The 55,941-nt window shown below is 70.0% G+C and carries 56 protein-coding genes and 5 pseudogenes (2 of these 61 running past the window's edge); 42 read left to right on the plus strand and 19 right to left on the minus strand.

What is annotated here, in order from left to right; genetic code table 11:
• Positions 1-448, plus strand: partial view of a GNAT family N-acetyltransferase gene (locus RPX00_RS25540; RefSeq protein WP_406629134.1) — the 3' end only. Its footprint begins 2,375 nt before the window's first position; the window shows 448 of its 2,823 coding nt (coding positions 2,376-2,823); its start codon lies beyond the left edge, outside the window; the stop codon is at positions 446-448.
• On the opposite strand, the gene RPX00_RS25545 is transcribed toward RPX00_RS25540, so the two are convergent.
• Both RPX00_RS25545 and RPX00_RS25550 read right to left on the minus strand, forming a co-directional pair.
• The gene (locus tag RPX00_RS25545; RefSeq protein WP_406629135.1) at positions 432-1,460 is read right to left on the minus strand and encodes an acyl-CoA dehydrogenase family protein; all 1,029 of its coding nucleotides are present in this window, start codon (positions 1,458-1,460) and stop codon (positions 432-434) included. The genes RPX00_RS25540 and RPX00_RS25545 overlap by 17 nt on opposite strands.
• Before the next feature lie 11 nt (positions 1,461-1,471).
• Positions 1,472-2,634: pseudogene (locus RPX00_RS25550) on the minus strand (acyl-CoA dehydrogenase family protein).
• 103 nt (positions 2,635-2,737) lie between these two features.
• Between RPX00_RS25550 and RPX00_RS25555 the strand changes: the two are divergent.
• From RPX00_RS25555 to RPX00_RS25615, 13 genes are all read left to right on the plus strand, one after another.
• On the plus strand, positions 2,738-2,923 hold the full coding sequence (locus RPX00_RS25555) for a ferredoxin (RefSeq protein ID WP_406629136.1): 186 nt from the start codon (positions 2,738-2,740) through the stop codon (positions 2,921-2,923).
• A gap of 124 nt (positions 2,924-3,047) precedes the next feature.
• Complete coding sequence (locus RPX00_RS25560; protein ID WP_406629137.1) at positions 3,048-3,929, plus strand: 3-oxoacyl-ACP reductase; 882 nt, start codon at positions 3,048-3,050, stop codon at positions 3,927-3,929.
• 13 nt (positions 3,930-3,942) lie between these two features.
• Positions 3,943-4,707, plus strand: a complete 765-nt coding sequence (locus RPX00_RS25565) for a glucose 1-dehydrogenase (RefSeq protein WP_406629138.1) — start codon at positions 3,943-3,945, stop codon at positions 4,705-4,707.
• 117 nt (positions 4,708-4,824) lie between these two features.
• The gene (locus RPX00_RS25570; protein ID WP_037353718.1) at positions 4,825-5,616 is read left to right on the plus strand and encodes an ABC transporter permease; all 792 of its coding nucleotides are present in this window, start codon (positions 4,825-4,827) and stop codon (positions 5,614-5,616) included.
• Between the two features lies 1 nt (position 5,617).
• The gene (locus RPX00_RS25575; protein ID WP_009075203.1) at positions 5,618-6,478 is read left to right on the plus strand and encodes an ABC transporter permease; all 861 of its coding nucleotides are present in this window, start codon (positions 5,618-5,620) and stop codon (positions 6,476-6,478) included.
• Positions 6,475-7,830 carry an MCE family protein gene (locus tag RPX00_RS25580; RefSeq protein ID WP_406629139.1) on the plus strand — a complete coding sequence of 452 codons (1,356 nt, stop codon included), beginning with the start codon at positions 6,475-6,477 and terminating at the stop codon, positions 7,828-7,830. Before RPX00_RS25575 ends, RPX00_RS25580 begins: the two co-directional genes overlap by 4 nt.
• Positions 7,827-8,864, plus strand: a complete 1,038-nt coding sequence (locus RPX00_RS25585; protein WP_406629140.1) for an MCE family protein — start codon at positions 7,827-7,829, stop codon at positions 8,862-8,864. The genes RPX00_RS25580 and RPX00_RS25585 overlap by 4 nt, the downstream gene beginning before the upstream one ends.
• Positions 8,861-9,892 carry an MlaD family protein gene (locus RPX00_RS25590; protein ID WP_406629141.1) on the plus strand — a complete coding sequence of 344 codons (1,032 nt, stop codon included), beginning with the start codon at positions 8,861-8,863 and terminating at the stop codon, positions 9,890-9,892. Before RPX00_RS25585 ends, RPX00_RS25590 begins: the two co-directional genes overlap by 4 nt.
• Positions 9,889-11,085 (plus strand): MCE family protein, encoded by a 1,197-nt coding sequence (locus RPX00_RS25595; protein ID WP_406629142.1) that lies wholly within the window; start codon positions 9,889-9,891, stop codon positions 11,083-11,085. Before RPX00_RS25590 ends, RPX00_RS25595 begins: the two co-directional genes overlap by 4 nt.
• A complete protein-coding gene (locus tag RPX00_RS25600) occupies positions 11,082-12,269 on the plus strand; it encodes an MCE family protein (RefSeq protein WP_406629143.1) in 1,188 nt (395 codons plus the stop codon). The genes RPX00_RS25595 and RPX00_RS25600 overlap by 4 nt, the downstream gene beginning before the upstream one ends.
• Entirely contained in the window at positions 12,269-13,510 is a 1,242-nt protein-coding gene (locus RPX00_RS25605) for an MlaD family protein (protein WP_406629144.1), read from the plus strand. The genes RPX00_RS25600 and RPX00_RS25605 overlap by 1 nt, the downstream gene beginning before the upstream one ends.
• Positions 13,510-14,022 (plus strand): hypothetical protein, encoded by a 513-nt coding sequence (locus RPX00_RS25610; protein ID WP_406629145.1) that lies wholly within the window; start codon positions 13,510-13,512, stop codon positions 14,020-14,022. The genes RPX00_RS25605 and RPX00_RS25610 overlap by 1 nt, the downstream gene beginning before the upstream one ends.
• Positions 14,019-14,507 carry a hypothetical protein gene (locus RPX00_RS25615; protein WP_406629146.1) on the plus strand — a complete coding sequence of 163 codons (489 nt, stop codon included), beginning with the start codon at positions 14,019-14,021 and terminating at the stop codon, positions 14,505-14,507. Before RPX00_RS25610 ends, RPX00_RS25615 begins: the two co-directional genes overlap by 4 nt.
• On the opposite strand, the gene RPX00_RS25620 is transcribed toward RPX00_RS25615, so the two are convergent.
• From RPX00_RS25620 to RPX00_RS25630, 3 genes are all read right to left on the minus strand, one after another.
• On the minus strand, positions 14,485-14,745 hold the full coding sequence (locus RPX00_RS25620) for a hypothetical protein (RefSeq protein ID WP_406629147.1): 261 nt from the start codon (positions 14,743-14,745) through the stop codon (positions 14,485-14,487). The two genes, RPX00_RS25615 and RPX00_RS25620, sit on opposite strands and share 23 nt — an antisense overlap.
• Before the next feature lie 161 nt (positions 14,746-14,906).
• Positions 14,907-15,839 (minus strand): methylenetetrahydrofolate reductase, encoded by a 933-nt coding sequence (locus RPX00_RS25625; RefSeq protein WP_406629148.1) that lies wholly within the window; start codon positions 15,837-15,839, stop codon positions 14,907-14,909.
• Positions 15,840-15,856: 17 nt separating this feature from the next.
• Positions 15,857-16,207, minus strand: coding sequence for a MerR family transcriptional regulator (locus RPX00_RS25630; RefSeq protein WP_406629149.1), 351 nt, complete (start codon positions 16,205-16,207; stop codon positions 15,857-15,859).
• Positions 16,208-16,304: 97 nt separating this feature from the next.
• Here RPX00_RS25630 and RPX00_RS25635 point away from each other — a divergent pair, with 97 nt between their 5' ends.
• Positions 16,305-17,183 (plus strand): NmrA family NAD(P)-binding protein, encoded by an 879-nt coding sequence (locus RPX00_RS25635; protein ID WP_406629150.1) that lies wholly within the window; start codon positions 16,305-16,307, stop codon positions 17,181-17,183.
• A gap of 41 nt (positions 17,184-17,224) precedes the next feature.
• Here the strand turns inward: RPX00_RS25635 and RPX00_RS25640 are convergent, their stop codons facing one another.
• Together RPX00_RS25640 and RPX00_RS25645 are read right to left on the minus strand one after the other, a co-directional pair.
• Positions 17,225-18,370: a GDSL-type esterase/lipase family protein gene (locus RPX00_RS25640; protein ID WP_406629151.1), complete on the minus strand. Its 1,146-nt coding sequence runs from the start codon at positions 18,368-18,370 to the stop codon at positions 17,225-17,227.
• Positions 18,371-18,414: 44 nt separating this feature from the next.
• On the minus strand, positions 18,415-18,897 hold the full coding sequence (locus RPX00_RS25645; protein WP_406629152.1) for a hypothetical protein: 483 nt from the start codon (positions 18,895-18,897) through the stop codon (positions 18,415-18,417).
• Positions 18,898-18,968: 71 nt separating this feature from the next.
• On the opposite strand from RPX00_RS25645, the gene RPX00_RS25650 reads away from it, so the two are divergent.
• From RPX00_RS25650 to RPX00_RS25665, 4 genes are all read left to right on the plus strand, one after another.
• Positions 18,969-20,207 carry an aminotransferase class I/II-fold pyridoxal phosphate-dependent enzyme gene (locus tag RPX00_RS25650; RefSeq protein WP_406629153.1) on the plus strand — a complete coding sequence of 413 codons (1,239 nt, stop codon included), beginning with the start codon at positions 18,969-18,971 and terminating at the stop codon, positions 20,205-20,207.
• Between the two features lie 70 nt (positions 20,208-20,277).
• Complete coding sequence (locus tag RPX00_RS25655; RefSeq protein WP_406629154.1) at positions 20,278-21,372, plus strand: FAD-dependent monooxygenase; 1,095 nt, start codon at positions 20,278-20,280, stop codon at positions 21,370-21,372.
• Between the two features lie 27 nt (positions 21,373-21,399).
• Positions 21,400-21,870 carry a YbjQ family protein gene (locus RPX00_RS25660; protein ID WP_406629155.1) on the plus strand — a complete coding sequence of 157 codons (471 nt, stop codon included), beginning with the start codon at positions 21,400-21,402 and terminating at the stop codon, positions 21,868-21,870.
• Between the two features lie 104 nt (positions 21,871-21,974).
• Complete coding sequence (locus tag RPX00_RS25665; RefSeq protein WP_406629156.1) at positions 21,975-24,290, plus strand: DUF6531 domain-containing protein; 2,316 nt, start codon at positions 21,975-21,977, stop codon at positions 24,288-24,290.
• Positions 24,291-24,742: 452 nt separating this feature from the next.
• On the opposite strand, the gene RPX00_RS25670 is transcribed toward RPX00_RS25665, so the two are convergent.
• Both RPX00_RS25670 and RPX00_RS25675 read right to left on the minus strand, forming a co-directional pair.
• Positions 24,743-25,228, minus strand: a complete 486-nt coding sequence (locus RPX00_RS25670; RefSeq protein WP_406629157.1) for a hypothetical protein — start codon at positions 25,226-25,228, stop codon at positions 24,743-24,745.
• 249 nt (positions 25,229-25,477) lie between these two features.
• Positions 25,478-25,816 (minus strand): hypothetical protein, encoded by a 339-nt coding sequence (locus RPX00_RS25675; protein WP_406629158.1) that lies wholly within the window; start codon positions 25,814-25,816, stop codon positions 25,478-25,480.
• Between RPX00_RS25675 and RPX00_RS25680 the strand changes: the two are divergent.
• Positions 25,772-25,888, plus strand: a pseudogene (locus RPX00_RS25680) (RHS repeat-associated core domain-containing protein); the annotation flags it as partial. The gene RPX00_RS25675 and the pseudogene RPX00_RS25680 sit on opposite strands and share 45 nt — an antisense overlap.
• Before the next feature lie 491 nt (positions 25,889-26,379).
• Here the strand turns inward: RPX00_RS25680 and RPX00_RS25685 are convergent.
• Both RPX00_RS25685 and RPX00_RS25690 read right to left on the minus strand, forming a co-directional pair.
• Positions 26,380-26,583 (minus strand): hypothetical protein, encoded by a 204-nt coding sequence (locus tag RPX00_RS25685; RefSeq protein WP_406629159.1) that lies wholly within the window; start codon positions 26,581-26,583, stop codon positions 26,380-26,382.
• A gap of 235 nt (positions 26,584-26,818) precedes the next feature.
• Positions 26,819-28,615, minus strand: a complete 1,797-nt coding sequence (locus RPX00_RS25690; protein WP_406629160.1) for an AMP-dependent synthetase/ligase — start codon at positions 28,613-28,615, stop codon at positions 26,819-26,821.
• A 112-nt stretch (positions 28,616-28,727) separates the two neighbouring features.
• Here RPX00_RS25690 and RPX00_RS25695 point away from each other — a divergent pair, with 112 nt between their 5' ends.
• The 7 genes and pseudogenes from RPX00_RS25695 to RPX00_RS25725 all read left to right on the plus strand — a co-directional run bounded on the left by RPX00_RS25695 (position 28,728) and on the right by RPX00_RS25725 (position 34,386).
• Entirely contained in the window at positions 28,728-29,138 is a 411-nt protein-coding gene (locus RPX00_RS25695) for a polyketide cyclase / dehydrase and lipid transport (RefSeq protein ID WP_406629161.1), read from the plus strand.
• Positions 29,139-29,147: 9 nt separating this feature from the next.
• Positions 29,148-29,942 (plus strand): metallophosphoesterase, encoded by a 795-nt coding sequence (locus RPX00_RS25700; protein WP_406629162.1) that lies wholly within the window; start codon positions 29,148-29,150, stop codon positions 29,940-29,942.
• Positions 29,943-29,969: 27 nt separating this feature from the next.
• Positions 29,970-30,407, plus strand: coding sequence for an SRPBCC family protein (locus RPX00_RS25705; protein WP_116202091.1), 438 nt, complete (start codon positions 29,970-29,972; stop codon positions 30,405-30,407).
• Positions 30,408-31,564 (plus strand): annotated as a pseudogene (locus RPX00_RS25710) (ArsA family ATPase).
• A gap of 83 nt (positions 31,565-31,647) precedes the next feature.
• Positions 31,648-32,028: a hypothetical protein gene (locus tag RPX00_RS25715; RefSeq protein WP_406643080.1), complete on the plus strand. Its 381-nt coding sequence runs from the start codon at positions 31,648-31,650 to the stop codon at positions 32,026-32,028.
• Positions 32,029-32,043: 15 nt separating this feature from the next.
• The gene (locus tag RPX00_RS25720) at positions 32,044-32,970 is read left to right on the plus strand and encodes an ROK family protein (protein ID WP_406643082.1); all 927 of its coding nucleotides are present in this window, start codon (positions 32,044-32,046) and stop codon (positions 32,968-32,970) included.
• A 546-nt stretch (positions 32,971-33,516) separates the two neighbouring features.
• Positions 33,517-34,386: an NUDIX domain-containing protein gene (locus RPX00_RS25725; RefSeq protein ID WP_406629163.1), complete on the plus strand. Its 870-nt coding sequence runs from the start codon at positions 33,517-33,519 to the stop codon at positions 34,384-34,386.
• A 542-nt stretch (positions 34,387-34,928) separates the two neighbouring features.
• Here the strand turns inward: RPX00_RS25725 and RPX00_RS25730 are convergent.
• Entirely contained in the window at positions 34,929-35,714 is a 786-nt protein-coding gene (locus RPX00_RS25730) for an SDR family oxidoreductase (RefSeq protein WP_406629164.1), read from the minus strand.
• A gap of 106 nt (positions 35,715-35,820) precedes the next feature.
• Here RPX00_RS25730 and RPX00_RS25735 point away from each other — a divergent pair, with 106 nt between their 5' ends.
• Positions 35,821-36,387, plus strand: coding sequence for a TetR/AcrR family transcriptional regulator (locus tag RPX00_RS25735; RefSeq protein WP_406629165.1), 567 nt, complete (start codon positions 35,821-35,823; stop codon positions 36,385-36,387).
• 27 nt (positions 36,388-36,414) lie between these two features.
• Here RPX00_RS25735 and RPX00_RS25740 read toward each other — a convergent pair whose 3' ends face one another.
• The 4 genes from RPX00_RS25740 to RPX00_RS25755 are packed head-to-tail and all read right to left on the minus strand — an operon-like array spanning position 36,415 to position 39,354.
• Positions 36,415-36,870, minus strand: coding sequence for a YdeI/OmpD-associated family protein (locus RPX00_RS25740; protein WP_406629166.1), 456 nt, complete (start codon positions 36,868-36,870; stop codon positions 36,415-36,417).
• 18 nt (positions 36,871-36,888) lie between these two features.
• On the minus strand, positions 36,889-38,028 hold the full coding sequence (locus RPX00_RS25745) for a glutamate--cysteine ligase (protein WP_406629167.1): 1,140 nt from the start codon (positions 38,026-38,028) through the stop codon (positions 36,889-36,891).
• 10 nt (positions 38,029-38,038) lie between these two features.
• On the minus strand, positions 38,039-38,590 hold the full coding sequence (locus RPX00_RS25750) for a hypothetical protein (protein ID WP_406629168.1): 552 nt from the start codon (positions 38,588-38,590) through the stop codon (positions 38,039-38,041).
• The gene (locus RPX00_RS25755) at positions 38,587-39,354 is read right to left on the minus strand and encodes an alpha/beta hydrolase (RefSeq protein WP_406629169.1); all 768 of its coding nucleotides are present in this window, start codon (positions 39,352-39,354) and stop codon (positions 38,587-38,589) included. The genes RPX00_RS25750 and RPX00_RS25755 overlap by 4 nt, the downstream gene beginning before the upstream one ends.
• A gap of 217 nt (positions 39,355-39,571) precedes the next feature.
• On the opposite strand from RPX00_RS25755, the gene RPX00_RS25760 reads away from it, so the two are divergent.
• Entirely contained in the window at positions 39,572-40,333 is a 762-nt protein-coding gene (locus RPX00_RS25760) for a lysophospholipid acyltransferase family protein (protein WP_406629170.1), read from the plus strand.
• A 20-nt stretch (positions 40,334-40,353) separates the two neighbouring features.
• The gene (locus RPX00_RS25765) at positions 40,354-40,842 is read left to right on the plus strand and encodes a polyadenylate-specific 3'-exoribonuclease AS (protein WP_406629171.1); all 489 of its coding nucleotides are present in this window, start codon (positions 40,354-40,356) and stop codon (positions 40,840-40,842) included.
• Positions 40,843-41,208: 366 nt separating this feature from the next.
• Here the strand turns inward: RPX00_RS25765 and RPX00_RS25770 are convergent, their stop codons facing one another.
• Positions 41,209-42,297, minus strand: a complete 1,089-nt coding sequence (locus tag RPX00_RS25770) for a 3-deoxy-7-phosphoheptulonate synthase (protein ID WP_406629172.1) — start codon at positions 42,295-42,297, stop codon at positions 41,209-41,211.
• 290 nt (positions 42,298-42,587) lie between these two features.
• Between RPX00_RS25770 and RPX00_RS25775 the strand changes: the two genes are divergently transcribed.
• The 4 genes from RPX00_RS25775 to RPX00_RS25790 all read left to right on the plus strand — a co-directional run bounded on the left by RPX00_RS25775 (position 42,588) and on the right by RPX00_RS25790 (position 46,062).
• On the plus strand, positions 42,588-43,613 hold the full coding sequence (locus RPX00_RS25775) for a 6-phosphofructokinase (protein WP_406629173.1): 1,026 nt from the start codon (positions 42,588-42,590) through the stop codon (positions 43,611-43,613).
• 91 nt (positions 43,614-43,704) lie between these two features.
• A complete protein-coding gene (locus RPX00_RS25780; protein WP_406629174.1) occupies positions 43,705-44,979 on the plus strand; it encodes a S41 family peptidase in 1,275 nt (424 codons plus the stop codon).
• Between the two features lie 9 nt (positions 44,980-44,988).
• Positions 44,989-45,423, plus strand: coding sequence for a VOC family protein (locus tag RPX00_RS25785; protein ID WP_406629175.1), 435 nt, complete (start codon positions 44,989-44,991; stop codon positions 45,421-45,423).
• Between the two features lie 75 nt (positions 45,424-45,498).
• Positions 45,499-46,062 carry an exonuclease domain-containing protein gene (locus tag RPX00_RS25790; RefSeq protein WP_406629176.1) on the plus strand — a complete coding sequence of 188 codons (564 nt, stop codon included), beginning with the start codon at positions 45,499-45,501 and terminating at the stop codon, positions 46,060-46,062.
• On the opposite strand, the gene RPX00_RS25795 is transcribed toward RPX00_RS25790, so the two are convergent.
• Positions 46,059-47,495, minus strand: coding sequence for an aromatic amino acid ammonia-lyase (locus RPX00_RS25795; RefSeq protein ID WP_406629177.1), 1,437 nt, complete (start codon positions 47,493-47,495; stop codon positions 46,059-46,061). The two genes, RPX00_RS25790 and RPX00_RS25795, sit on opposite strands and share 4 nt — an antisense overlap.
• Before the next feature lie 10 nt (positions 47,496-47,505).
• Positions 47,506-47,808, minus strand: coding sequence for an ArsR/SmtB family transcription factor (locus RPX00_RS25800; RefSeq protein ID WP_378313211.1), 303 nt, complete (start codon positions 47,806-47,808; stop codon positions 47,506-47,508).
• Between the two features lie 168 nt (positions 47,809-47,976).
• Between RPX00_RS25800 and RPX00_RS25805 the strand changes: the two genes are divergently transcribed.
• The 8 genes and pseudogenes from RPX00_RS25805 to RPX00_RS25840 form a co-directional block, all read left to right on the plus strand.
• Complete coding sequence (locus RPX00_RS25805; RefSeq protein ID WP_406629178.1) at positions 47,977-49,206, plus strand: glycoside hydrolase family 18 protein; 1,230 nt, start codon at positions 47,977-47,979, stop codon at positions 49,204-49,206.
• 61 nt (positions 49,207-49,267) lie between these two features.
• Positions 49,268-49,933 (plus strand): DUF2461 domain-containing protein, encoded by a 666-nt coding sequence (locus tag RPX00_RS25810; protein WP_406629179.1) that lies wholly within the window; start codon positions 49,268-49,270, stop codon positions 49,931-49,933.
• A gap of 156 nt (positions 49,934-50,089) precedes the next feature.
• The gene (pyk, locus tag RPX00_RS25815) at positions 50,090-51,514 is read left to right on the plus strand and encodes a pyruvate kinase (RefSeq protein ID WP_182890752.1); all 1,425 of its coding nucleotides are present in this window, start codon (positions 50,090-50,092) and stop codon (positions 51,512-51,514) included.
• Between the two features lie 36 nt (positions 51,515-51,550).
• On the plus strand, positions 51,551-52,453 hold the full coding sequence (locus tag RPX00_RS25820) for an acyl-CoA thioesterase (protein ID WP_406629180.1): 903 nt from the start codon (positions 51,551-51,553) through the stop codon (positions 52,451-52,453).
• Positions 52,454-52,890: 437 nt separating this feature from the next.
• A pseudogene (locus tag RPX00_RS25825) lies at positions 52,891-53,767 on the plus strand (helix-turn-helix domain-containing protein).
• A 32-nt stretch (positions 53,768-53,799) separates the two neighbouring features.
• Complete coding sequence (locus tag RPX00_RS25830; protein ID WP_406643084.1) at positions 53,800-54,003, plus strand: DUF397 domain-containing protein; 204 nt, start codon at positions 53,800-53,802, stop codon at positions 54,001-54,003.
• 186 nt (positions 54,004-54,189) lie between these two features.
• The gene (locus RPX00_RS25835) at positions 54,190-54,396 is read left to right on the plus strand and encodes a hypothetical protein (RefSeq protein ID WP_406629181.1); all 207 of its coding nucleotides are present in this window, start codon (positions 54,190-54,192) and stop codon (positions 54,394-54,396) included.
• Positions 54,397-55,035: 639 nt separating this feature from the next.
• Positions 55,036-55,941: pseudogene (locus tag RPX00_RS25840) on the plus strand (AAA family ATPase) (it continues 2,110 nt past the right edge of the window).

Below are 55,941 nucleotides of genomic sequence, written 5' to 3' on the forward strand. Positions count from 1 at the left end.
GTCCGGCGATGAAGACGTGTACGTGCAACAGATGGCGCCAAAGGGGCTGTCGTGTGTGATTGGGCTGCAGGACGACCCGTCGTTCGGCACGCTCGTGTCGTTCGGGCTGTCGGGGTTGGTCAGCACGCTGCTCGGCGATCGCGCGTATCGGGCGGTGCCGTTGACGGACGTGGACGCGGCGACGCTGATCCGTGAGCCGCGTACGTCGCCGTTGCTGACTGGGTATCGCGGTGACGAGCCCGCGGACCTCGCGGCGTTGCAGGACATGGTGTTGCGGGTGGCGGCGCTTGCCGAGGACAACCCGGAAGTGCGGTCGCTGGCGTTGGATCCGATACTCGCTTCGCCGGACGGAGCGTTTGTCGCCAACGCACGGTTGGTCGTCGGTGCACCGCCGACGCGGCCGGATACTGGGCCGCGTCGGCTGCGGCACATCACGCCGTTGGACTGACCACCAGTTCGCCCAGACCCAGCAGCTGCTCGGTTGCGCCGCCGCTGGTGAACTCCAGGCGCTTCGCAGCGGCGAAGTAGCGGTGCACCGGGTGCTCCACATCGATGCCGACGCCGCCGTGCAGGTGCACCGCGGTGTGTGCGACGCGGTGTCCGGCTTCGGCGGCCCAGAACTTCGCGGTGGCCACGTCATCGGCGGCGGGCAGGCCTTCGGAGAGCTTCCAGGCTGCTTGCCACAGTGTCAGCCGTACGGCTTCGACGTCGATGTACGCGTCGGCGAGACGGTGTCGGACGGCTTGGAAACTGCCGAGCACCTTGTCGAACTGCTTGCGTTCGCGCGTGTACGCGGCCGTCAGTTCGAGCGCGCGTTCCAACACACCCAACTGTTGCGCACACGCACCGAGAGTGCCACGAAGGCGCAGTTGTTCGCCGACGTTGCCGAGAGCGACTCCGGGAGTGTCGGACAGGGTCACCAAACCCGCGTCGGCGTGGTCGGTGGTGGACTGCGCTTCGATCGAGACCCCGGCAGCGTCCTTCTCGACGATGTACACGCCGTCGTTGGCTTCGACGAGCAAGGCGTCCGCGAAGGCGGCGAAGGGGACCGCTGTCTGCGTACCCGTGAGGCGTCCGTCTGAAGCGACGAACGACCCGCCCAGCGCGACAGCGAGCACGGCCTTGCCGCGAGAGACCGGAAGCAGCCATCGCTCAGCCAGCAACGGGTCAGTGAGCACCGAGCCAGCCTGGACGACCGAGGACAGGTAGGGGACCGGGGCGACCGCGCGGCCGATCTCGATCAGGACTGAACACTGTTCCAGCAAACCGAAACCGCCGCCGCCGACCGTCGAAGGCAGGGCGGCGTCGAGGACGCCGGAACGGGCCAAAACCGTCCACAGTGGAGCATCGAAGCCGCCGGATCCGTGCACGCCCAGCGATTCCGCGGTGACCTGGTCGGTGAGGATGCGCCGGGTCAGGGCGGATAGGTCGTTTTGTGCTTCGGTGAGAGAGAAGTCCACCGGAGAACTCCTTAGCGTGTCACGGGCTGGCCGAGGGCGGTGGCGGCGACGATGTCGCGCTGCACCTCGTTGGTGCCGCCGCCGAAAGTGAGGATCAACGCCGAACGGTGCAGCCGTTCCAGCCGTCCCGCGAGCACCGCGCCGGGGGAGCCGTCGCGCACCACGGCGGCCGCGCCGACCACCTCCATCAGCAGCCGGTACGCCTCGATCGCCATCTCGGTGCCGTACACCTTGGTCGCCGACGCCTCGGCCGGGCCGAGTTCGCTGGCCGCCGCGGCCCAGGCGATTTTCCAGTTCCGCAGCTTCAGGTACTCGGCATACGCGTGCACGCGCGCGAGGTGCGTCCGGACCCACTCGCGGTCGGTCAGCGACTCCGCGCGGGCCCATTCCACGACGTCGGCCAGCGCTTTCCGCACCGGCGCGGCGGAGGTGAGCGCGACGCGTTCGTGGTTGAGCTGGTTGGTGATCAGCGGCCAGCCCGCGTTCTCCTCGGCGACCCGCGACGTGACCGGCACCCGGATGTCGTCGTAGTAGGTCGCGCTGGTGCCGGGGCCGGCGACGGTGTGCACCTTGGTCCAGGAGAAACCCGGCGCGGACGTCGGCACGATCAGGATCGAGAGGCCCTTGTGCTTGCGCGCCTCGGGATCCGTGCGCGCGGCGAGCCACACGTAGTCGGCGTACTCGATCAGGCTCGTCCACATTTTCTGCCCGTTGACCACGTACTCGTCGCCGTCGCGGGTAGCCCGCGTGCGCAGCGACGCGAGGTCCGTGCCCGCGCCCGGCTCGGAGTAGCCGATCGCGAAATGCAGCTCGCCCGCGGCGATCTTCGGCAGGTAGAACGCCTTCTGATCCGGCGTGCCGAACCGCATGATCGTCGGGCCGATCGTGTTCACCGTCAGGAACGGCACCGGCACCCCGGCGACCGCCGCCTCGTCGGTGAAGATTAGCTGGTCGAGCATGCTCCGGTCCTGGCCGCCGTACTCGCGCGGCCAGCCGAGCGCGAGCCACCCGTCCTTGCCGAGCTGCCGCACGATTTCCTTGTACGCCAAGCCGTCGCCGTACTCGCCGCCCGGCGCGGCGAGGCTTTCCGCCGCGCGGGCGTCATCAGCTCGGCGAAGTACTCCCGCAGCTCAGCGGCCAGTGCCCGCTGCTGCGGCGTGTAGTCGATCCGCACCCGTCACCTCCACCCCGCCGGTCTCGTTGTGGTGTCGTACCGGGCCCCGGCGGTAAGCTAGAACCTGTTCTAGTTGTACCAGGAGCGGCGAGCGGGAGGAAGCATGGAGGTCAGTGTCGACCGGGAGCTGTGCGAGGCGAACGCGGTCTGCGTCGGGTTCGCGCCGGACGTCTTCGATCTCGACGACGACGAGAACCTGGTGATCGGACCGGTTCCGGAGGAAGAAGTAGAACGTGTTTCGCAAGCGGTGACGAACTGCCCGAAGAACGCCCTGTTCACGACCGGTTGATCGGGGCTTGCTCAATACGAGAACAGATTCTAGTCTGTGCTGCGTCAGGCAGGCTTCGACGAGGAGGCTCGCGGGTGGAACCGTCCAAGCGGAAAACGTACGACGACCAGGCTGGGGCGGTCCGATGACGCTCGAGGGCAAGGTCGCTGTCGTCACCGGGGCCGGAGCCGGGTTGGGCCGGGCCGAAGCGCTCGCGCTGGCCCGCGAAGGCGCGTCCGTCGTGGTCAACGACATCGGCGAGGCGGCCGACGTGGTGGCCGAGATCGAACAGCACGGCGGCAAAGCGCTCGCGGTGGCCGGCGACGTCTCGGCGGCCGAAACCGCGAAGGAGCTGCTGTCGGCCGCGGTCGACCACTTCGGCAGCCTCGACATCGTCGTGAACAACGCGGGCGTGCTCCGCGACCGGATGCTGTTCTCGATGTCCGACGAGGACTGGGACAAGGTCATCGCGGTGCACCTGCGCGGGCATTTCCTGCTGTCCCGCAACGCCGCCGCGTACTGGCGCGATCGCTCCAAAATGGAGGGACAGCCGGTGTACGGCCGGTTGGTGAACACCGCTTCGGAGGCGTTCCTGGTCGGTTCGCCGGGGCAGCCCAACTACTCGGCGGCGAAAGCGGGCATCGCGGCGCTCACCATGTCGGCGGCGCGCGGGCTGGCCAAATACGGCGTGCGCGCCAACACGATCTGCCCGCGCGCCCGCACCGCGATGACCGCGGATGTCTTCGGCGAAGCACCCAAGGACGGGCTCGATCCGTTGTCGGTCGAGCACGTTGCTCCGTTTGTCGCATTCCTCGCGTCACCGGACGCGGACGCTATCAACGGTCAGGTTTTCGTCGTCCACGGCGGCATGGTCGCGCTGCTGAAGCCGCCGTCGGTGGAGGAGCGGTTCGACACCGCGAACGGCGGTTGGACCACCGGCGAACTCGCCGCGACCGTCGGCGCGCACTTCGCCGATCGCGACCCGGAGCGGATGTTCGCCGCGACCGATCTGCTCTCGCTGCCCTGAAACCGGAGGACGCATGACTGAGCACCGGCTGGCAGGCAAGGTCGCTCTCATCACCGGCGCGGCCCGGGGACAGGGCGCGGCGGCCGCGCGCGCGTTCGTCGCGCAGGGCGCGAAGGTGGTGATCGCGGACGTCCTCGACGACGAAGGCAAGGCACTCGCCGCCGAACTCGGCGAAGCGGCGGTGTTCTGCCATCTCGACGTGAGCGACGAGGACGGCTGGACGGCCGCGGTCGACCGCACGGTGACCGAGTTCGGGCCGCCGACGGTGCTGGTCAACAACGCCGGGGTGCTGTACTTTTCGGAACTCGCGAAGACGCCGCTGGCCGAATACGAACGCGTCGTGCGGATCAACCAGATCGGGGCGTTTCTCGGCATGCGCTCGGTCGTTGAACCCATGGCCGGGGCCGGCGGCGGCTCCATCGTCAACGTGTCCTCTGTGGAGGGTCTGGCCGGGATGCCGTTCCTCGTCGCCTACACCGCGACCAAGTTCGCGATCCGCGGGATGACCAAGGTCGCCGCGCTGGAGCTGGGCGCGCGCGGGATCCGGGTCAACTCGGTCCACCCGGGCATGATCGACACGAAGATGGTGTCCGACGCCGCGGGCGCGGACGTGGACGTGTCCTGGGTGGGCAAGAAGGTCGCGCTCGGCCGGGTGGGGCGGGCGGACGAGATCGCGCCGCTGCTGGTGTTCCTCGGCAGCGACGAGAGTTCGTACTGCACCGGCGGCGAGTTCGTCGCCGACGGCGGGGCGACCGCCACCCATGCGCTGAAGCTGTGAACGGTGCTGCCGTGCCTGAGGTGACGACTGGGGGCTGAAGGGACGGGAGTGAACACCGCTAACCGAAATCGGCGGGCGGGGATGGGCAAGACTCGGGGGTGACTACTGGGAGGTGCGGTGGGCGGAAGCGGCTCGGTCACTCTCCCGGGCACCGCGGCGCTGACCCAGGTCGGCAGGCTCGCCACGCTGTCCTGGGAGGTCCTGCGGGCGATTTTCAAGCGTCCGTTCCAGTTCCGCGAGTGGATCCAGCAGTGCTGGTTCTTCGCGAGCGTGACCATTCTGCCGACCGCGCTGGTCGCGATCCCGTTCGGCGCGGTCATCGCGCTGCAGCTCGGATCGCTGACCACGCAGATCGGCGCGCAGTCCTTCACCGGCGCGGCCAGCGCGCTCGCCATCGTGCAGCAGGCGAGCCCGCTGATCACCGCGCTGCTGGTGGCCGGGGCGGGCGGAAGCGCGGTCTGCGCGGACATCGGCGCGCGGAAGATCCGCGAAGAGATCGACGCGATGGAAGTGCTCGGCGTCAACCCGGTCCAGCGCATCGTGGTGCCCCGCGTGCTCGCCGCGATCGTGGTGTCGGTGCTGCTCAACGGCCTGGTCAGCGTGGTCGGCGTGCTCGGCGGCTACTTCTTCAACGTGGTCCTGCAGGGCGGCACGCCCGGCGCGTACCTGGCCAGCTTCAACGCGCTCGCGCAGGTGCCGGACCTCTGGATCAGCGAGATCAAGGCGTTCCTGTACGGCTTCGTCGCGGGCGTGGTGGCCGCGTTCCGCGGGCTGAACCCGGCGGGCGGGCCGAAGGGCGTCGGCGACGCGGTGAACCAGGCGGTGGTGATCACCTTCCTGCTGCTGTTCCTGATCAACGTCGTGCTGACCGCCGTGTACCTCAAAGTCGTGCCCCCGAAGGCGTTGTGACATGACGGCCGAACCGATCGAGCAGACCCGCGCGTCCGACCGGACGCTGGAGATCATCGCGCGCCCCGGCGCGAGTCTCGAAGGACTCGGGAAGCAGCTGTCGTTCTACGGCCGGGCGCTCGCCTGGTCGCCGCGCACGATCCGCCGCTACGGCCGCGAAACCACGCGGCTGCTCACCGAGGTCTGCTTCGGCACCGGCGGGCTCGCGGTGATCGGCGGAACGCTCGGCGTGATGATCGGCATGACGCTGTTCACTGGTCTCATCGTGGGCCTGCAGGGGTATTCGGCGCTGAACCAGCTCGGCACCGCCGCGCTCACCGGGTTCATTTCGGCCTACTTCAACACCCGCGAGGTCGCGCCGCTGTCGGCCGGGCTCGCGCTGTCGGCCACCGTCGGCTGCGGGTTCACCGCGCAGCTCGGCGCGATGCGGATCTCCGAGGAGATCGACGCGCTCGAAGTGATGGCCGTGCCGAGCATGCCGTACCTGGTCACCACGCGGGTGCTCGCGGGCGTGACGGCGGTGATCCCGCTGTACGCGGTGGGCCTGCTGTCCTCGTACCTCGCTTCGCGGCAGATCACCATCTGGCTCTACGGCCAGTCCGCGGGCACGTACGACCATTACTTCACGCTGTTCCTCCCGCCGGAGGACGTGCTGTGGTCGTTCGCCAAGGTGATCGTGTTCAGCGTGCTGGTGATCCTTTCCCATTGCTATTACGGCTATACCGCGTCCGGCGGGCCGGCCGGGGTGGGCATCGCGGTGGGCCGCGCGGTGCGCACGTCGATCGTGCTGATCTCGGTGCTGGACTTCTTCCTGAGCCTCGCGATCTGGGGCGCGAACACGACAGTGCGGATATCCGGATGAGTACCCGTCGAGAGTTGCGCAAACGGCTCCAGTACCAGCTGCTGGGCCTGATTTTCCTGGTCGTGGCGGCGTTGTTCTTCACCACGACGATCGCCGCGTACCGCAAGGTGTTCACGCCGGTCACGCTCGTGAAGCTGGAGACCGACCACGTCGGCAGCCAGCTGCGCGTCGGCGGGGACGTGAAGGTGCGCGGCATGCTCGTCGGCGAGATCCGCGACGTGCGGCCGGTCGGCGACCACGCGGAGCTGGAGCTGGCGCTGCAGCCGGACAAGACCGACGTGATCCCGTCGAACGTTTCGGCGCGGCTGCTGCCGAAAACGCTGTTCGGCGAACGGTATGTCGCGCTCCAGCTGCCCGAGCAGGCGCAGCGGCCGATCAAGGCGGGTGACGTCATCCCGCAGGACCGCAGCAGCACCGCGATCGAGCTGGAACAGGTGCTCAACCACGTCATGCCGCTGCTGCAGGCGGTGCAGCCGGAGAAGCTCTCCAGCACGCTCAACGCCGTGTCCACCGCGCTGGACGGACGCGGCAAGAAGCTCGGCCAGACGCTCACCCAGCTCTCGGACTACCTCGGCAAGCTCAACCCGTCGCTGCCCGATCTGAAGGCCGACATCACCGGGCTGGCCAACGTTTCCGGCATCTACGACAAAGCCGCGCCGGACGCGCTGCAGGCACTGTCGGACCTCACCACGACCACGCAGACCATCGTGGAGAAACAGCGCGGCCTGACCGATCTGTACTCCTCGGTCACCGGAACCGCCACCGACCTGACGCGCTTCCTGGAAGTCAACAAGGACAACGTCATCCGCCTCACCACCGCCGTGCAGCCCACGCTCGACGTGCTCGCGAAGTACGCGCCGGAATACCCGTGCCTGTTCAAGCAGCTGGCCGGGACGGTGCCGAACGCCGAACTGGCGTTCGGCAAGGGCACCGCGCATCCGGAGGTCAGCCGCGTGACGATCGAGTTCTCGGCGAGCCGGGGCAAGTACCTGCCCGGCGTCGACGAGCCGAAGTACGACGACAAGCGCGGCCCGCGCTGCTATCCGCAGGTGCCGAAACCCGGGCACTGGCCGCAGTATCCGCCGGACGGCGCGGTGAAGGACGGGGCGACCAAACCCGCCCCGCCGCACCACCCGGACGGCACGCTGCCGAGCGACTTCACGAACGGCCCGCTGCCCGGCGGGTCCGGCTCGACCGGCGGCGCGCCCAGCATCGTCGGGTCGGCCGACGAGCAGAAGCTGCTCGACCTGCTGGCCTCGCCGACGCTGAACACCACGCCGGAGAACGTGCCGGGCTGGTCGTCGCTGCTGGTCGGGCCGCTGTACCGCGGGGCGGAGGTGGAGCTGAAGTGAGGTCGTTCGTTCCCGCGCTGATCAAGATCGGCATCTTCGCCGTGGTCACCGTGCTGCTCACCGGGATCCTCGCCACCACGATCGCGAACACGAACTTCGGCGGCACCGCGTCCTACGTCGCGAAGTTCACCGACGCGTCGGGCCTGCAGGCGGGCGACGACGTGCGGATCTCCGGCGTCAAGGTCGGCCAGGTCGAGACGATCGGCGTCGACCAGGGCGAGCAGAACTACGCCGAGGTGCGGTTCCTCGTCGAGTCCGCGTACAAGCTTCCCTCGCTCGCCACCGCGACCATCAAGTACCGCAACCTCGTCGGCCAGCGCTACCTCTCGCTCGGCACCGACGTCAGCGGCGGGGACATGCTGTCCCCCGGCGACACGATCCCGCCGGAGCGGACCAAACCGGCGCTGAACCTGACCGTGCTGTTCAACGGGTTCAAGCCGCTGTTCAAGGCGCTGGACCCGAAGGAGGTCAACCAGCTCTCGGCCGAGATCGTGCAGGTGTTCCAGGGCGAGGGCGGCACGATCACCAGCCTGCTGTCGCACACCGCGTCGATCACGTCGTCGATCGCGGGCAAGGACAAGGTGATCGGGCAGGTCATCGACAATCTCAACCAGGTGCTCGGCACGGTCAACGCGCGCGGCCCGCAGCTGGGCGACCTGGTCGACCAGACGCAGCGGCTGGTGAGCGGGCTGGCGCAGCAGCGCAAGCCGATCGGCGACGCGGTGGGCGCGCTCGGCGACCTCACCAACGCGACGGCGGGCCTGCTCGCCGACGCGCGGCCCGCCGTGCAGCAGGACGTGACCCAGCTCGGGAAGCTGGCGAACAACCTCAACGATTCGCAGCCGCTCATCGAGCATCTCCTGCAGGTGCTGCCGGGGAACCTGGAGAAGTTCACCCGGACCCTGAGCTACGGCAGCTGGTTCAACTACTACCTGTGCGGGATCGAAGGCACCATCGGCATTTCCTCGCTGGACGTGACGCTGCCGATCGTGCCGATCCCCGGCACCGAGCGCGCGCCGAGGTGTGGCCCGTGAAACGACTCAAGGATCGCAACCAGGCCGGCGTCGGCGCGGTGACGCTCGTGCTCATCGTGCTGGTGACCGCCGTGACGTACTTTTCCGACAGCATCCCGATGTTCGGCAGCGGCACCACCTACACCGCGGCGTTCGCCGAGTCCGCCGGGCTCGCGCCGGACAACGAGGTGCAGGTGGCCGGCGTCAAGGTCGGGCAGGTGACCTCGGTGGAGCTGGGGCACAAGCAGGTGCTCGTCAAGTTCCGGGTGAAGGGCGTGCGGGTCGGCGACGCGTCCACGGCGTCGATCGAGATCAAGACGCTGCTGGGGGAGAAGTACCTCGCGCTGGACACGAAGGGCGGCGGCACGCAGACGCCCGGCGACACGATCCCGGTGCAGCGCACGCGGACGCCGTTCCAGCTGCAGGACGCGTTCAACCAGCTGTCCACGACCGTCGGCGACATCGACACCAAGCAGCTCGCGCAGAGCTTCACCGCGCTGTCGGATTCGCTCAAGGACAGTCCGCAGTACTTGAAGGACACGCTGTCCGGGCTGTCGGCGTTGTCGAAGACGGTGTCCTCGCGCGACGCGGATCTGCACGCGCTCCTGGCCAACACGAGCAAGATCTCGAAGACGCTGTCCGATCGGAATGCCCAGCTGCAGCAGGTGATCAGCGACGGCAATCTGCTGCTGACCGAACTGCAGCAGCGCCGTCAGCAGATTAGCACGCTGCTCAAGGGCACCCAGGAGATCTCGAAGCAGCTGTCCGGGCTGGTCGCGGACAACCGCACGCAGATCGGGCCGACGCTCGCCGCGCTCGGGAAGGTGACCGACGTGCTGCAGCGCAACCAGGGCAACCTCGACCGGAGCCTGCAGCTGATGGCCCCGTTCGCCCGCGTCGGCGCGAACGCGACCGGCAACGGGCGCTGGTTCGAGGGGTACCTGTGCGGGTTGTTGCCGCCGACGATCACGGCGGGCGGGATCTCGATCAACCCGGAGGGCTGCACGCCGCCGATCTCCGCACCTGATCAGGGGGTGGGTGGACGATGACTGTCGAAACGCGCGCTGGGCGAAGCCTCGTTACCTGGCTGGGGTTCGCTTGTGTCGCAGCGCTTTTGCTTACCGCGGGCATCTACTTCGCGCTGCGCGACACCGGCGGGACGAAGATCTCCGCGTACTTCGGTAAGACCGTCGGCCTGTACGCCGGTTCGTCCGTGCGCGTGCTGGGCGTGGCGGTCGGCGAGGTCACCGCGGTGACGCCGGAGGGCCAAGCGGTGCGGGTGGACATGAAGGTCAACGACGACGTGCCGATCCCGAAGGACGTCGGCGCGGTCGTCGTCTCGCCGAGCCTGGTGAGCGACCGGTACGTGCAGCTGACCCCGTCGTACGACAGCGGCCCGACGATCGCGAGCGGAACCGTGCTGGCGCGGGACAAGACCGCGACGCCGGTCGAACTGGACGACCTCTACGCGAGCCTCGACAAGCTGTCCACCGCGCTCGGGCCCAACGGGGCCAACAAAAACGGCGCGTTCTCCGATCTGCTGGACACCGCCGCGGCCAACCTCAAGGGCAACGGCAAGGACCTGAACTCGACCGTCACCAGGCTTTCCGAACTGGCGGGGACGCTCGACGATTCCAAGGACGACCTGTTCTCCACGGTGAAGAACCTGAACTCCTTCACCTCCGCACTGTCCCAAAGCGACAGTCAGCTGAACGAGTTCTACCAGCGGCTCGCGGACGTCAGCGGGTTCCTCGCCGACGATTCGCACGACGTCGGGGCCGCGCTCGAATCGCTGTCCACGTCGCTGCAGGACGTGAAGCAGTTCGTGGCGGACAACAAGAACGGACTTTCGTCCAATGTGGCCAAACTGGCGTCGCTGACCAAGGTGCTGGTGGACCAGCGGGCCTCGCTCGCCGAGGTGCTCGACATCGCGCCGGTGGGGGCGACGAACTTCATCAACACCTACGACGCGGCGTCCGGCACGATCGCGGTGCGCGACAACCTGAACGAGATCACCAACCCGCCGATCCTCACCGTGTGCAGGCTGATCAGCGCGGGCACGCCGAAGCCGCTGCCGGACACGCTCGGCACCATCTGCAAGAAGCTCGCGCCGGTGCTCGACGGCACGCTCAAGCTGCCGTCCATCCCGCAGGCGCTGAACTCCTTGCAGAACGGCCAATTGCCGCCGTTGCCGCTGCCGCTGTCGGACGTGCTGACCGAGAAACCCGGGGGTGGCAAGTGAAACGCCTCCGCAAACGGCTGGCGGGCGTGCTCGCCGGAGTGCTCGTGCTCGCCGGGTGCAGCGACGGCGGGTTCAACGGGCTGTACTCGACACCGTTGCCCGGCGGCCCGGACGTCGGCGACCATCCGTACCACGTCACCGCGCTGTTCACCGACGTGCTCGACCTGGTGCCGCAGGCGAACGTGAAGGTCAACGACGTCGCGGTCGGCCGGATCGACCGGATCGCGCTCACGCCGGACACCCGGTCCGCGCTCGTGTCGATGACGGTGAACGGCGACGTCCAGCTGCCCGCGAACGCGCGCGCCGAACTGCGCCAGTCCAGCCTGCTCGGCGAGAAGTTCGTGCAGCTGAGCGCGCCGACCGCGGAGAAACCGGCGGGCAAGCTCGCGGACGGGGCGCAGATCCCGCTCGGCCGCACGAACCGCAATCCGGAGATCGAAGAGGTGCTGGGCGCGTTGTCGTTGCTGCTCAACGGCGGCGGCGTGGACCAGCTGCAGAACATCAGCCACGAACTCAACGACGCGCTGTCCGGCAACGAACCGCAGATGCGCGCGCTGCTGTCCCGGGTGGACGAACTGGCCACCCAGCTGGACGGGCACAAGGGCGAGATCCTGCGCGCGATCGACGGGCTGGACAAGCTGTCCGCCACGCTCGTCGGGCAGAAGCAGAATCTCGCCACCGCGCTGGACAAGCTCGGGCCGGGGCTGAAGATCGTCGCCGACCAGCGCGACCAGCTGGTGGGGATGCTGAACGCGCTGAACAAGCTGTCCGGGGTCGCGGTGGACACCGTGAACCGCAGCAAGGATCAGCTCGTCTTGAACCTCAAGGCGCTGGAGCCGACGCTGCGCCAGCTCAGCGCGGCGGGCAAGGACCTGCCGAACGCGCTGCGGATCCTGCTCACCTACCCGTTCCCGGACTACGCGGGCAACGTGATCAAGGGCGACTACGCGAACGTCGACGCGCGGATCAACCTCGATCTCGACAAGCTGGTGCAGAACTTCACGAACTCGTCGCAGCCGCCGTTCCAGCTGCCGACGCCGTCGACGAACACTCCGCCCGCTGCCGGGCAGGGGACGCCGCAGCTGCCGTTGCCGCTGCCGAACACCCCGGCGACCGGCGGGGCGAAACCGGGGTACGGCGGCGTGCTGGGCGGCTTGCTCGGCGGTCTGGTGGGAGGCAGCTGATGACCACGCGCAAAACCCGGATCCAGCTGCTGGTGTTCTTCGCGATCGCCATCGTCTCGGTGGCGTACGCGGGCGGGCATTACGCCGGTCTCGACCGGATTTTCGGCAACCGCGGCTACCACGTGACGCTCAAGCTGCCCGACTCCGGCGGGGTCTTCGTGAACTCCGAAGTCGCCTACCGCGGCGTCACCGTGGGGCGGGTCGGGGCCATGACGCTGACCCCGCACGGCATCGACGTCCGGCTCGACATCGACTCCGGCGGCCCGGACATCCCGTCCGCGCTGCACGCGCAGGTGGCGAACCGGTCGGCGGTGGGGGAGCAGTTCGTGGACCTGCTGCCGGACCGCGAATCAGGGCCGTACCTGGAAGACGGCTCGGTGATCGCGCAGGACCGCACCTCGCTGCCCGCGACGCCGGATTCCGTGCTGACCCATCTCGACGGCCTGGTCGCGAGCGTGCACCCGGAGTCGTTGAAGACCGTGGTGGACGAGACGTACGACGCGTTCGCCGGCTCTGGGCCGCAGCTGCAGAAACTGCTGGACAGCACCAGTTCGCTCACCGCGACGGCCACGCAGTACGTGCCGGACACGAAAGGCTTGCTGGCGAATTCGCGCACGGTTTTCGCCACGCAGGAGCGGCAGGCGCAGAACATCACGGACTTCGCGTCCGGGCTCAAGACGATCGCCGGACAGCTGAAGTCGTCGGATCCCGCGGTGCGCAAGGTGATCGACGAGGCCCCGCAGCTGAGCCGGCAGATCAGCGACGTGCTCGCGACCTCCGGCACCGACCTCGGCGTGCTCTTCGCGAACTCGCTCACCACCGCGCAAGTCACCTCGATGCGCAAGGACGCCATCGAAGAACTGCTGGTGGCGTACCCGGTGATCTCGGCGTTCTCGCCGACGACGTCGCCGGACGGCACCGGGCACCTCGGCGTGGTGTTCAACTTCTTCGACCCGCATTCGTGCACGAAGGGCTACGAGGGCACGAAACAGCGTCCGGCGAACGACACGAGCGAAGCGCCGGTCAACATGAACGCTTACTGCGCCGAGCCGCCGGGCAGCCCGACTGAGGTGCGGGGCGCGCAGAACGCGCCGTACGCGGGGAAGCCGCCCGCGATTCCCGCCGCGCCCAAGGCTTCCGCGCCTTCGGACCAGGGCTCGCAGCAGCAGTTGCCGGGTCTGCTGGGCCAGCTGACCGCGCCGCTGAAGGGCGGGCTCGGCGCGTTGCTGGGCGGTTCGTGATGGACGCTCCGGCGCGGTCCTTCTTGACCACCCGCGTGCTCGGCGGGCTGGCTGTCGTCGCCGTGCTGGCCGCGGCGTGGTTCGGCTGGTCGTGGTGGAGCGCGGCACACGACGACGGCCTGGCGCGCGGCCGTGCGCGGGACGCCGTGCTGGCCGCCGCGAGCACGGGCCTGGTCACGCTCAACACGATCGACTACCGCACGAGCGCGGTCGACGTGGACCGCTGGATCTCCGTGACGACCGGGCAGTACGGCAAAGACCTCTCCGGCGACCGGCAGATGCAGATCGACCGGGCGAAGCGCACCAAAACCGTGTCGACGGCTTCGCTGGTGCAGGCCGCCGTCACCGAGCTGAACCCGTCGGCGGGCACGGCGAGGCTGATCGCGGTGCTGAACGTCCGCGTGAGCACCGGCGGCGGCACGCCTTCCGCGAAACAGGCGCGGCTGGCCGTGGACTTCGCGCGCGACGGAGACGACTGGAAGATCGGCGCGGTCCAGGCGGTGGGCTCGTGAACCGGCGGACGATCGCCGCCGCCGTGGCCGCGGTCGCGCTGGCGTGCGCGGTGTGGTTCGGGGTGCAGGCGTCGCTGCTGCAGCCGGAGGACGACGAGGCGATGGTCGACCCGGCCGCGACCTCGCAGGTGACCGACCAGGTGGGCGCCGCGGTCAAGGCGATCTTCTCCTACGACTACGCGAACCTCGACCGCACTTCCCGCGCCGCGGCCGATGTCCTGACCGGCTCGGCGATCGGCCAGTACCAAGGCCAGTTCGCCGCCGCCCGCCAGCGCGCGACGAACGAAAAGCTCGTCCGCACGACGACTGTGCGCGCGATCGGGGTTCGGTCGTTGCACGGCGATGACGCGAGTTTGCTGCTTTTTCTTGACCAGCAAACGATTCTGCCGGGTGGTGGTGCGCCTCAGTCGTCGGTGGGGCAGTTATCGGTCACCGCGCATCGGGTGGATGGGCAGTGGAAGATCACGGCGTTGGATCCGCTGTAGCCGTCCGGTCGAGCAGCGCGCTCACTTCGCGGGCGAGGGCGACTGACGCTTCGATCTCGACCTTGCGGATCGACACGCTCTCGACGAGGAATCCGAACGGCATGCCGAGCTTGCGGCAAAAACCAGCCAGCTCACGCGCGTTCGCCAGGCACTGTTCGTACGACTCGGCCAGCGTGTCGTCCGCGTGGCGCAGGGAGTTCTCCAGCCAGCGCGCGACGAACGAAAAGCTCGTCCGCACGACGACTGTGCGCGCGATCGGTGTCCGGTCGTTGCACGGCGATGACGCGAGTTTGCTGCTTTTTCTTGATCAGCAGACGATTCTGCCGGGTGGCGGTGCGCCTCAGTCGTCGGTGGGGCAGTTGTCGGTGACTGCGCATCGGACAGATGGGCAGTGGAAGATCACTGCGCTGGACCCGCTGTAGCCGTCCGGCCGAGCAGCGCGCTCACCTCGCGCGCCAGCGACACCGACGCTTCGATCTCGACCTTGCGGATCGACACGCTCTCCACGAGAAAACCGAACGGCATGCCAAGCTTGCGGCAAAAACCAGCCAGCTCACGTGCGTTCGCCAGGCACTGCTCGTACGATTCGGCCAGCGTGTCGTCCGCGTGGCGCAGGGAGTTCTCCAGCCAGCGCGGGACGTGCACGCCAAGCCACTTCAGGAACGCCAGCGTTTTCGCCGAACCGCACACCGAGAGCGTGAACAGGACCGGCTTGGGTTCGAGCTGCTGCTCGCGGCAGGTGTAGAAGTAGTCGGAGACCATGCTCTTGGCCGCGTCGGCGCTGTAGATCACCTGCGAGATGAAGTACGCGCAGCCCGCTTGCTGTTTGGCGATCAGCCGCAGGTGCTCGTCGGGCCGTTCGGTGATCGCGACGCCGCCGAGCAGCAGGTCCGGCCGGACCTCCCGGCGCAACGCTTGTGCCTGTGACAGCCGGGTATGCACTTCTTTGTTCTTCGAGGACGCGCCGACGAAGACGGACAGCACCCGGTCGGTGTCGGCCGTGCGCAGCCAATCCCGCAACTCGGCCTCGGGGTACTTGCCGACGCAGCGGTAGATGACTGCCGGGCGGTCCCATTCGCTGAGATAGTCCGCGTGGTAGCCGGCCGGGTCGAGGGTCGGCAGGTACGGGAACGGACGCTCCTCCGGATTGCGGTCGCTCTCGTCGTCGATGTCGTAGAGGGCGAGGCCGTCGACGTCGAGGTCGCTGAGCCGCGCGAGCGTGGCGGCGGTGATCTCCCGGATCCGCTCGGGGGAGGTGCTCAGCCGCGGCGGGGTGATGCCGAACAGGAGGATGCCGCTGCCGGCGTCGGCCAGCTTCGCCCGGAGAGTCATGAAACGGAAGTTAGCAGTCAGGTCGCGGCCCGGCGCTGGATCACCGTGTCCAGCGCGGCGCGGGACGACTGGAGCCGGGCCAGCGCCGCGTCGATCCGGTCGCGTTCGCCGCGCAGCCGTTCGAGCACTCCGTCGCAGGCCGGGGTCAGCGGTTCGTCGCGGACGCACGAGCCGATCTCGGCGATCGTCGCGGTCGGCAAGCCCGCGGCGAGCAGCTCCCGGATGCGCCGGACCGCCGTGACGTCCGCCTCGGCGTAGTCGCGGTAGCCGTTCGGCGTGCGGGCGGGGTGCAGCAGGCCCTGTTTTTCGTAGTACCGCAGCAGCTGCTCGTTGACGCCGGTCCGCCGGGACAGCTCTCCGATGCGCATGTGACTCCGGTTCCGAGGACTTGACCTTGTAACGGGTTACAAGGATTAGCGTCGCGATCGCCGAAGTCAAGCGGCAGTGATCCAGGAGGAGTGAAAAGTGACGAAGGTGCTGGTCGCGGGGGCCACGGGAATGCTGGGCAGCGAGATCGCGGCGAGCCTGCTGCGCCGCGGCGCGCAGGTGCGCGCGCTCGTCCGGCCGGAGTCCGCCGGGGCCGAAGCGGCGCGGACGCTGGAGGAACGGGGCGCGGAAATCGTCCAGGGCACGCTCGAACGACCCGACCGCGCGCTGGACGGCGTGGACGTGGTCGTTTCGGCGGTGCAAGGCGGTCCGGAGGTCGTCGTGGACGGGCAGCTCGCCCTGCTGCGGGCGGCGGAGAAGGCTGGCGTGTCCCGGCTGATCCCGTCGGACTTCGCGGTGGACCTGTTCCGGCTCGACGACGGGGACAACGTCTTCCTCGACGACCGGCGCAAGGCGCACGAAGCCTTCGCGGGCGCCGGGATTCAGGTGACGTCGGTCCTCAACGGAGCGTTTCACGAGGTGATGACCGCGCCGTTCCTCGAAATCGTGGATTGGGACAACGGAACGTTCAGCTATTGGGGCGACGGCGACGAGCCGTGCGATTTCACCACCGTCGCGGACACCGCGGCCTACACCGCCGCGGTAGCGCTGGACGAGGACGCTTCCGGGCCGGTCCGGGTGGCTGGCGATGTGTTGTCCATGAAGGACTTCCACGCCGCGCTGGAGCGCGGTTCCGGCCGTAGCCTCACTCTTCGGCACCTGGGCGGCACAGAGGAGCTGGCGGCGGAGATCGAGCGCCGCAAGTCTGTCGCGGCTGGGCCGACGGATTATGTTGCGCTGCAGTATGTCTGGGCGATGGTCACCGGGAAGGCGAAGCTGGAACCGCTCGACAACGGCCGTTACCCGGACATCCGCCCGACCGGGATGGCCGAGTTCGCCCGCCGGTTCGCGCGCTGAACGAGCGTGGCCTCAGGCTGCCCAGCCTGAGGCCACGAGCTTCACTCCGCGAACGGACCGCCCGGCCCGAAGACCTGCTTCGCGAACCGTTCTCCCACGAACCGGTGCGTCGCAGCGTCCGGGTGGAGCGCGTCCGGCAGCGGATGCGCGGCGAAATCCGCTTCCCCGTAAAGGGAAAGCCCGTCCACGTAATGCAGCGCCGGATCCGCCCGGTCGTGGACGATCCGCGCCAGCTGCTCCCGGATCACCTTGAGCGTCAGCTTGCCCTGCGCGACGGAGGCCGGATCGCCGGTCGCGCGGAACTGAAGCTGCCCGGTGCTGAAGTCCGGCGCGCCCGGTCCAGGGGTGTCCTCGTGGATCGGGCACAGCAGCGCCGAAACCACCACCAGCGGGACGTCCGGATGTCCCTCCCGGATCGTGTCCAGGAATCCGTGCACGGCGGGCCCGAAAGCGCGCAGCCGCATCAGATCCGCGTTCACCACGTTGATTCCCAGCTTCACGCTCACCAGATCGGCGGGCGTGTCCCGCATCGCCCGCGCGGTGAACGGGTCCAGCAGCGCGCTTCCGCTGAAGCCCAGGTTGATCAGGTCGACCCCGGCGGCCGCGGCGGCGAGCGCGGGCCACGTCTGGGACGGGCCGGTCGCTCCGGTGCCGTGGCTGATCGAGCTGCCGTGGTGCAGCCAGACGCGCCGCGCGGGCGGCAGCGGGGTGACCGGGGCGGTGGTGCGCAGCTCCAGCAGCCGGGTGGTTTCGTTGTACGGCAACCAGATCTCGACGTCCTTGGGTCCCTCGGGCAGGTCGGAGAACCGGACCGTGCCGGACGGGCCGGAGCGGGTTTCGCTGCCCCCGGTCGTCATGTCGATGATCAGTTCGTCCCCGCCGGACACCGTCGCGGAACCCGCCGGGCGGCCGTTCACGACGAGGTCGTAGGAGCCGTCCGGCAGCGGCGGCACGCCGACGTAGCCGACCTTCGTGCGGTGGGTGTCCAGCTCGATGGCGGTGGACTCGGTGCGGAACACCAGCCGCACGCCCGACGGCTGGCTCTCCGCCATCGCGACCCGTTCGTCGGTGTTCTGCGCCCGCGCGCGAGCGGTCAGCCGGTGCGGCAGCAAGCCTTGCGACGTGCGCTCCAGCTCAAGTGCACCGCGCACGAACTCTTCGCCGATCTCGGTGGTGATCCACTGCATGCGGCCGAGTCTGCCGTCTGGCGCCGCCGATCGCCAACGGGATATCAGCCGTCCCACACCTGCGCGCCCTGGCGCAGCACGGCGACCGGAGCGGCCTCGGCGGCCGGCCACAGGTCCAGCACGTACCGGAAATGCTCGCCGAACTCGTGGTCGTGCCATTCCGCGTCCGGCGGCCCGCTCTCCACATAGGACACTCGGACCCGGTACCGGCCGGGCGGGACCGCGATCCGGTGAACCTGCCGGTCGTAATCGGCGGGACCGGCCAGCGTCGCCTCGCCGCCGGGGACGTCGAGATCGGCTTCCACGACGTGGGACGCGTCCGGCCGCACCGAGGGTGCCGCGGTGCCGACCGAAACGTCGACCTCGACCCAATCGGACCGCGCGGTCGCCACGGAGAGCGACGAGGGCTCTACCGCGACGCGGTGTGCGGACACCGCCTCGTCGGTCCATCCGCCGTCGCCGGGACGCCAGGCGTCCTTGTCCCGCAAGGAGAACTGCCGTTGCTCGGCATGCACCAGGTACCGCACGCGCCCCACGCTAGCCCACCGGAGCCGGGGGTCACCCGAACTGGCTTGCGCGAGCGGTTTAGCGTGGTGGTATGACCACAGCTCCTGTCGACGTCGACACTGCCCGTCGCGACTACGCTGCGCTGGTCGAGCGCGGCCTGTCCCTGGACATCACCCGCGGCAAGCCGTCGCCCCGGCAGCTCGACCTCTCCGCGGATCTCCTGACTCTGCCGAACGGCCAGTACAAGGCCGAGGACGGCACCGATACCCGCAACTACGGCGGGCTCAAGGGACTGCCGGAGCTGCGCCGCATCTTCGCCGGCGCGCTGCAGGTGCCGGTCGAGCAGCTGTTCGCCGCGGGCAACTCCAGCCTGGAGCTGATGCACGACACGATCGCGCAGGCGATGCTCAGCACGGTGCCGGGCGCGGCGCGCCGCTGGGCCGACGAGCCCCGGATCGCGATGCTGGCCCCGGTGCCCGGCTACGACCGCCACTTCGCGCTCGCCGCGCGGTTCGGCATCGAGCTGATCCCGGTGCCGATGACCGAAACCGGCCCGGACATGGACGTCGTCGAGCGCCTCGTCGCCGAGGACGCCGCGGTCAAGGGCATCTGGTGCGTGCCGAAGTACTCCAACCCGACCGGCGTCACCTTCAGCGCCGAGGTCGCCGGACGGCTCGCCGCGATGCCGACGGCCGCGCCGGACTTCCGGATCATCTGGGACAACGCCTACGCGGTGCACCACCTCACCGACGACGAGCCGGAGCTGGCCGACATCCTCGCGCTCTGCGCCGAGGCCGGGAACCCGGACCGCGCGTTCGTGTTCGGCTCCACCTCGAAGATCACCTTCGCCGGCGCCGGCGTCGGGTTCTTCGGCGCGTCGGAGGCCAACCTCGCGTGGTGGCAGGGCGTGCTCAGCAAGCGCACCATCGGCCCGGACAAGGTCAACCAGCTGCGCCACGCGCTGTTCCTCAAGGACGCCGACGGCGTCCGCGCGCTCATGCGCAAGCACGCGGAGCTGATCGCGCCCAAGTTCGCCGCCGTCGAGCGCATCCTCACCGAGGAGCTGGGCGACCTGGCGACCTGGACGAAGCCGACCGGCGGCTACTTCATCTCGCTGACCGTCCCCGAGGGCACCGCGAAGGAGGTCGTGCGGCTGGCCAAGGAGGCGGGCGTCGCGTTGACTCCGGCCGGCGCCACTCACCCGCACGGCGAGGACCCGGCCGACGCGGTCATCCGCATCGCGCCGACCTTCCCCGAGCTGGCCGAGGTGGAGGAGGCCGTCCGCGCCCTCGCCGTCTGCGTGCGGCTCGCGGTCGCACAGCGCGCCTGATCGCTGGGTCCGTGCCGCCGCCACCCGCTACGGTGGCGGCGGCACGGTCGTTTCCAGGGGCGGGGGCACGATGCGGGTTCTGATCGCGGGCGGCGGAGTCGCCGGCACGGTCGCGGCGATGGCACTGCGGCTCGCCGGGCACGAGCCGGTGGTGTTCGAGGCGCATCCCAGCGGGGGAGCGGACGCGGGCGCGTTCCTCACGGTCATGCACAACGGCATGGACGCGCTGCGCGCCATTGATGCCGAAGCCCCGGTGATCGAGGCGTCCTTCGCCGCGCTGGGCGTCGAAGTGATCGCCCCGGACGGCACGACCGTCGGCACCCGGACGTTCGACCGCGAACTCGACGGCCCGCGCACCCTCACCCGCGCCGCGCTTTACCGTGCGCTGCAACAGGAAGCGGAACGCCGCGGCATCACGATCGTCCACGGCAAGCGCCTGGTCTCCGCCACCGGCGGCGTCACCGCGACCTTCCAGGACGGCACCACCGAATCCGGTGATCTGCTCGTCGGCGCGGACGGCCTCCATTCAGTGGTCCGCACGCTGATCGACCCGAACGCCGAGCCGCCCCGCTACACCGGCTTGACCATCGTCTACGGCTACACCCGCGCCGAAGGCCTGCCCGCCGCGCCCGGCGTCTACCGGATGTGCCGCGGCAGCCGCGCCGCGTTCGGCTACACCACCGCCCCGGACGGCGCGACGTTCTGGTTCGCCCGCATCCCCGACGCGGAACGTTCGCGCGCGGAGATCGCCGCCGTCACCCCGGAAGGCTGGCGCGAGTTCGCCCACGCCGCCTTCGCCGACGACCCGCTGCCGTGCGCCGCGATCGTGGCCGCGACTGGCGACGACGTGCACGGCGGCCACTCCTACGACCTGCCGGCCACCCGCGTGTGGTCCACGTCGTCGATGGTGCTGGCCGGGGACGCTGCCCACGCGGCGTCGCCAGCGGCGGGACAGGGCGCGTCGATGGCGCTGGAGGACGCGGTGGTGCTCGGCCAATGCCTGCGCGACCTGCCGGACGCATCCGCGGCGTTCGCGGCCTACGAACGGCTGCGCCGCGCCCGCGTCGAGAAACTCGTGGCAGTCAGCGCGGGCGCCGACGTCGGGGCGGCCCAAGGCTGGGCATACCGGCATCATCTGGACTGGAGTGCGCGAATCACAGCGTGAGCCGCTCGCCGACGATACGATCCGCGCATGACTCAAGCCGCGCCACCGCAACAGCCGCAGCAGTTCCCCATCCTGCTGTCCACGATGAACGACCTGCCCGGGTACCGCGTGGTCCGCGTGTTCGGCGAGGTCTTCGGGCTCACCGTCCGCAGCCGCAACATGTTCTCCAACATCGGGTCCGGCTTCAAGGCGATGGGAGGCGGCGAGCTGAAGGGGCTCACGAAGCTGCTGTCCGACTCGCGCCACGAAGCCCTCTTCCGGCTCTGCCAGGAAGCCATGCAGCACGGGGCCAACGCGGTGCTCGCGCTGCGCTTCGACTGCAACGAGATCGCCGGTACGGCCAGTGAAATCGCCGCCTACGGCACCGCGGTGTACGTGGTCCCGGACGGCGCTCAGCAGCAGCCCCAGCAGCAGGCTCCGCAACAGCAGCAGGCCCCGCAGCAGCAGTACGCGCAGGCGCCGCAGCAGCAGTACCAGGCTCAGCCGCCGCAGGCCTGACGCACGCGGCAGGCTTGCCCGTGCGTCCGGCTGTGGCGTGGACGCACGGGCAACGAGCGCCCGACGCGGGGTGACGGCCGCGGCCGCGCCGTAGCGTGAACCGGGTGAGCAATCCGTTGATCGCGGAGACGAAGGACTCGACCAAAGCCTATTCGGGCATCACCCTGCTCGAATCGGGCGAAATGGTGAAGTCCGGCATCGAGTCCGGCGACTGGGCGTCGATCGCGATGGGGTCGGTCGGGGTCGCGCTGGACGTGCTGTCGACCGTGATGGACCCGTTCGGGTCGATCCTGGCGGCGGGCGTCGGCTGGCTGATCGAGCACGTCGGGCCGCTGAAGCAGGCGCTGGAGGCGCTGACCGGCAACGCCGACGAGATCAAGGCGCAGTCCGAGACCTGGACCAACGTCGCGAAAGAGCTGGAGAGCATCGGCAAGGACCTGACGTCCTGCGTCGAGAAAGACCTCCAGAACTGGACCGGCGAAGCGGCCGACGCCTACCGCGAGCGGACCAAGGACGTCGCGAACCTGCTGGGCGCGGCGCAGAAGGGCACCGAGGGCGCGGCGTCCGGGGTGAAGACCGCGGGCGAGGTCGTCGCCGCCGTCCGGATGCTGGTCCGCGACATCATCGCGCAGCTCGTCGGGCACCTGATCAGCTGGGCGCTGCAGGTGCTGTTCACCGCCGGGATCGGCATGGCCTGGGTGCTGCCGCAGGTGACCGCCGCGGTCGCCAAGACCGCCGCGGAGCTGGCCCGGATCACCAAGCAGCTGGTCGCCGCGCTCAAGGCACTGATGCCGCTGCTGAAGAAGGCGGGCGTCCTGTTCGAGGACGCCGCGAAGGCGCTGAAGGGCATCAAGGGCGGCAAGGTCAAGCCGTCGGACGCGCCGAAGAACATCGAGACCAAGCCGAAGCCGGAGCCGAAACCCAAGCCGGAGAACGAAAAAGGCGGCGACTCGACCACCGCCTCCGGCGACCACTCGCCGCCTCCGCCGAAGGACGAGACGAAGCCGCAGGGCGACCATTCCTCGCCGCCGAAGGACGAAACCAAGCCGCAGGGCGACCACGCTCAGCCGCCCCGGGAGGACGGGCCTTCCGGCGGCGGGGAACGGTCCGGAGACCCCAAGCCAGGCACCGGGGACGCCCAGTCGCCCAAGGACACCCGCAACGGCACCGACGAGTGCCGGTTCGAAGGCGACCCGGTCGACGTCGTGCGCGGCACCGTCGTGGTCGACGCGGTCGATCTCGAACTGCCGAGCCCGCTGGTGCTCGAACGGCTGCACGTCTCGTCGTACCGGTCCGGCCGCTGGTTCGGCCCGAACTGGGCGTCGACGGTGGACCAGCGGCTCGAAGCGGATTCCGGAGCCGTCCGGTTCTTCGGGGCGGACGGCCGGATCCTGGTGTACCCGCGGGCCGCCGCCGGAGAACCGGTGCTGCCGCTGGAAGGCCCGCGCCGCCCGCTCACCGCGACCGGCGACGGCGGATACCTGCTCGCCGACCCGGTCGGCGGCACGGAAGTGCGCTTCGGCCCCGGCCGCGGCGGCGTTTTCCCGCTTCTGAGCGCGACCGACGCCGCGGGCGACCGGATGGACGTCGAGTACGACGACCGCGGTGCGCCCCGGCTGATCCGCCACTCCGCGGGCTACCGCGTGGCACTCGACGCCGAAGCGGGCCGCGTCACCGCGATCCGCGTGCTCGGCGACGGCCAGGAACCGGTGCTGGTCCGCCGTTTCGGCTACGACGACCTCGGCAGGCTGACCCGCGTCTTCAACTCCTCCGGCCTGGCGACGCACTACGACTACGACTCCGACGGCCGGATCACCGGCTGGCAGGACCGCAACGGCGTCTGGTTCCGCTACCTCTACGACGCCGACGGCCGCTGCGTGCGCACGGTCGGCGACCGAGGCGTCTACGACGGCGCGTTCGACTACGACCGAGAGCAGCGGATCACCCGCTACACCAACGCACTCGGCCACGTCACGGAGTTCCACTTCAACGAAACCTCGCAGCCGACGCGGGAAATCAGCCCGCTCGGCGCGATCACAGTGTCCACATGGGACCGTTACGACCGGCTGCTGTCGCGCACCGATCCGCTCGGGCGCACCACCGGCTTCGAGTACACCGCCGAGGGCCAGCTCACCGCGGTCGTCCGCCCGGACGGCAGCCGCGCACGGGTCAGTTCCGCGCCGGACGGCACGCTGACCGTCACCGTCGAGGCCGCCGAACGCACCTGGCGCCGGGTCTATCCGCCGGGCACCGCGCCGGACCTGTTCACTGCGCAAGGCGGGGTCGCGGCGGCCGAATTCGCCCAGGACCGCCAGCTGACCGGGGAGAACCGGCGCGCTCCGAGCCCGATCCGGTGGAGCGCGACCAGTTCGGCCGTCCGCGCGTGGTCGCCGACGGCACTCGCTTCGGCTGGACGGTAGACGGGAGCCAGGCCGTCCGGATCGGCCCGTCCGGACGGCGCGAGGAATGGCGTTACGACGCCGAGGGAAACCTCGTGGAGCGCTCGGACGCCCGCTTCGAATACGGCCCCTTCGACCTGCCGATCGCGAAGACCGACGCTACCGGCGCCCGCACCTCGTACGAGTACGACACCGAGCTGCAGCTCGTCCGGATCACCGACCCGGCCGGCCTGACCTGGAGCTACACCTACGACGCCGACGGCCGCCTGATCGCCGAAACCGACTTCGACGGCCGGGAGCGGCAGTTCGGCTACGACGCGGCCGGCCAGCTCGTGCGGTCGGTCGACGGGCTGGGCGCGGTCACCGAGTACAGCTACGACGCGCTCGGCAACGTGATCGAGCGCCGCACGGAAAGCGGGACCGTCCGCTACGAATACGACCCCGTCGGCTTTCTCGCGCGCGCCATCGAGGGTTCATGCGTGCTGGAGGTCGAACGGGACGAGGACGGCCGCGTAATCCGGGAATCGGTCGACGGCCGCGCGGTCGAGTACGTCCACGAGCCTTCTGGAATGCGCCGCACCACTCCGTCCGGCTCGGTCAGCGAATGGACCTTCGACGACGCCGGGAACGCCGTCGCGCTGTCGGCCGCCGGGCACGAGGTGCGCTTCCGCCACGACGAAGCGGGCCGCGAGGTCGAACGCGTGCTGGGCGGAAACACTGTGCTGGCACAGGCTTTCGACGCGGAAAGCCAGCTCGTCGAGCAGACTTTGGCCGCCGGCGGCCAGATCCGGCAGCAACGCCAGTACCACTACCGCCCCGACGGCCACCTGTCCGGAGTGGACGACTCGCTGTCCGGCCCCACGCGGTACCAGCTCGACGCCGCCGGCCGGGTCACCGCAGTAGCCCGGCGGGAGGGCCAGGAGACCTACCAGTACGACCCGTCCGGCAACATCCGGCACGCGCGGCTGCCGTTCGCCGAACCGGACTCCGGCCCGCGCGGCTACACCGGAAACCGGCTCACCTCAGCCGGCGCGGTGCGCTACGTCCACGACGCACAGGGACGGCTCGTCGCCCGCCACGAGAACTCCCGCACCTGGACCTACCGCTGGGACGCACAAGACCGGCTGCTCGCCGTGGAAACCCCGGACGGCGTCCACTGGCGCTACCGCTACGACCCGCTGGGCCGGCGCATCGCCAAACAACGCTGGCTACCCGGCGCGGAGACACCGGCCGAGGAGACGCTGTTCTCCTGGAGCGGCCAGCTGCTCGTCGAACAGGAACACCGGCTCGCCGGTTCCGCCCCGCTCACGCTGACCTGGGACCACCTGCCCGGCACCGTGCGCCCGGTCGCGCAGACCGAACTGCTGGGCAAGAGCGCGCGGTTCTTCTCGTTCGTCACCGACCCCATCGGCACCCCGGTGGACCTGGTGGACGCCTACGGCACCGTGTCCTGGCATGCGTCGGCGTCGCTGTGGGGCCGCGCCCGCCCCGGCGGCACCCCGCTGCGGTTCCCCGGCCAGTACGCCGACGACGAAACCGGCTTGCATTACAACGTTTTCCGGTACTACGACCCGGGAACCGGCCGCTACCTGAGCCAGGACCCGCTCGGCCTCGCCCCGGCCCCGAACCCGGCCGCGTACGTGCCCAACCCGCTCGCCGACGCCGACCCGCTCGGTCTGGGCAACTGCTTGGGCCGGCAGAAGTCCGGCCCGAACGACGAGGCGCGCCCGAACGAAACCCCCGGTGGCGGGAACAACGCCGGGCACGTGCAGGAAAACAATCCCCCGCACCAGCCGCCCCGGGAGGAAACCCCGCCTCGCGAGCCGACTCCGCCGCCTCGCACCTTCGAGGAGAACGTCGCCGATTACCGGAACCGGCTCGAGATCGAGAGCGACCCCCGTTTCCTCCGGATCCCGGACGACCCGAACGTCACCATGGGAACCTATCTGCGCGATCTTCCGCCGGAATACCGTGCGGGGCTGGACGAGAACCGGATGATCGGCGAATTCTTCGGGGACACGCCCGACATCCTCCGCGGCCCCAACGGGCGGTTCACCGACGCCGGGGAAACTCCCGCCAGCATGATGATGGAGCACATGGGCGGCGGTTCCTACCGGCGCGACGGCAACATCATCGCGCTGGGGGAGAACGTGCCCGAACGGACGATTTTCCACGAGATGGGGCACATCCGGCAGAACGAAAACGGCTTCCACGCCGGGAACACGAACGGCACAGTGCTCGAGTACCACAACGTGCTGCACAACGAGAACCGGTTCGGCGGCCCGCCGCGGACGGAATACAACCTCCAGAACATCACCCGGAACGCGCACTCCTACGACGAAATGGTGGAGCACATCCGCAATCTTCCCCCGACAGGCAGGGGGCATCCCCGTCGGCGCTGCGCGAGATCAACGACTTCCTGGACCACGACCCGAGGTACCGGAACGGGGAGGCGGACATCGTGCGGCAGAACATGGCCGACGAGTATTTCGGCAGGCCGCACTAGGAACGGCACGCGAGGGGCGCCGGCCCGGCGCCCCTCGGCCGGCTCACTTCCGGTAGAGCGCCTCGATGTCGGAGGCGTAGTTCTTGTTCACCACGTTGCGCTTCAGCTTGAGGCTCGGCGTGATCTCGCCGCCCGCCTCGGTGAAGTCGTTGGCCAGCACGGTGAACTTCTTGATCGACTCAGCGTGCGACACCTGCTTGTTCGCCTCGTCGACCGCCGCCTGGATTTCCGCGCGCAGGTCCGCGTCCTCGGCCAGCTCGGACACTGTCGCCGCTTCGGGCTTGCCGTGCTGGGCCTTCCACGCCGGGAAGTACTCCTCGTCCACGGTCACCAGCGCGGCGATGAACGGGCGCTGATCGCCGACCACCATCACCTGGCTCACCAGCGGCGCGGACTTGATCGCGTCCTCGAGCCCGGACGGGGCGACGTTCTTGCCGCCCGCGGTCACGATGATCTCCTTCTTGCGGCCGGTGATCTTGAGGAAGCCGTCCGCGTCCAGCTCGCCGAGGTCGCCGGTGTGGAACCAGCCGTCGGTGAGCGCTTCCGCGGTCGCCTCCGGGTTGTTGTAGTACCGGCCGAACACGACGTCGCCCTTGAGCAGCACCTCGCCGTCCTCGGCGATCTGCACCGAGGTGCCCGCGACCGGACGCCCGACGGTGCCGACGCGGAACGCCGCGCTGGTGTTCACGTTCGCCGCCGCGGAGGTTTCGGTGAGGCCGTAGCCCTCGAACACCGGCACGCCGATGCCGCGGAAGAAGTGCGCCAGCCGCGCGCCGAGCGGAGCCCCGCCGGAGACCGCGGCGATGCAGCGGCCGCCCAGCGCGGCGCGGAGCTTGCCGTACACCAGCTTGTCGAACAGCAGGTGCTTCGCGCGCAGGCCCAGCCCGGCTCCGCCGTTTTCCTGCGCCTCGCTGTACGCGACCGCGGTGGCCTCGGCGGCGTCGAAGATCTTGCCCTTGCCGTCGGCGTGCGCCTTCTGCTTGGCGGTGTTGTAGACCTTCTCGAACACGCGCGGCACGGCGACCACGAACGTCGGCCGGAAGGTGCCGAGGTCCGGCACCAGGTTCTTCACGTCCGGCGTGTGCCCGAGCGTGACCCGGGCGGTGAGCGCGGTGATGGCGATCGCGCGGGCGAGGATGTGCGCCAGCGGCAGGAAGCACAGCAGCGAGTTGCCCTGCTCCATCAGCTCCGGGAACGCCTCGATGTCCGCGCGGATCTCGGCCAGCAGGTTCCGGTGCGTCAGCTCGACGCCCTTCGGCCGCCCGGTGGTGCCCGAGGTGTAGACGATGGTGGCCGTCTCGTTCGCGGTGACGCTGCGGCGGCGGGTGTGCAGGTCCTCGTCGGAGACTTCGGCGCCCAGCGCGGTCAGCTCGTCGACCGCGGGGGAGTCGCCCTCGATCTGCCAGGTGTGCTCCAGCGTGCTGAGCCGCCCGCTGATCTCCTCGACCGCCTTGCGGTGCGCGCCGGTCTCCACAACGACGGCCTTGGCCGCCGAGTCGGAAAGGATCCAGTGCACCTGTTCGGGCGAAGACGTCTCGTAGATCGGCACCGTGACCGCGCCCGCGGCCCAGATCGCGAAGTCGATCAGCGTCCACTCGTAGCGGGTCTTCGACATCAGGGCGACCCGGTCGCCGTGCCCGACGCCCGCCGCGATCAGGCCCTTCGCCGCGGCCGCGACCTGGTCGGCGAAGTCCTTCGCGGTGACGTCCAGCCAGGTGCCCTCGACCTGCCTGCGGAAGCTGACCACGTCGGAGAACCGCTCCGCGTTCGCCCAGACGACATCGGCCAGATTCTCGTCGTCGGTCACCGGCTTCCCGGCGGGGGCGCTGTATTCGCGCACGTGGACCTCCGTGTTCGACGCGTGCGGTTACCCGCCAGTCAACTTAGCCTGCCGTAGACCTTAAGACCATGCTGGCACGTGCCGCGCGGCGAGGTCGTGACATCGTGTCCGGGTGCACGCACCGCCAGCTCTCGATCTCGTCGACGAGACCTTCATCGTCGTGCCCCCGTCCACCGTCGCGGCGGCGTTCGCCGACCCGCGCTCGTGGCGGCGGTACTGGCCCGACCTGGAGTTGCAGGTCTACACCGACCGCGGGGACAAGGGCCTGCGCTGGACCGTCACGGGCGCCTTGATCGGTACCATGGAGGTCTGGCTGGAACCTGTTCTCGACGGCACCGTGCTGCATTACTTCCTCCGGGCCACGCCGGCCGGTCCCGGCGGCGTCCCGCGCGAGCTGAGCCCGCGCGAACTGCGCCGCGAGTTCGACCGGCGGGCGCGCGCGGCGAAGGACGTGGCGCTGGGGCTGAAGGAGATCCTCGAGGACGGGCGCGAGCCGGGGGTTCCGCCCCGGCCCGTCGAGTAGGAGGCTCTTGTGCGGGTTCACGTCGTTTCGGACGTGCACGGCAACGCCGACGCGCTGAAGCGGGCGGGGGACGGGGCGGACGCGCTGGTCGTGCTCGGCGACCTGCTCGACTTCGTCGACTACCACGACCACGACAAAGGCATCATGGGCGTGCTGTTCGGCGCGGAGAAGGTCGGCGAGTTCGCCCGCCTGCGCCGCGAAGGCACCAGGGACGAGACAGTCGCGTACTCGCGCACGCTGTGGGCCACGCTGGACGACCCGGCCGCCGCGGTCGACGAAGCGGTCCGCGAGCAGTACGCGACGTTGTTCGCTTCGATGACCGCGCCCACGTACGCGATCCCCGGCAATGTCGACGCGCCGTCGGCGTGGCCGGAGTTCGCCGGGGAGGGCGTGCGGCTGGTCGACGGCGAGGTCGTCACCATCGGCGGCCTGCGATTCGGCTTCGCCGGCGGCGCGGTGCTGCCCGAAGGCGTGCTCCCGAGGCCGCGCAAGGGCGCGGCGTGGCGGCCGTACCTGCGGGCGCGCGAGGAGTTCGACGCGGCGGTTTCGCAGCTGGACCGGGTCGACGTTCTCTGCACGCACATCCTGCCGGCGGTGCCCGAACTGACCTACGACGTGGTCGCGCGGCGCGCCGAACTCGGGTCGAAAGCACTGCTGGACCTGATCCTGCGGCAGCGTCCGCGCTGGTCGGTGTTCGGCCACGTGCACCAGCCGCTGGCCGTGCGGCGCCGGGTCGGGCACACCGAGTGCCGTAACGTGGGTCACTTCAAGGAGACCGGGCAGCCCTACGTGCTGCGCTGGTGACTGTGCTGTCCGGCTACGCTTCGTCCCATGGCCGAGCAGTCCACGCAGTCCATCGAGGTCGACGCCGAGCCCGCACGGGTCATGTCGGTGATCTCCGATTTCCCCGCGTACCCGGAGTGGACCAAGGCGGTCCGGGAGACCGAGGTGCTCGCGACCGACGACGCGGGCCGGGCGAAACAGGTGAAGCTCACCCTCGACGCCGGGCCGATCAAGGACGTGTACACGCTCGAATACGACTGGGACGATTCCGGTCTCGGCGTCAGCTGGCACCTGGTCAAGGGCCAGATGCAGAAGGCGCAGAACGGCCGGTACGCGCTCGAGCCGCTCGGCGGCGGGCGCACCCGCGTCACCTACACGCTGTCGGTGGAGCTGGCGCTGCCGATGATCGGGCTGCTGCGGCGCAAGGCGGAGAAGATGGTCATGGACACCGCGCTCAAGGAACTCAAGCGCAGGGCCGAGGGCTAGATGCGCATCCTGCTGTTCACCGGCAAGGGGGTGTCGGGAAGACGACGCTCGCCGCGGCTACCGCTGCCGCGCTCGCCGGCCGCGGCAGGAAGACGCTCGTCGTGTCCACCGACCCGGCGCATTCGCTCGGCGACGCGTTCGGCACGCCGCTGCACGCCGAACCCTCCGAAGTGGACCTCCGCGGCGACGGCCTCCCGGCCGGGCTGTGGGCCGCGCAGGTGGACTCGCGGGCGCTGGCCGACCGCACCTGGCACGAGCTGCGCGGCGAACTGCGGAAAGTGCTGGCCGGAGCCGGTCTGGACGTCCTGGACGCGGAAGAGCTGACCGTGCTGCCCGGCGTCGACGAGCTGCTCGCGCTGAGCGAGGTGCGGCGGCTGGCCACGCAGGGCCCGTGGGACACCGTGGTGGTCGACTGCGGTCCGACCGCCGAGACGCTGCGCTTGCTCTCCCTGCCGGAAGCGGTGTCGGGCTACCTCGGCCGCGTCTTCGGCAACCGGCGCGTCGCGGCGTCGGTCCGGCAGCTCGGCGCGCACCTCGACGCCCTGCGTGAGCTGCTCACGGACCCGCGCGTGACGACGGTGCGGCTCGTGCTCACGCCGGAGCGAGTGGTGGTGGCCGAGGCCCGGCGCACGCTCACGTCGCTGGCGCTGCGCGGGATCGCGGTCGACGGCCTGATCGCCAACCGGCTGATGCCCGCGCCCGGGTTCTGGCGCGGTTCGGCGGCGAAGTGGCTGCGCACCCGGCGGGACCAGCAGGACGCGGTGCTGGCGGAGCTGTCCGAGGCCGGGTTCGGCCCGGACGAGCTGGCCCGCGTCGAGCACCGGGCGAGCGAACCGGTGGGCGCGGCGGCGCTCGCCGAACTGGCCCGCGAACTGTACGGCAGCCGGGATCCCTTGTCCGGCAACGGAAAACCGGTGACGCCGCTGTTGTCCGTCGCCGCCGACGGCGACGGTTTCCGGCTGCGGGTCGCGCTCCCGCTCGACCGGGATTCGGCGGTCGACCTCGCCCGCGTCGACGACGACCTGGCGATCACCGTGGACGGGTTCCGCCGGCTCGTCGCCCTGCCCGAGACGCTGCGCCCGTGCCGGATCACCGGCGCGGAATCCGACGCCGACGGCCTGGTGGTCAGCCTGGCCGGGAACCGGGGATCCGGGTGAGCGAAGAACACCGCGAAGAAGACGCCGCAGGGTCGTTTTCCGACGGCCTGAAGCTGGCCGAGGAGATCCGGCTGCTGGTCGAGATGGTGATCGAACGCGCCGCGCCGTGGCTGGAAGGCGTCATGGCCGCCGGGCACGGCCCCGGCCCGGAGGAGCCGGGCGCGCCGGATGTGGAGGACAGCACTTCGGGATGCGGCTGGTGCCCGCTGTGTGCGATCGTCGCCGTCGTGCGCGGCGAACGGCCGGAGTTCGTGGCCAGGGTCCTCGAACAGGCCGCCCAGCTCGTCGCGCTGCTGCGAGCGGTGCTCGCGGACCGCTGGGAGCCGGAGGAGGGCGTGCACATGCCCGGGTTCCGGCCCTCCGCGCACCTGGCAGCGGCTCCGGCTTCCCCGGAGCCGTCGTCGCGGGTCCAGCACATCGTCGTCCGCCGCCGCGCGGACTGGCAGCCGGAGCGGGAGAACTGATTGCTGACCGTAGGGGTGGACGTCGGCGGCACCAGCGTGCGCGCCGGCGTCGTGGACGAGCGCGGCTCGCTGCTCGACACGGCGCGCGTCGGGACGCCGAGCGAGGAGAACGCGCTCGAAGACGCCATCGCCGGGGTCGTCGAGACCCTGCGCAACCGGCACGAGGTCGCCGCGGTCGGCCTGGCCGTCGCCGGCTTCGTGGCCCGCGACCGCCGGTCGGTGATGTTCGCACCGCACCTCGCCTGGCGCGACGCCCCGGTAGCGGACCGGATCGCGAAGCGAGTCGGCCTGTCGGTGACGCTGGAACACGACGTCAACTCGGCAGTCGTCGCCGAACACCGCTTCGGAGCGGCGCGCGGGGCTCGCGTGGCGGCCCTGGTCGCACTGGGCACCGGAATCGGCGCGGGTCTGCTGCTGGACGGCGAGATCTACCGGGGAGCCCACGGCGTCGCACCGGAACTGGGCCACCTCACCGTGGTCCGCGACGGCCGCGCCTGCCCGTGCGGCAAATACGGCTGCTGGGAACGGTATTGCAGCGGAACGGCACTGGCCGCGACCGCGGTCGAACTCCTTGCCCGCTACCCAGGCCGTTCCACCGTGCTATCCCGCGAAATCGCCGGCGACCCGGGTTCGGTCACCGGCCGCCGGGTAGCCCGCGCAGCCCGCGACGGCGACCCGATCGCCTTGCGCGCCATGGCAGAACTGGCGAAATGGCTGGGCGAGGGACTCGCCCTGGTCGCGGACGTCTTCGACCCGGAGATCATCGTGATCGGCGGCGGAGTCTCGGAGTCGGCGCCACTGTTCCTGGACGAGGCCCGCGAGCACTACGCGGGCGCGATCACCGGTGCCCGGCACCGCCCGCTGGCCCGGATCCGCACGGCACATCTCGGCGACGACACGGCGATCGTAGGAGCGGCGGCGCTGGCGATGGACGCGTTGTGAGCGCTTGACGCCGGTGCTGACCGGCATCGGCACTCACGACATTCGCGGCTGGGGGCGGCAGCGGTCTCGCAGGGTTTAGGTGCTCGTGAGTCTGGGGTGAGCTGGCGCTGCTGTGCGCGAGGTTCGGGTTCTTGCGGGCGTAGGCGCTCGTGAGTCTGGGGCGCGCTGGGGCTGCCGTGCGCGAGGTTCGGGTTCATGCGGGCGTAGGCACTCACGAGTCTGGGGCCCGCCGTGCGCGAGGTTCGGGTTCACGCGGGGCGTAGGCGCTCACGAGGTTCGAGCGCGTTCTGATTCAGGATCGCCCCGCACGAGACCCGTGGCCAGCCGCCGCGGCCGGAGCGGCCTCCGGGCATAGGCACTCACGAGGTTCGCGGCTGGCACCGGTCTCGCGGTTCTTGCGGGGTGGAGGCGTTCGCGAGGCTGGGGCACGCCGGGGCCGCCGTGTGCGAGGTTCGGGTTCATGTGGTCACGAGGTTCGCGGCTGGGGCGGTCTCCGGCCCCTCGCCGGGATTAACACTCACGAGGTTCTGTGGAAGGCTGGGCCGGGTGACGCCGATGACCGCCAACCGCTTCGTGCGGTGTTCCTGCGGCCGTCAGCACTGGGGCGCGTTCGGCGCGGCCGGGTTGTTGTTGTGCGATCCCCGTCGGGGCGTGCTGTTGCAGCGTCGCGCGTGGTGGGTGCACAACGGCGGCACGTGGGCCTTGCCCGGCGGCGCGCTCGAGGCTGGCGAAACGGTGCACGAGGCCGCCGCGCGGGAGGCGTGGGAGGAAGCCGCGATCCCTTCGTCGGCGTTCCGCGCGATGTCGGCTTCGGTGCTGGACCACGGGGAGTGGCAGTACACGACCGTGCTCGGCCTGGCCGACAGCGCGTTGCAGGCCCAGGTCGCGAACTCGGAAAGCGCCGAGATGCGCTGGGTCCCGCTCGACGAGGTGGCCGCCCTCAAGCTGCACCGCGATTTCGCCGCCGCGTGGCCGGTGCTGCGCGAGCAGCTGGGCCGCGAACTGGTCCTGGTGGTCGACGCGGCGAACGTGATGGGCTCCCGCCCAGACGGCTGGTGGCGCGACCGCCGCGGCGCCGCGGAACGGCTGCGCGACCAGCTGACCGGCCCAGCCGAACGCGGCCTGCGCGACGAGGTGGCCGGCATCGGCGCGGGCCCGGCGTGGTCATGGTGGCCGCGGGTGGTGCTGGTGGTCGAGGGCCAGGCCAGGGGAGTGGACCCGATCCCGGGCATCGAGGTCGTCTCGGCGGAAACGGACGGCGACTCGAAGATCGTCGAGGTGACCGCCACCGCCCGGCAACGCCCCGACGACCACGTCGTAGTGGTGACCGCCGACCGCGAACTGCGCGGCCGGGTCGGCGCCCTCGGCGCGGGAGTGCTGGGGCCCGGGACGCTGCTGCGAGAGCTGAGCCGCTAGGCAGTCGCTGCTCTCGGCGGGCCAGACATGGCTCCCCGTCGGCCGGACAGGCCCCAACCGGCGAGGTCTGATCGGCTGGGCGGGCTCAAGCCGACAAGATTCGAGCAGCCGGGCAGGTCCAAACTGGCGAGATCCGGTCGGCCGGGCGAGCCCAAGCCGACAAGGCCCGGTCAGCCAGACAGACCCAAGCCGACGAGGTCCGGTCGGTCGGGCGGGCTCAAGCTGGCGAGGTGCGGTCGGCTGGGCGGGTCCAAGCTGGCGAGGTTCGGTCTGCCGGGCGGGTCCAAGCTGGCGAGGTTCGGTCTGCCGGGCAGGTTCAAGCTGGCGAGGTGCGGTCGGCTGGGCGGGTCCAAACCGGCGAGGTTCGAGCAGCCGGGCAGGCTCAAGCTGGCGAGGTGCGGTCTGCCGGGCAGGCTCAAACCGGCGAGGCCCGGTCAGCCAGACGGGCGTCGCCTGCTCAGCCAGGCAGGCACCCTGTCTGGGACAGCCTCGCCACAGTCAAGCCAGCGACCCGGACCTCGCACACCTCCCTCCACCCCGCGTCACACGGTCTTCACCGATCCCGCGTCGACCAGGTGGTCCGCCCCGGTGATGCTCGCGGCCAGCGGCGAGGCCAGATACGTGATCAACGTGGCCACCTCCTCCGGTTCGACCAGCCTTCCGGTCAGCATCCCGGCCCCGGCGGGCAGTCCGGCCAGCAGGTCCTCGTGCGACAGCCCCATCGAGGAAGCCAGTTCGGCGCCGTAGCTTCCCGGGCCCTCCCACAGCGCTGTGCGGACCGGGCCGGGCGAGACGGTGTTGACTCGCACCCCTTGCGGTCCGAACTCCTCCGCCAGCGCCTTCCCGAACGCGGTCAGCGCGGCTTTCGCGGTGGTGTAAGCGATCGGGCCCGACTGCGGGATCCGCGCGCCGTTCGACGAGACGGTGACGATCGCCCCGCGGCGTTCGACCAGGTGGGGCATCGCGGCGCGGGAAGCCCGGACCGCCGCGAGGAAATTCAGCTCCACCATCTCGCTCCACTGCCGATCGGTGAGCGAGAGGAACCCGCTCGCCTGTCCGGGGGTGTCGCCGCCGCCGACGTTGTTGACCAGGACGTCCAGCCCGCCGAACTCCGCGACGGCGTGCTCGATCAACCGGCTGGGACCGTCGGGCGTGGAGAGATCCACGGCGACGGGCACGGCACCGGTTTCCTTCAGCTCCGGGGTGATCGTGCGGGCGGCGGCGACCACTCGCATGCCTTCGCCGATCAGCGCGGAGACCGTGGCCAGCCCGATTCCTCGGCTCGCCCCGGTGACCACTGCGGTCTTGCCGGTCAACTGCATGTCCATGAGACGGCTCCTAAGTCGGGTCATCGGCGATACAGTTACGCTAGCAGTTGCGACACTAGTGTTGCAACTAAGAACCGAACGGGTACCATGGCGTAAACTAATCAGCATGGAGAAGCGGGCCCTGCGCGCGGACTCGGAACGGACGGTCCAGGCGATCCTCGAGGCCGCCGAACGCGTGCTCAGCGACAATCCGGCGGCGACGATGGAGCAGATCGCGGAAGCGGCGGGCGTCTCGCGGACGACGGTGCACCGCCGGTTCGCCAGCAGGGACGCGCTGGTGAGCGCCATGACCCGCTGGGCGACCCAGCAGTTCCACGACGCGCTGGCGAGCGTCCGGCCCGACGTCACGCCGCCGCTCGTGGCGCTCTACCAGGTCACCGCCAACGTCCTGCGGGTCAAGCTCCGGTGGGGGTTCGCGATGAACACCCACCCGGCGGAGGACGGCGTGCTCACCCCGGACGTGCTGACCCAGTGCGACGAGTTCTTCCAGCGGCTGAAGGAAACCGGCGCGCTGCGGCCCGGCATCGACCTGGTCTGGGCTCGCCGCGTGTACTGCGCGCTCATCCACGAAGCGGCGCAGGACCAGGACTCGGCCGATCCGGACGCGCTGGCGACCCAGGTCGTCGACACCGTGCTGGGCGGATTCGGCAAACCAGGGCTGACCGTGGGCTAGGCGAACCAGTTCAGCAGACGGCGAAGCTCAGGCAATCCCGTCCCCGGCCAGTTCGGCCACGATCTTCGCGATCCGGCGCTCGCGCGTCTCCGCGCGTTTGGCCGAGGTGACGGCTTCGACGCGTTCCCGTTGTGCGGTAAAGGAAAGCTTGTCGAACGCGGCCCGCGCGCCAGCCCGCGAGGCCAGTGCGGCCGCCAGCTCTCCGGGCACCTCGACGGTCCGCTCGGCGAGATCGGCTTCGAGCGTGACCTCGACCGTCTCCCCGGCGGCGACCCCGGCCGCCTCCCGGTTCGCCGCGCTCAGCGGCAGCATGAACTCGTCGGAGTAGACCGCGACCGTGCTCCGGTAGGTGTGCGGGCCGATCGTCACCCGGACCTTCGGCCGCCGTCCCTGGCCGAGCGCCTCGACCACCTCGGCCGGGACCCGCAGGCCGGTGGCGGTTTTGCCGTTGAGTTCGACGAGTGTGCGGAACGTGTGCGACATCGTTGCCTCCCAAGCCAGCTAAGCGTGCGGGACGCCGTCACGCATCTCGGTGACCAGCGCGGCGACCACGGCCTTCAACGATCCGTTGTACTGCTTCGCGACCGCCCGCTGGCGCTGATAGCTCGCGCCGACCCGGAGGATGTTCTCGACGTCGCGCAGCTCGCGCACGCAGTCCAGCCTGCGGGCGACCGGTTCCAGCCGGTCCAGCAGTTCGGCGAGGTCTTCGGTGACGAGGCGTTCGCGGCCGGCGGCGTCGAGGATGACGATCGCGTCCAGGCCGTAGCGCGCGGCGCGCCACTTGTTCTCCTGCACGTGCCACGGCGGCAGCGTCGTCAGCTGTTCGCCCTTGTCCAGGCGGGCGCTGAAATCGTCCACGAGGCACTGGGTGAGCGCCGAGATCGCGCCGACCTCCTGCAGCGTCGGCAGTCCGTCGCACACGCGCATTTCGACGGTGCCGAAGTGCGGGGCCGGGCGGATGTCCCAGCGGATCTCGGAAAAATGGTCGATCACGCCGGTGGTGAACATGTCCTCGACGTAGCCCTCCAGCTCCGCCCATTCGTGGAACTGGAACGGGAGCCCGGCGGTCGGCAGCTGCTGGAACATCAGCGCCCGGTTCGAGGCGTACCCGGTGTCCTCGCCGGCCCAGTACGGCGACGACGCGGACAGCGCCTGCAGGTGCGGCGCGTAGCGCAGCAGCCCGTCGAGCACCGGCAGCACCTTGTCCCGGTGGTCGAGCCCGACGTGCACGTGGACGCCGTAGATCAGCATCTGCCTGCCCCACCACTGGGTGCGGTCGATCAGCTTGGCGTACCGCTCCTTGTCGGTCACTTTCTGCCGGTACCACGAGGAGAACGGGTGCGATCCGGCGGAGAACAGCTCGACGCCCAGCGGGTCGGTGACCTGGTGCACCTCGTCCAGCGCCTCGGCGAGGTCGTGTTTCACCTCGCCGACCGTGCGGCAGACGCCGCTGACCACCTCGACGGTGTTGAGCAGCAGCTCCTGTTTGATCCGGGGATGCTCGGCGGCGCCGTCCGGGCGGACCGCGGCGAGCAGTTCCTCCGCGACCGACCGCAGTTCCCCGCTGCGCCGGTCCACCAGCGCGAGTTCCCATTCCGCGCCGACGGTGGAACGCCGGGACGCCCGGAAGTCGATCCGCATGCCCGTCCGGTCAGACCTGGGCGCCGTTGCTGGGGTCCGCGCCGGGCGGCGGACCCTGGCGCACGCGCAGCAGGAGCAGCGCGATGCCGGTGGCGAGCGAGAGGATGCCGAGCGGAGTGGCGAGCGCGGGCCCGACCCCGATCAGGTTCGGCACGATCAGCAGCAGGAGCCCGACGACGAAGAACAGCAGCACCACGAACGCGCCCTTGCGCCAGCGCGGCAGCGGCGGCGGCTCCGGCGGCACGTAGTGCTCGTCGTCCTCGGCCGGGTCGCCGGAGAACATCGTGGTGTCCCAGTCGGTGCCGCCGGTGCGCCAGCCCTCCTCCTTGGGCGCCGCGGGCGCTGAAGGAGGAGGCGGGTCGGCGGCGGGCTTGGGCTTGGCTTTGCCCGTTTCGGGTTCCGCGCCGGGGGACGCGTCGGATTCGGCGGACGCGGGGCCGGCGCTCGCGAACGGGTCCTCGTCGAGGAACACGCCCACGCCCTCGGCCCGGAGATCGGCCACGATCTCGGCGAACGTGGCGTCGACGTCCTCGGGCCCGTCCGCGCCTTTCCCCCGGTTCATCCGGCACCCACCTGTCCCGCCCGCAGTTCCCGGGCGAAGTCGACACTGCGGCTGAAGATCAGGTCCGCGTCGTGGTCCTGCGTCGCGACGTGGAAGCTGTTCTCCAGCACCACCTCGGTCACGTCCGTGCTCGAGATGCTGTCCAGCACTATCCGCGAGTTCTCGGGTTCGACGACGTGGTCGACCCGCGAGTGCAGCAGCAGCACCGGCTGCGTCACCTTCGGCAGGTCGGCCCGCACGATCTTCCACAGCTTGGCGAGGCTCGCCGCGGCCCGCACCGGCGTGCGCGGATAGGCCAGCTCGACCTCGCCGGGCTTCGCGATGTCGTTGGCGATCGCGCGGACCGACGGGACCACTCGCGACAGCAGCGGCAGCACCTTGGCGTCCAGGCTCAGCCGCGTGACCGAAGGGTTGACCAGCACGATGCCGGAGATGTCGGAACCGAACTCCTCGGCGAGGCGCAGGGTGAGCGTGCCGCCCATCGACATCCCGCCGACGAACACCTGGTCGCACTCCGCGCGCAGCGCCAGCAGCGCCTCGCGGACCGTGCCGTACCAGTCGTGCCAGGTCGTCCGGTTCGCCTCGCGCCAGTGCGTGCCGTGGCCGGGCAGCAGCGGGCAGCGCACCGCGAAGCCCTCCCCGGCCAGGTGGTCGCCCCAGGCGCGCAGGCCGGCGGGCGTCGCGGTGAATCCGTGGCAGAGCAGGAAGCCGGCCCCGGAGGAACCCGGGTGGGAGAACGGTTCCGCGCCGGCGAGCACGCCCATCACGAACGCCCTTCCGATCGAAGCGGTGGAGTCCTCCCATGCTCTCACGCCGAAGCCGGGTTGTGGGGCCCACTCCGGATGCGGGCGCCGGCCCGGCGCCGCTGTGAGATCGGTCGCTGCCGCCGGGTGACCGCCCGGTCTCGCGTTGTGCGGGCCGGTGCTTGTTCCGTACCCTGACCTGCCAGGGCCCGCGCGGGCAGGAAAGGACTGGAATCCGGTGCTGTACTTGCTGATGAAGTGGGTGTTCATCGGACCGCTGCTGAAGACCCTGTGGCCCACCAAGGTCGTCGGGGCGGAAAACATCCCCGAGACGGGTGGCGCCATCCTCGCCGGCAACCACCTCGCGGTCGCGGACTCCTTCTTCATGCCGCTGCGGGTCAAGCGCAAGGTCACCTTCCCGGCGAAGTCCGAGTACTTCACCGAGCCCGGGTTCAAGGGCAAGCTCAAGAAGTGGTTCTTCACCGGCGTCGGCCAGTTCCCGATCGACCGCTCCGGCGGCAACGCCGCGCAGGCCGCGCTCGACACCGCCATCCGGCTGGTCAAGGACGGGCACCTGCTCGGCATCTACCCCGAGGGCACCCGCTCCCCGGACGGGCGGCTGTACAAGGGCAAGACCGGCGTCGCCCGGATCGCGCTCGAATCGCGCGGCGTGGTGATCCCGGTGGCGATGGTCGGCACGGACAAGGTGAACCCGATCGGCTCCAAGATGTGGTGGCCGCGCCGGCTCGAGGTGCGCTTCGGCAAGCCGCTCGACTTCTCCCGCTACGAGGGCCTGGCCGGCGACCGGTTCATCGAACGGTCGATCACCGACGAGATCATGTACGCGCTGATGGAGCTGTCCGGCCAGGAGTACGTGGACATCTACGCGGCTAAGGCCAAGGAGTTGCTTGCTGCTGAGGCGGCCGGGGTGAAGCCCGCGGTGCCGCCTCAGCCGACTGGGCTTGACGCTGATCGGGTGCCGGAGACGAAGGCCGGGTAGCGCCCTACTACAGTTCCCCGGTGCGTTTTTTCTACGACACCGAGTTTATTGAGGACGGCGTGACGATTGACCTCGTGTCGATCGGTGTCGTTGACGAGCGCGGACGCGAGTTCTATGCCGTGTCCACTGACTTCGACCCCGGGAGGGCGGGGGCTTGGGTGCGGGAGAATGTGCTGCCCAAGCTGCCTTCGCCGGCGGATCCGGCTTGGCGTAGCCGGGAGCGGATTCGGGCGGATCTGCTGGAGTTCTTCGGGAAGCCGCCTGGGGGGATTGAGCTGTGGGCTTGGTTCGCGGCTTATGACCATGTGGCGCTGGCGCAGTTGTGGGGGGCTATGCCTGCGTTGCCTCGGCAGTTGCCTCGGTTTACTCGGGATTTGAGGCAGCGGTGGGAGGATGCGGGGAAGCCTAAGTTGCCTGCTGCGCCTGGGGATCAGCATGACGCGTTGGCTGATGCTCGGCATAACTTGCAGCGGTGGGAGGTTATTGAGGAGGCGTTTCGGAGGCGGTGAGTCGGCTCGTCGCCTGGCGGCGACATTGCGGCCCTTCGCTGCGTGGGGCACCCCGAAGCCCGATTGTGACTACGGCGCGGGGGTGCTTGTCAAGGCGGGAAAGATGCCTTGACAAGCACCCCCGCGCCGCGTTTTTGGCTTCGTATCGGGGTGCGGGGGTGGTGTGGGTGCCTGGCTGGGTGGGGTGCGTCGGCGGCGGTCAGGGTCTGTGAAGGACTCCTTGAGGGAATCTGGGGTTGTGAAGGGGGCCCTCACGGACGGCTGCTCGCGCCCCAATGTGGCATTGGGTGCATCTGACGCACCCAATGTGGCGTTCGGTGCGTCCTGCGCACCCAATGCCACATTGGGGGAGGGGCAGGCGGCTGGTCAGCGGCGGGTGCGGACTGCGGTGGCCAGGGTGTCCAGCAGGGTTTCGGTGGTGTTCCAGTCCATGCAGGCGTCGGTGATCGACTGGCCGTAGGTCAGGTCGGCGGATTTGCCCAGGACCAGGTCTTGGCGTCCGGCTACCAGGTTGCTTTCCAGCATGAGGCCGGCGATGCCGCGTTCGCCCGCGGCGATTCGGGTGGCCAGGTCTTCGACGACTTCAGCTTGCCGGACGTGGTCCTTGTTGCTGTTGCCGTGGCTCGCGTCTACGACCAGGCGTTCCGGGAGGCCGGACTTTGCCAGGCGGGCGAGGGTTTCCTCGACGGACGCGGGGTCGTAGTTCGGGCCTGCGGAGCTGCCGCGCAGGATGACGTGGCAGTCCGGGTTTCCGGAGGTCGTCACGAGGGCGGCCAGGCCGTCCACGTTGATGCCGGGGAAGACGTGCGACGCGGCGGCGGCGCGGGTCGCGTCCACGGCTACCTGGATGTCGCCTTCGGTCGAGTTCTTGATGCCGACCGGCATGGACAGGGCGCTGCACAGTTGGCGGTGGACCTGGCTGGCGGCCGTGCGGGCGCCGATCGAGCCCCAGGTGACGATGTCCGAGATGAACTGCGGCGTGATCGGGTCCAGGAATTCGCAGCCGACCGGCAGGCCCAGCGCGGACACGTCCAGCAGCAGTTTCCGGGCCAGTCGCAGGCCCTTGTTCACCGCGAAGGTGCCGTCGAGGTCCGGGTCGTTGATCAGGCCCTTCCAGCCCAGCGTGGTGCGCGGCTTTTCGAAGTACACCCGCATAACGATGTGCAGGTCCTCGCGCAGCGCTTCCGCTTTGGCGGCCAGGCGGCGGGCGTAGTCGAGGGCGGCTTCCGGGTCGTGGACTGAGCACGGGCCGACGATCACGGCGAGGCGGTCGTCGCGGCCGTCCAGGATGTCGACGGTTTCCGTGCGTCCGGTTTGCGCCACTTTGGCGACCGCGGCGTCGACGGGATGGTCTTCGCGCAGCAGTGCGGGCGAGATGAGGGGACTGACCGACGTGGTGCGGCGGTTGTCGAGGGTGCTCGCGTCGGCGGGGGCGGCGACGAGACGGGTGCTCATGAGCGGGTGGTTCCTTCCTGGTGGACACCGACCCGCGGGGGACTCGCCGAGCCGGTTCGAGATCCGGCTCGGGTGGAGGTCAGCGCAGGTTCACGCCGCCGTGCCCACCCGGGGCCGGCTTCGTAAACCAGAAATAGCGCTGCACGCCGCCACCGTAACACACCGCCGAGAGGGCCCAGCCTGGACCGGATCGGGCAGGTGGTCCGCCCTGCACCGATCCAGATGAAAGCCGCTACGCTGTCCGCGGACTGTGACTGGACTCTCCCTGCGAGGAAGACGGAGGCAACAGAATGCGTGTCGGTGTGCTGACGGGGGGCGGCGACTGCCCCGGCCTGAACGCGGTCATCCGCGCGGTGGTCCGCAAGGGCGTCGAGGTGCACGGATGGGAGTTCGTCGGCTTCCGCAACGGCTGGCAGGGCCCGCTGACCGGCGACAGCCGGCCGCTCGGCCTCGCCGACGTCGAGGACATCCTCACCCGCGGGGGCACCATCCTGCGGTCGTCGCGGACGAACCCGTACAAGGTCGACGGCGGCGTCGACCAGATCCGCAAGGTGCTCGCCGACCAGGGCGTGGACGCGCTGATCGCGATCGGCGGCGAGGACACCCTCGGCGTCGCGAAGCGGCTGACCGACGACGGCATCGGCGTCGTCGGCGTGCCCAAGACCATCGACAACGACCTCGGGGCCACCGACTACACCTTCGGCTTCGACACCGCGGTCTCCATCGCCACCGAGGCGATCGACCGGCTGCACACGACGGCCGAATCGCATCACCGTGCGCTGGTCATCGAGGTCATGGGGCGGCACGCCGGCTGGATCGCGCTGCACTCCGGCCTCGCCGGCGGCGCGAGCGTGATCCTGGTCCCGGAGCGGCAGTTCTCCGTCGACCAGGTCGTGCGGTGGGTCGAGCAGCGTTTCGAGAAGGAGTACGCGCCGATCATCGTCGTCGCCGAGGGCGCGCTGCCCGAGGGCGGCGAGGAGAAGCTGCTGACCGGCGAGAAGGACGCCTTCGGGCACGTCCGGCTCGGCGGCATCGGCAACTGGCTTGCCGACGAGATCTCCGAGCGCACCGGCAAGGAATCGCGGGCGGTCGTGCTCGGCCACGTCCAGCGCGGCGGCACCCCGACCGCGTACGACCGGGTGCTCGCGACTCGCTTCGGCCTGCACGCGGTGGACGCGGTCGCCGACGGCGACTTCGGCGTGATGGTGGCGCTCAAGGGCACTGACATCGTCCGCGTGAAGCTGTCCGAGGCGACGGCCGAGCTGAAGACCGTTCCGCTGGAGCGGTACCAGGAGGCCGAGGTCTTCTTCGGCTGAGGACGGGGCTTCCCGTGGTAGGGGCAACCCCACCGCGGTGCCGGGGGTGCGCGGTATTCCGTGCGCCCCCGGCTTTTTCTACCCTCGGCTCGTGCGAATCTTCCTGGCGGGCTTGACAATCCTCTCCCTGACCGTGGCCCCGAGTTCCACTGTGGACAGTGTGTGGCGGACCGAGGGCTACGGGCAGCTGATCCAAGTGTCCGGCGGCAAGCTGACTGCCTACGACGTCACCGAGGTCAGCTGCCTGCCCGGCACCCTCTCCGGAACCGGCGACGGCACCAGGTTTTCGACGAACGAAGGCTCTGTCGTCACCATCCGGCAAGGCAGGATGAGCTTCGACGACAACCTGGGCACACGGTCCTTGCGCCGGGTATCAGGCGGATTGCCGCCCGCGTGTCACGACCAGCCGGCGGATCTGTTCGACGTCTTCTGGCACACCTTTGCCGAGAACTACCCGTTTTTCCAGGCGAAAGGCGTCGACTGGAAGTCCGAAGGGGACGCTGCCCGCCGCGAGGCCGCCGCGCATCCGGAACGCCTTTTCGACGTCCTATGTGGACTGATCCGCCCGCTGCACGACGCTCATGTCGGCTTGGTCGCGCCGGGGCAGCGGTGTTCGTCGCCCCGGCCCGGCACCCCGGACCCGGCCACGACCGTCCCGCGCGCCATCGCCGTAACCGACGCCAACCTCGGAGCGCCGATTCGGCATTGGGCCGACGGAGCCATCTCCTACGCCGATCTGCCCGACGGTCGCGGATACCTGCGCATCAGCGGATTTCACGACTACGCCGACACTTTCGCCGCCAGCAGCAAGGTGCTGGCGGACGCGCTGGACGAGATCTTCACCGCCGACCGGGTCCACCAGTGGCGCGGCCTGATCCTCGACCTGCGCGTCAACGGCGGCGGTGACGACCCGCTCGGCCTGCAGGTCGCCGCCCGGCTCACCGACGTCCCGCACTTTGCCTACGCCAAACGCGCCCGCAACGACCCCGACGACCCGGCGAGGTTCACCGTGCCGCAGCCGTTCTTCGTGCACCCCGCCGCCGCGCCGCGCTACACCGGCCCGCTGACGGTCCTGACCGGAAACCTGGACGTCTCAGCGGGGGAGACCTTCCTGCAGGCCTCGCTGAACCGGCGTCCGCGACCGGTCCTGATCGGACAGTCCACTCAGGGCGCCTTCTCCGACCAGCTGGAGCGGACGCTGCCGAAGCAGGGCTGGCAGGTGTCGCTGCCGAACGAGGAATACCTCGACCCGCACGGCCGCACGTATGACGGCACCGGCATCGCCCCGGACGTCCAGGTCCCGGTTTTCGCCCCGGAAGACCTCGCCGCCGGCCGGGACCCGGCGCTCGCCGCGGCGCGTCGGTAAGCTGAGCGCATGGGGACGGTCAAACACTTCCAAGTCACTTTCGACTGCGCGGAACCCGAGCGCGTCGCCCGCTTCTGGTGCGAGGTGCTCGGGTACGTCGTGCCGCCTCCGCCGGAAGGATTCGCCAGCTGGACCGAGTTCGACCGTTCGCTGCCGGCGGATCAGCAGGGCGCGGCGTTCGCCTGCGTCGATCCCACCGGCGTCGGTCCGCGGCTGTACTTCCAGCGCGTGCCGGAAGGCAAGGTGGTGAAGAACCGCGTGCACCTCGACGTGCGTGCGGGCACCGGCCTGGTGGGCGAAGAGCGGCTGGCGGCCCTGAAAGCCGAGGAAGCACGGCTGACCGCATTGGGCGCGACGACGGTGCAGGTGCTGCTCGCCGACGGCGTGAACGAGTCCTGCATCTCGATGCAGGACGTCGAGGGCAACGAATTCTGCCTGGACTGACCCGAGCCGCCGGACTGTCCACATAGGCCAGAAAACCGGGTGCCGTCGCGGGACCCGGTTCCTACACTCGCGGACATGGACGGCTCCCCGGATCTCCTCAACGTGGTCGATGTCGAAGCGACCTGCTGGGAGAAGCAGCCTCCGCCCGGACAGGTCAGCGAGATCATCGAGATCGGGCTCACCGTCGTCGATCTGCGCGCGGGCGAGCGCGTGGCGAAACACCGGATCCTGGTCCGCCCGGCCCGGTCGCAGGTGAGCCCGTTCTGCACGGAGCTGACCGGGCTGACCGCTGCCGAGGTGGAGGGCGGCCTGTCGTTCCGGGAAGCCTGCCGGGCGCTGGCGGTGCGGCACCGCACGGCGGAGCTGCCGTGGGCGAGCTGGGGCGACTACGACCGTAATCAGTTCACCCGGCAATGCCGCCATACCGGGACCGAGTACCCGTTCACCAGCAGGCACACCAACGCGAAGGTCGCTTTCACCGCGGCACACGGCCTGCGCCGCCGTCCCGGGATGGCGCAGGCCCTCGAGGTCGCCGGGCTTCCGCTGGAAGGCCGCCATCATCGCGGTGACGACGACGCGTGGAACATCGCCGCACTGGTGCTGGACCTCGCGAAGCGCGGAGCATGGCCGGGCGGCTAGATCCGCGCCAGTTCGTCCAGCACCCCGGCCGCTTTCGCGATGTCGTCGGTCAACGGCCGGTCATCCAGCCGCTCGTCCAGCACCTCGACGGCCGCCGTGAACGCTGCCCGCACCGGCAGATCCACCAGCTCCGCCTTCCGGATCCGCAACGCCCGCACAGCCGCGACCAGCTCGCACGCCAGCACTTGCCGGTACGCGGCCGCTGCCGCGGTAGCCGCCCGCGCGGCTTGGGTCGAGAAGCTCGCGTGGTCCTCGATCCCGCGCGACACCACCGCGGTCCCGAGCGTCGCGGGCAACGCCGCCTGCCGCAGTTCGGTGAGCGCGTCGTGCGCCACGTACTCCAGGATCATCACCCCGGAACTCCCCGGCGGGCCGACCGCGAGAAACGGCCGCAGCCCGGTGAATTCCGGCTCCACCAGGTCTCCCAGCCGGGCCACGGACAGCTCCGCGACCTGATGCACGGTCGCGCGGGCCTGGTCGAGCGCGGTCGAGACGTACGCGGTGTGGAAGTGCGCGTGGTGGTACGCATCGCCGTGCACCGTGGAGATCATCGGATTTTCCGTGCTGGCATTGATTTCCACGGCGAGCACGTCACGCAGGTAGTGGATCGCGTCCAGCGCGGGGCCTTGCACCTGAGGGAAAGCGCGCAGCCCGAAGGGATCCTGAAGCCGACGCCCCGGCCTCGGCGTGCTGTGCATGCCCAGCAGCCGGCGCATCTCGGCCGCACAAGCCACCTGCCCGGCGTGCGGACGTGCTTCGTGCACAGGCGTCGCGTACGCCTCGGGGTTACCGTCGAGAGCCACGTACGTGAGCGCGGCGACGGCGTGGCTCGCGCGGGTGAGCGTGTCCAGGCTCATCGCGGCGAGAGTCGCTTCGGCGAGCGTCGCGGCGTTGCTGCTCATGAACGCCAACGCATCGCCCGCGTGCACTGGAACCGGCTCCACCGAACCGATCGCCCACGCGCGTTCCCCGGCCAACGCGAGCGCGGTTTCCGCGAGCGGCGCGAGGTCGCCGGTGCCGATCGCGCCCAGCCGGTGCACCACGGGCAGCGCCCCGGTGCGCACGGCTTCGGCGAGCGCGCCGATCAGTTCCGGGCTGATGCCCGAACGGCCGGCGAGCAGCTGGTTGAGCCGGATCAGCAGCATCGCGCGGATCTGGCCGTCCGGCAGCAGATCGCCGCTGCCGCCGGCGTGGCTGCGCAGCAGGCGAAGGCCGTGTTCGGCGGGCTCGTCGACCGCGTCGTCCTTGTTCGCGCCGACACCGGTGGTGCGGCCGTAGACGACTCGCCGGGTGCTCAGCTCCTCGGCCAGCTTCCACGAGTGCTCCGCGGCGCGCAGCGCGGCGATCGAGACGTCGATCGCCAGCGCGCCTTCGGTCCCCGCCGCCGTGACCACGTCGGCGCACCGCAGGGTCCGGCCGTCCACTCGGATCACGGCGTGCTCCTCATTCGGTTTCGTCCAGCCGCTGTTCGAGCGCGTCGAGCCGGTCCGCCCAGAACCGCCGGTACGGAGCGAGCCACGCGTCCACTTCGGCCAGCGGCTCGGCGCGCAGCCGGTAGCAGCGGCGCTGCGCGGAAACGCGCACCGTCACCAGTCCCGCCTCGCGCAGCACGCGCAGGTGCTTGGACACGGCGGGCTGGCTGAGCCGCAGCTCGGCCACCAGTTCGCCGACCGACCGCTCGCCGTCGAGCAGCAGGTCGAGCAGCGCGCGGCGGCGGGGTTCGGCCAGCACGTCGAAGGTCTGCATCACCCCGGAAATCTGCCCCGCGGCGCATATGCCTGTCAAGGAATGCGCATGCGCCGATTGTCCGTTTTTTGGTCTAAACCATTGACCTAGTGGTCTAGTCCACTTACGGTGCTGATGTCCCCACCGTTATCAGCTTGTCACCGACGGTGACTTCTGAAGGGAGCAATGATGCTTCGCTTGCGCAGAAAACGCTTGCTGGCCTTGGCCGGCTTGGCGACCGCGGCGCTGGCCGCGACGGCCGCGCTCGTCCCCGCCGCCTCGGCCGCCGCGCCCGCGAGAACGGAGGCCGCCGCGTCCGGAAAGGTGGTCGGCTACTTCACCGACTGGGGCATCTACGACCGCAACTACCACGTGAAGAACATCGAGACGTCCGGCTCGGCGAACAAGCTGACGCACATCAACTTCGCCTTCGGCAACGTCACCGGCGGCGGCTGCGCGATCGGCGACGCGTGGGCCGACTACCAGAAGACCTACGACGCGGCAGGCAGTGTCGACGGCGTCGCCGACACCTGGGACCAGCCGCTCGCGGGCAGCTTCAACCAGCTCAAGAAGCTGAAGGCCAAGCACCCCGGGCTGAAGATCATCTGGTCGTTCGGCGGCTGGACCTGGTCCGGCGGCTTCGGGCAGGCCGCGAAGAACCCGGAAGCCTTCGCGAACTCCTGCTACAACCTCGTCAACGACAAGCGCTGGGCCGGCCTGTTCGACGGCATCGACCTCGACTGGGAGTACCCGAACGCGTGCGGCCTCACCTGTGACACGAGCGGTCCCGACGCGCTGAAGAAGCTGCTCGCGGCAGTGCGGGCGAAGTTCGGCTCGTCGAAGCTCGTCACCGCCGCGATCACCGCGGACGGCAGCAACGGCGGCAAGCTCGACGCCACCGATTACGCGGGCGCCGCGCAGTACGTCGACTGGTACAACGTGATGACCTACGACTTCTTCGGAGCCTGGGCCGCGCAAGGCCCGACCGCGCCGCATTCGCCGCTCACGTCGTACAACGGCCTGCCGACGCAGGGCTTCTACTCCGACGCGGCCATCCAGAAGCTGAAGACCAAGGGCGTCCCGGCTTCGAAACTGTTGCTGGGCATCGGTTTCTACGGCCGCGGCTGGACCGGCGTCACGCAGAGCGCGCCGGGTGGCACCGCGACCGGACCGGCCCCTGGCAAGTACGAACAGGGCATCGAGGACTACAAGATCCTCAAGACGAGCTGCCCGGCGACCGGAACCGTCGCGGGCACCGCGTACGCCAAGTGCGGTTCGAACTGGTGGAGCTACGACACCCCGTCGACCATCGCGGGCAAGACGTCGTACGCGAGGTCCCAGGGGCTCGGCGGCACCTTCTTCTGGGAGCTGTCCGGCGACACCTCGAACGGTGAACTGATCACGGCGCTCGCGAAGTAACCTTTGTCCGAATGAGACCGGGGCACCGATTCTGTCGGTGCCCCGGTTTATCGTGCTGCGGGTGAAGTTCAGCGGATTCGGGGAGCACGCCGTCGAGTTCTACGACGGGCTGCTCGCGGACAACACCAAGGCCTACTGGGACGACCACGTGGCGATCTACAAGGAGCACGTCCGGGCTCCGATGGAGGCGCTGCTGGCCGAGCTGGAGCCGGAGTTCGGCGCGGGCTTCGGCGAGGCGAAGGTGTTCCGGCCGTATCGCGACGTCCGGTTCGCCAAGGACAAGACGCCGTACAAGACGCACTGCGGCGGCGTGATCGAGTCCGGCCGCGGCGGGGGAGCGTATTACGTCGAGGTCGGCCCGGCCGGGCTGCGCGTCGGCGGCGGCTGCTTCCACCTCGCCTCGGACCAGCTGGCCCGGTACCGCACGGCGGTCGACACCGAACTGCACGGGCCCGCGCTGGAGAAGATCCTGGCGAGTCTGCGCAAGGCGGGCTGGGAAATTCTCGGTGACCGGCTGAAGTCCAAACCGCGCGGGTTCGCCGAGGACCACCCGCGCCTCGACCTGCTGCGGCACCGTTCGGTGTACGCCGTGCGCGCCTGGGAGCCGGACGACTTCCTGCACGAGCGCGAGGCGCTGGACCGGGTCCGGAAATCGTGGCGCCAGCTGCGGAAGTTCAACGAATGGGCACGCGACCACGTCGGGCCGAGCGAGAAGCCGCGCCGCTGACCCGGCATCCCCCGGCCGGGTGGTTCGCGGACCCGTGCCGGGGTCCCGCCGCCGGGCGCACGCGGAGGCATGGAACTGAATCCTTCCCGCGTCCGGCGGCCGGAGTTTCGGGATCGGTACAGACGCGAGCGGCCCGAGCGACTAGGCTCTCCGGACGTGAGCCGACGCGCGAAGATCGTTTGTACATTGGGTCCCGCGACCTCCACGCCGGAGAAGATGCGGGCACTCGTCGACGCCGGGATGGACGTCGCGAGGATGAACTTCAGCCACGGCAGCCACAGCGACCACAAGCAGGTCTACGACCTGGTCCGGTCCGCGGCCGCCGAATCCGGCCGGGCGGTGGGCATTCTCGCCGACCTGCAGGGACCGAAGATCCGGCTGGGCACGTTCGCCAGCGGATCGGCGGAATGGCACACCGGGGACGTCGTCCGGATCACCGTCGAGGACGTCGCCGGCACCCACGACCGGGTCTCCACCACCTACAAGGGCCTCGCCAAGGACGCCAAGCCGGGCGACCGGCTGCTGGTCGACGACGGCAAGGTCGGCCTGGTGGTCAAGGACGTCGAGGGCCCGGACGTCGTGTGCGAGGTGACCGAGGGCGGCCCGGTCAGCAACAACAAGGGCGTGTCGCTGCCCGGGATGGACGTCTCGGTGCCCGCGCTGTCCGACAAGGACATCGAGGACCTGGAGTTCGCGCTGCAGCTGGGCGTCGACTTCATCGCGCTGTCCTTCGTGCGCTCGCCCGCCGACATCGACCTGGTGCACCAGGTCATGGACCGCGTCGGCAAGGGACGGCTGCCGGTCGTCGCCAAGATCGAGAAGCCCGAGGCGGTCTACAACCTCGAGGCCATCGTGCTGGCCTTCGACGCGGTGATGGTCGCCCGCGGCGACCTCGGCGTCGAGCTGCCGCTCGAGCAGGTCCCGCTGGTGCAGAAGCGCGCCATCCAGATCTGCCGCGAGAACGCGAAGCCGGTCATCGTCGCCACGCAGATGCTGGAGTCGATGATCAGCAACTCCCGCCCGACCCGCGCCGAGGCGTCCGACGTCGCGAACGCGGTCCTCGACGGCGCGGACGCGGTGATGCTGTCCGGCGAGACGAGCGTCGGCCGGTACCCGATCGAGACGGTCCAGACCATGGGCCGCATCGTCGAGGCCGTCGAGACGGATTCGCCGGTCGTGCCGCCGCTGTCGCACGTGCCGCGCACCAAGCGGGGCGTGATCTCCTACGCCGCCCGCGACATCGGCGAACGGCTCAACGCCAAGGCGCTGGTCGCGTTCACCCAGTCCGGCGACACCGTGCGCCGCCTCGCGCGGCTGCACACCCGGCTGCCGCTGATGGCGTTCACGCCGGAGCAGAGCGTGCGCAGCCAGCTGGCGCTCACCTGGGGCACCACGACCCAGATCGTGCCGCGCGTGGACTCGACGGACCAGATGATCCAGCAGGTCGACCACGCGATGCTCGAAATGGGCAAGTACCAGCGCGGCGACCTCGTGGTGATCGTCGCGGGCTCCCCGCCCGGGACCGTCGGCTCCACCAACCTGATCCACGTCCACCGGCTCGGTGAAGACGACCACGCATAAGGGACGTGCCGGACCCCGGGCACATAGGGTTCCGGCATGACTGAGATGGCCAGGAAAGCCGCCACCGGACTCGACGCGAGCCCCGGTGGCGGCGGGCAGCCGGTGCTGGACAAGCTCGTCGCGCTGCTCGACCTGGAGAAAATCGAAGAGAACATCTACCGCGGCGTTTCGCCCGCGCACTCGTCGGTGCGCGTCTTCGGCGGCCAGGTCGCCGGGCAGGCGCTCGTCGCGGCGGGCCGGACCGTCCCGGAGGAGCGGCGGGTCCATTCGCTGCACGCGTATTTCATCCGCGGCGGCGACCCGAGCGTCCCGATCGTGTACGAAGTGGACCGCATCCGCGACGGCCGCTCGTTCACCACCCGGCGCGTCGTCGCGGTCCAGCACGGCAAGGCGATTTTCTCGCTGTCCGCGTCGTTCCAGAAGGACGAGGCGGGCATCGACCACGCCGAGACGATGCCGGCGGACGTGCCCGATCCGGAGTCGCTGCCGACCTTCCCCGAGCTGACCGCCGGCTACGGCCTGCGGTTCAGCGAGATCCCGCGGCCGATCGACATCCGCTACATCGGCGAGCCGCCGTGGGTCACCCGCACCACCGGCGAACGCCCGGCGCACCACCGCGTCTGGATGCGGGCCGACGGCACCCTGGCCGACAACCAGCTGCTGCACGTCTGCGTGCTCACCTACGCCTCGGACATGACGCTGCTCGACTCGGTTCTCGCGCGGCACGGCGTGTACTGGGACGTCGACAAGGTCATCGGCGCGAGCCTCGACCACGCGTTGTGGTTCCACCGCCCGTTCCGGGCCGACGAGTGGTTCCTCTACGACAGCACCTCGCCGAGCGCCTCGGGCGCGCGCGGGCTGGCCACCGGACGGTTCTTCACCCGCGACGGCCTGCACGTCGCCACCGTGGTCCAAGAAGGACTGCTGCGGGTCCGATAAGGACGGCGGCCCCGCCGATGACCACGCAGAGTGGCTGTCGGCAGAGGAAAACACCGAAAACTGCCACGCGGTCGTGGCGGAATTGCGCGGGGAAACACGTTTGAGTAATACCCGCGCGGTGAAGGAAGGTGCCCGGGACCGGTCGGGGGGCGGCCCCGGACACCACGTCATCCGGTTTCCGCGGCAGTCGCGAATGGCCCCGGACGGCCGTCGTCTACGCTGCTCAGGGCCGTCGGCGCGGCTGGATTCGCGTCGTGGCCCGCAGGATGCCAGAGTACAAGCGCACCCTGCACAATGCAGGTCGGAGCAGGTCGAAACCAGGCGTCGGCAACTTCCGGAGAGGTCGCGGGAATTCGCCGGTGTTATTACTCCACTGACAAGTCGATCACCTGGTTAGATATGCAGAGCGGGCAACAATACGGACCGGAGGTGCTGCCGTGGCGAGAGGCCAGGGACCGACCGTTCGCCGCCGGCGCCTCGCGAGCGAGCTGCAGAAGGCTGCGCGAAGCCGCCGATCTGACCATCGACGAGGTCGGCGAGAAGCTGGAGTGCTCAGCGTCCAAAGTGAGCCGCATCGAGACCGGCCACGTCGGCGTCACCCCGCGCGACGCGAGGGACATGCTCGCGCTGTACGGCATCACCGGCGACGAGCAGGAAGCGCTCGTCCAGCTGGCGCGCGAAGCCCGCAAACGCGGGTGGTGGCACGCGTACAACGAAGTCTTCACCGGCACCTTCGTCGGCCTCGAAGCCGACGCGAGTTCCCTGCGCGCGTTCCAGGCGCTGCTGGTTCCGGGCTTGCTGCAGACCGAGCGCTACGCGTTCTCGGTGATCCGCGCGCTGCGCCCGGACGCCGAAGACGCCGAAACCCGCCGCCGCGTCGCCGCCCGGATGGCCCGCCAGCAGCTGCTGACCGAGAACCCGCCGGTCGAATACTGGGCGGTGATCGACGAGGCGGTGCTGCACCGCGTGGTCGACAGCGCCGAGGTGATGGCCGAGCAGCTGTACCGGATCACCGCGATGGCCGAGAAGCCGAACGTGACCGTCCAGGTGGTGCCGTTCGGAGCGGGCGCGCACCCCGGCATGGAGGGACCGTTCCTCATCATGGGCTTCCCCGAGCAGGCCGACCCCGACGTCGTCTACGTCGACGACAGCACTTCCAGCGGCCTGTACCTCGAACAGCCCGAAGACGTCCGGCGCTACGCGCTGATGTTCGACCACCTGCGCGCAGCAGCGCTGAAACCGGACGATTCGGTGGCCCTGATCACCGACGCGGCCGGCCGGTTCGCCGAACAGGCCGCCGTGGTTCACGAGTAAGACCGACCCGAGACAGTGAGGATGTGGGGACCATGATGGCCGACCTTTCCGGTGCGCAGTGGCGCAAGAGCAGCTACAGCGGCGGCGGCAACGACTGCGTCGAGGTCGCCTTCGTCGCAGGCGGCGCCGCGGTCCGCGACTCCAAAGACCCCGAAGGCGGCGCCTTCCGCCTGCCCGCCGCCGGCTGGCAGGGGCTCCTGGACGCGGTGCGCGCCGACGGCCAGGGACAGGCTTGACCCGTTCGACCGGCTGATCGCTGCACGAAGACCCCTTACCCCGCTCGACCAGGACATCCCTGGTCTCCAGCGAGGGTAAGGGGTCTTTTCGTGCCCGGGCCTAGGCGATCACCCGATGCCCGGGAGGGGGCCTCAGCACGAAAGTGGACGTCGTCAAGGAACGACGACCTGCTGGGGAGAGAAACGATGAGCGACTACAACTGGGACGCGACCCGCGCCGAGGTCGACTACCGCATGGCCGAACTCCGCCGCGCCGCCCGCCACGCGCGCATGAGCCGGGGCAACCGGGTGGTCCGCTGGGTGCGCGCACACCGCATCACGAACGTCGAGGTACCCCGCCAGCAAAGGCGGACGGCGACGGTACCGGAGGCAAGGGCGCGACATAGCGCCTGAGCCACCACGGCGGGTCGGGGACGGTAAGGGGGTCGGGCGGGGCGGACGCGCCGGAACACGGATTCCGGCACGGCCGCTCCGCCCGCCGGACCGGACACAGTCTCCGCCTGGCTTGCTCGCCGGGCTGGCCGCAGCCACGTTGGACTGGCCGGAGCCTTGCCTGTGGGACCGGAGCCCCGCCCCGCGAACTTTGCCTGACCGCGCTCCGAACCGCTGCGCTTCGCCTGACCCGCTCCGCTTGACCGCGCTCCGGACCGCCGCGCTTCGCCGGATGCTCCGCCACCGCTCTTCCCGCTGTTTCCCACCACTGCGAACGGGTGCGACCGCCCCAATGCCACATTGGGTGCATCTGACGCACCCAATGTGGCGTTCGGTGCGCTGGACGCACCCAATGTGGCATTGGGGCATCCCGCCCCGAAGCGCCGCCGCCACCCGATCCCGCCACCTCAGCCCGCCAGCCCAGCCGGTCAGCCCGGCCAGAAGCTCGTCGCGGACCGGGGATGAAGCGGGATCCCCGGCTGGACTGCCTTCCGGGACCAAGCTCCAGCCGCCGTTCGTCCGCCGATCGGACGGAGATCACCGGCCGAACCGGCCGCCACGAGGAAATCCATGTCGGAACTGTCGGGGGTGTAGGTGAGAATGCTTCTCGTGCCTCGTCTCGGTTCCGGTATCCCGCTCGTCGCCCGTACACAGGAGATGCGGCGGCTGCGCGCTGCCTTCGCGCGCGCGGAACGCGGGGAAGCGGGGGCGGTGCTGATCGCGGGCGACGCCGGGGTCGGCAAGACCCGCCTGCTCACCGCGCTCGGCGAGCACGTCGCGGGCTGCGGCGGGCTCGTGCTCACCGGGCGGTGCATCGACGTGCGCGACGGCGGTCTGCCCTACCTTCCGTTCGCCGAGGCGCTCGCGCCGCTCGGGTCGTCGGCCGATCCGGCGGTCTCCGCGGCGGTGCGGGCGCGGTCCGCGCTCGGCATGCTGCTGCCCCAAGGCGGCGCGCCGCGGCCCGCGGCCACCGGCGACCACGGGCAGGTTTCGGAGGGGAGCGCGACGGCGTCCGCCGGGTGCGGCCCGAGCAGGACCTCGGCCAGCTTCAGCTGTTCGACGCGGTGCTGGGGGTGCTGACCGAGGTCGGCCAGGCGCAGCCGGTGGTCCTGCTGCTCGAAGACCTGCACTGGGCGGATTCCTCCACCCGCAACCTGCTGTCGTTCCTGCTGAGCAGGCTGCGTGCGCAGCGGCTGCTGGTGGTCGGCAGTTATCGCGAGGAGGACGTCCACCGCAGGCATCCGCTGCGCGGCCTGCTGTCCGAGCTGGTCCGGCTGAACACCGTCGAACAGGTCGCGCTGGCCCCGTTCGGGCCCGCGGACGCGCGGGCGTTCGTGGCGGCGCTGGCCGAGGAGCCGCTGCCGCCGGACGTGGTCGCGGACATCGCCGAACGGTCCGAGGGCAATCCGTTCTTCGTGGAGGAACTCCTCGCCGCCGCCGACGTCGACTGCCGCGATCTCCCGGCCGGGCTCGCCGAAGTCCTCCTCGCCCGGCTGGAACGCTTCC

The organism is Amycolatopsis sp. WGS_07, from assembly GCF_045278895.1.
Taxonomy (GTDB): domain Bacteria; phylum Actinomycetota; class Actinomycetes; order Mycobacteriales; family Pseudonocardiaceae; genus Amycolatopsis.

What these genes read in the sequence shown, in the direction of transcription:
- RPX00_RS25555 (WP_406629136.1), top strand. Translation starts at nt 2,738, where the DNA reads ATGGAGGTCAGTGTCGACCGGGAGCTGTGCGAGGCGAACGCGGTCTGC.
- RPX00_RS25560 (WP_406629137.1), top strand. Translation starts at nt 3,048, where the DNA reads ATGACGCTCGAGGGCAAGGTCGCTGTCGTCACCGGGGCCGGAGCCGGG.
- RPX00_RS25565 (WP_406629138.1), top strand. Translation starts at nt 3,943, where the DNA reads ATGACTGAGCACCGGCTGGCAGGCAAGGTCGCTCTCATCACCGGCGCG.
- RPX00_RS25575 (WP_009075203.1), top strand. Translation starts at nt 5,618, where the DNA reads ATGACGGCCGAACCGATCGAGCAGACCCGCGCGTCCGACCGGACGCTG.
- RPX00_RS25580 (WP_406629139.1), top strand. Translation starts at nt 6,475, where the DNA reads ATGAGTACCCGTCGAGAGTTGCGCAAACGGCTCCAGTACCAGCTGCTG.
- RPX00_RS25595 (WP_406629142.1), top strand. Translation starts at nt 9,889, where the DNA reads ATGACTGTCGAAACGCGCGCTGGGCGAAGCCTCGTTACCTGGCTGGGG.
- RPX00_RS25605 (WP_406629144.1), top strand. Translation starts at nt 12,269, where the DNA reads ATGACCACGCGCAAAACCCGGATCCAGCTGCTGGTGTTCTTCGCGATC.
- RPX00_RS25610 (WP_406629145.1), top strand. Translation starts at nt 13,510, where the DNA reads ATGGACGCTCCGGCGCGGTCCTTCTTGACCACCCGCGTGCTCGGCGGG.
- RPX00_RS25625 (WP_406629148.1), bottom strand. Translation starts at nt 15,839, where the DNA reads ATGACTCTCCGGGCGAAGCTGGCCGACGCCGGCAGCGGCATCCTCCTG.
- RPX00_RS25630 (WP_406629149.1), bottom strand. Translation starts at nt 16,207, where the DNA reads ATGCGCATCGGAGAGCTGTCCCGGCGGACCGGCGTCAACGAGCAGCTG.
- RPX00_RS25640 (WP_406629151.1), bottom strand. Translation starts at nt 18,370, where the DNA reads ATGCAGTGGATCACCACCGAGATCGGCGAAGAGTTCGTGCGCGGTGCA.
- RPX00_RS25650 (WP_406629153.1), top strand. Translation starts at nt 18,969, where the DNA reads ATGACCACAGCTCCTGTCGACGTCGACACTGCCCGTCGCGACTACGCT.
- RPX00_RS25655 (WP_406629154.1), top strand. Translation starts at nt 20,278, where the DNA reads ATGCGGGTTCTGATCGCGGGCGGCGGAGTCGCCGGCACGGTCGCGGCG.
- RPX00_RS25660 (WP_406629155.1), top strand. Translation starts at nt 21,400, where the DNA reads ATGACTCAAGCCGCGCCACCGCAACAGCCGCAGCAGTTCCCCATCCTG.
- RPX00_RS25675 (WP_406629158.1), bottom strand. Translation starts at nt 25,816, where the DNA reads ATGCAAGCCGGTTTCGTCGTCGGCGTACTGGCCGGGGAACCGCAGCGG.
- RPX00_RS25685 (WP_406629159.1), bottom strand. Translation starts at nt 26,583, where the DNA reads ATGTTCTGGAGGTTGTATTCCGTCCGCGGCGGGCCGCCGAACCGGTTC.
- RPX00_RS25705 (WP_116202091.1), top strand. Translation starts at nt 29,970, where the DNA reads ATGGCCGAGCAGTCCACGCAGTCCATCGAGGTCGACGCCGAGCCCGCA.
- RPX00_RS25715 (WP_406643080.1), top strand. Translation starts at nt 31,648, where the DNA reads ATGGTGATCGAACGCGCCGCGCCGTGGCTGGAAGGCGTCATGGCCGCC.
- RPX00_RS25730 (WP_406629164.1), bottom strand. Translation starts at nt 35,714, where the DNA reads ATGGACATGCAGTTGACCGGCAAGACCGCAGTGGTCACCGGGGCGAGC.
- RPX00_RS25735 (WP_406629165.1), top strand. Translation starts at nt 35,821, where the DNA reads ATGGAGAAGCGGGCCCTGCGCGCGGACTCGGAACGGACGGTCCAGGCG.
- RPX00_RS25740 (WP_406629166.1), bottom strand. Translation starts at nt 36,870, where the DNA reads ATGTCGCACACGTTCCGCACACTCGTCGAACTCAACGGCAAAACCGCC.
- RPX00_RS25745 (WP_406629167.1), bottom strand. Translation starts at nt 38,028, where the DNA reads ATGCGGATCGACTTCCGGGCGTCCCGGCGTTCCACCGTCGGCGCGGAA.
- RPX00_RS25750 (WP_406629168.1), bottom strand. Translation starts at nt 38,590, where the DNA reads ATGAACCGGGGGAAAGGCGCGGACGGGCCCGAGGACGTCGACGCCACG.
- RPX00_RS25755 (WP_406629169.1), bottom strand. Translation starts at nt 39,354, where the DNA reads ATGGGCGTGCTCGCCGGCGCGGAACCGTTCTCCCACCCGGGTTCCTCC.
- RPX00_RS25770 (WP_406629172.1), bottom strand. Translation starts at nt 42,297, where the DNA reads ATGAGCACCCGTCTCGTCGCCGCCCCCGCCGACGCGAGCACCCTCGAC.
- RPX00_RS25775 (WP_406629173.1), top strand. Translation starts at nt 42,588, where the DNA reads ATGCGTGTCGGTGTGCTGACGGGGGGCGGCGACTGCCCCGGCCTGAAC.
- RPX00_RS25785 (WP_406629175.1), top strand. Translation starts at nt 44,989, where the DNA reads ATGGGGACGGTCAAACACTTCCAAGTCACTTTCGACTGCGCGGAACCC.
- RPX00_RS25790 (WP_406629176.1), top strand. Translation starts at nt 45,499, where the DNA reads ATGGACGGCTCCCCGGATCTCCTCAACGTGGTCGATGTCGAAGCGACC.
- RPX00_RS25800 (WP_378313211.1), bottom strand. Translation starts at nt 47,808, where the DNA reads ATGCAGACCTTCGACGTGCTGGCCGAACCCCGCCGCCGCGCGCTGCTC.
- RPX00_RS25805 (WP_406629178.1), top strand. Translation starts at nt 47,977, where the DNA reads ATGCTTCGCTTGCGCAGAAAACGCTTGCTGGCCTTGGCCGGCTTGGCG.
- RPX00_RS25820 (WP_406629180.1), top strand. Translation starts at nt 51,551, where the DNA reads ATGACTGAGATGGCCAGGAAAGCCGCCACCGGACTCGACGCGAGCCCC.
- RPX00_RS25830 (WP_406643084.1), top strand. Translation starts at nt 53,800, where the DNA reads ATGATGGCCGACCTTTCCGGTGCGCAGTGGCGCAAGAGCAGCTACAGC.
- RPX00_RS25835 (WP_406629181.1), top strand. Translation starts at nt 54,190, where the DNA reads ATGAGCGACTACAACTGGGACGCGACCCGCGCCGAGGTCGACTACCGC.